Source organism: Catenuloplanes indicus (genome assembly GCF_030813715.1).
Classification (GTDB): domain Bacteria; phylum Actinomycetota; class Actinomycetes; order Mycobacteriales; family Micromonosporaceae; genus Catenuloplanes; species Catenuloplanes indicus.
In genome coordinates, this window is record NZ_JAUSUZ010000001.1 from 1,300,223 (window position 1) to 1,356,425 (window position 56,203).

The 56,203-nt window shown below is 73.2% G+C and carries 53 protein-coding genes; 29 read left to right on the forward strand and 24 right to left on the reverse strand.

The genetic code is table 11. From position 1 onward, the window contains the following. Positions 1-49: 49 nt before the first annotated feature. Positions 50-1,084, forward strand: coding sequence for a hypothetical protein (locus tag J2S42_RS06185; protein WP_307236099.1), 1,035 nt, complete (start codon positions 50-52; stop codon positions 1,082-1,084). A gap of 42 nt (positions 1,085-1,126) precedes the next feature. Here the strand turns inward: J2S42_RS06185 and J2S42_RS06190 are convergent, their stop codons facing one another. Further along, positions 1,127-2,029, reverse strand: a complete 903-nt coding sequence (locus tag J2S42_RS06190) for a LysR family transcriptional regulator (RefSeq protein ID WP_307236101.1) — start codon at positions 2,027-2,029, stop codon at positions 1,127-1,129. Positions 2,030-2,108: 79 nt separating this feature from the next. On the opposite strand from J2S42_RS06190, the gene J2S42_RS06195 reads away from it, so the two are divergent. Beyond that, the gene (locus J2S42_RS06195; RefSeq protein WP_307236103.1) at positions 2,109-2,816 is read left to right on the forward strand and encodes a type 1 glutamine amidotransferase domain-containing protein; all 708 of its coding nucleotides are present in this window, start codon (positions 2,109-2,111) and stop codon (positions 2,814-2,816) included. A gap of 281 nt (positions 2,817-3,097) precedes the next feature. On the opposite strand, the gene J2S42_RS06200 is transcribed toward J2S42_RS06195, so the two are convergent. Further along, positions 3,098-3,961 carry an aldo/keto reductase gene (locus J2S42_RS06200; RefSeq protein ID WP_307236105.1) on the reverse strand — a complete coding sequence of 288 codons (864 nt, stop codon included), beginning with the start codon at positions 3,959-3,961 and terminating at the stop codon, positions 3,098-3,100. Positions 3,962-4,079: 118 nt separating this feature from the next. On the opposite strand from J2S42_RS06200, the gene J2S42_RS06205 reads away from it, so the two are divergent. Beyond that, a complete protein-coding gene (locus J2S42_RS06205) occupies positions 4,080-5,309 on the forward strand; it encodes an MFS transporter (protein WP_307236107.1) in 1,230 nt (409 codons plus the stop codon). Between the two features lie 43 nt (positions 5,310-5,352). Here J2S42_RS06205 and J2S42_RS06210 read toward each other — a convergent pair whose 3' ends face one another. Beyond that, the gene (locus tag J2S42_RS06210; protein ID WP_307236109.1) at positions 5,353-6,036 is read right to left on the reverse strand and encodes a hypothetical protein; all 684 of its coding nucleotides are present in this window, start codon (positions 6,034-6,036) and stop codon (positions 5,353-5,355) included. Positions 6,037-6,463: 427 nt separating this feature from the next. Here J2S42_RS06210 and J2S42_RS06215 point away from each other — a divergent pair, with 427 nt between their 5' ends. The 5 genes from J2S42_RS06215 to J2S42_RS06235 all read left to right on the forward strand — a co-directional run bounded on the left by J2S42_RS06215 (position 6,464) and on the right by J2S42_RS06235 (position 12,074). Next, positions 6,464-6,634: a hypothetical protein gene (locus tag J2S42_RS06215; protein WP_307236110.1), complete on the forward strand. Its 171-nt coding sequence runs from the start codon at positions 6,464-6,466 to the stop codon at positions 6,632-6,634. A 4-nt stretch (positions 6,635-6,638) separates the two neighbouring features. Continuing rightward, positions 6,639-7,646 (forward strand): hypothetical protein, encoded by a 1,008-nt coding sequence (locus tag J2S42_RS06220; RefSeq protein ID WP_307236112.1) that lies wholly within the window; start codon positions 6,639-6,641, stop codon positions 7,644-7,646. 55 nt (positions 7,647-7,701) lie between these two features. After that, complete coding sequence (locus tag J2S42_RS06225) at positions 7,702-9,957, forward strand: putative bifunctional diguanylate cyclase/phosphodiesterase (RefSeq protein ID WP_307236114.1); 2,256 nt, start codon at positions 7,702-7,704, stop codon at positions 9,955-9,957. 430 nt (positions 9,958-10,387) lie between these two features. Further along, complete coding sequence (locus tag J2S42_RS06230; protein WP_307236116.1) at positions 10,388-11,575, forward strand: hypothetical protein; 1,188 nt, start codon at positions 10,388-10,390, stop codon at positions 11,573-11,575. 43 nt (positions 11,576-11,618) lie between these two features. Further along, positions 11,619-12,074, forward strand: coding sequence for a winged helix-turn-helix domain-containing protein (locus J2S42_RS06235; RefSeq protein WP_307236117.1), 456 nt, complete (start codon positions 11,619-11,621; stop codon positions 12,072-12,074). 479 nt (positions 12,075-12,553) lie between these two features. On the opposite strand, the gene J2S42_RS06240 is transcribed toward J2S42_RS06235, so the two are convergent. Then, positions 12,554-12,979: a hypothetical protein gene (locus J2S42_RS06240; RefSeq protein WP_307236119.1), complete on the reverse strand. Its 426-nt coding sequence runs from the start codon at positions 12,977-12,979 to the stop codon at positions 12,554-12,556. A gap of 164 nt (positions 12,980-13,143) precedes the next feature. Here J2S42_RS06240 and J2S42_RS06245 point away from each other — a divergent pair, with 164 nt between their 5' ends. Continuing rightward, a complete protein-coding gene (locus tag J2S42_RS06245) occupies positions 13,144-15,885 on the forward strand; it encodes a phosphoribosyltransferase-like protein (RefSeq protein WP_307236120.1) in 2,742 nt (913 codons plus the stop codon). Between the two features lie 249 nt (positions 15,886-16,134). On the opposite strand, the gene J2S42_RS06250 is transcribed toward J2S42_RS06245, so the two are convergent. Continuing rightward, positions 16,135-17,697, reverse strand: coding sequence for a DHA2 family efflux MFS transporter permease subunit (locus J2S42_RS06250; protein ID WP_307236122.1), 1,563 nt, complete (start codon positions 17,695-17,697; stop codon positions 16,135-16,137). A 133-nt stretch (positions 17,698-17,830) separates the two neighbouring features. Between J2S42_RS06250 and J2S42_RS06255 the strand changes: the two genes are divergently transcribed. Beyond that, complete coding sequence (locus tag J2S42_RS06255) at positions 17,831-18,256, forward strand: RrF2 family transcriptional regulator (RefSeq protein ID WP_307236124.1); 426 nt, start codon at positions 17,831-17,833, stop codon at positions 18,254-18,256. Between the two features lie 17 nt (positions 18,257-18,273). Beyond that, complete coding sequence (locus tag J2S42_RS06260) at positions 18,274-19,434, forward strand: globin domain-containing protein (protein ID WP_307236125.1); 1,161 nt, start codon at positions 18,274-18,276, stop codon at positions 19,432-19,434. On the opposite strand, the gene J2S42_RS06265 is transcribed toward J2S42_RS06260, so the two are convergent. From J2S42_RS06265 to J2S42_RS06295, 7 genes are all read right to left on the reverse strand, one after another. Then, positions 19,403-20,566 (reverse strand): winged helix DNA-binding domain-containing protein, encoded by a 1,164-nt coding sequence (locus J2S42_RS06265; RefSeq protein WP_307236127.1) that lies wholly within the window; start codon positions 20,564-20,566, stop codon positions 19,403-19,405. The genes J2S42_RS06260 and J2S42_RS06265 overlap by 32 nt on opposite strands. Positions 20,567-20,597: 31 nt before the next feature. Then, on the reverse strand, positions 20,598-21,299 hold the full coding sequence (locus J2S42_RS06270) for a WXG100 family type VII secretion target (protein ID WP_307236129.1): 702 nt from the start codon (positions 21,297-21,299) through the stop codon (positions 20,598-20,600). Further along, entirely contained in the window at positions 21,296-21,622 is a 327-nt protein-coding gene (locus J2S42_RS06275) for a type VII secretion target (protein ID WP_307236131.1), read from the reverse strand. Before J2S42_RS06275 ends, J2S42_RS06270 begins: the two co-directional genes overlap by 4 nt. Before the next feature lie 3 nt (positions 21,623-21,625). Continuing rightward, positions 21,626-22,078 (reverse strand): YbaB/EbfC family nucleoid-associated protein, encoded by a 453-nt coding sequence (locus J2S42_RS06280; protein WP_307236133.1) that lies wholly within the window; start codon positions 22,076-22,078, stop codon positions 21,626-21,628. 215 nt (positions 22,079-22,293) lie between these two features. Further along, positions 22,294-23,043 (reverse strand): hypothetical protein, encoded by a 750-nt coding sequence (locus tag J2S42_RS06285; RefSeq protein WP_307236135.1) that lies wholly within the window; start codon positions 23,041-23,043, stop codon positions 22,294-22,296. A gap of 195 nt (positions 23,044-23,238) precedes the next feature. Next, entirely contained in the window at positions 23,239-23,877 is a 639-nt protein-coding gene (locus tag J2S42_RS06290) for a GNAT family N-acetyltransferase (protein ID WP_307236137.1), read from the reverse strand. Positions 23,878-23,994: 117 nt separating this feature from the next. Next, positions 23,995-25,113: a VOC family protein gene (locus J2S42_RS06295; protein ID WP_307236139.1), complete on the reverse strand. Its 1,119-nt coding sequence runs from the start codon at positions 25,111-25,113 to the stop codon at positions 23,995-23,997. 57 nt (positions 25,114-25,170) lie between these two features. Here J2S42_RS06295 and J2S42_RS06300 point away from each other — a divergent pair, with 57 nt between their 5' ends. Both J2S42_RS06300 and J2S42_RS06305 read left to right on the forward strand, forming a co-directional pair. Further along, positions 25,171-25,614 (forward strand): hypothetical protein, encoded by a 444-nt coding sequence (locus tag J2S42_RS06300; protein ID WP_307236141.1) that lies wholly within the window; start codon positions 25,171-25,173, stop codon positions 25,612-25,614. A gap of 70 nt (positions 25,615-25,684) precedes the next feature. Further along, complete coding sequence (locus tag J2S42_RS06305) at positions 25,685-25,969, forward strand: transcriptional regulator (RefSeq protein WP_307236142.1); 285 nt, start codon at positions 25,685-25,687, stop codon at positions 25,967-25,969. A gap of 30 nt (positions 25,970-25,999) precedes the next feature. Here J2S42_RS06305 and J2S42_RS06310 read toward each other — a convergent pair whose 3' ends face one another. Then, positions 26,000-26,815, reverse strand: a complete 816-nt coding sequence (locus J2S42_RS06310) for a LysR family transcriptional regulator (RefSeq protein WP_307236144.1) — start codon at positions 26,813-26,815, stop codon at positions 26,000-26,002. A 96-nt stretch (positions 26,816-26,911) separates the two neighbouring features. On the opposite strand from J2S42_RS06310, the gene J2S42_RS06315 reads away from it, so the two are divergent. Continuing rightward, positions 26,912-27,715: an SDR family oxidoreductase gene (locus J2S42_RS06315; protein WP_307236146.1), complete on the forward strand. Its 804-nt coding sequence runs from the start codon at positions 26,912-26,914 to the stop codon at positions 27,713-27,715. A 48-nt stretch (positions 27,716-27,763) separates the two neighbouring features. Here J2S42_RS06315 and J2S42_RS06320 read toward each other — a convergent pair whose 3' ends face one another. After that, a complete protein-coding gene (locus J2S42_RS06320) occupies positions 27,764-31,141 on the reverse strand; it encodes a bifunctional proline dehydrogenase/L-glutamate gamma-semialdehyde dehydrogenase (RefSeq protein ID WP_307236148.1) in 3,378 nt (1,125 codons plus the stop codon). A gap of 122 nt (positions 31,142-31,263) precedes the next feature. On the opposite strand from J2S42_RS06320, the gene J2S42_RS06325 reads away from it, so the two are divergent. Further along, positions 31,264-32,163, forward strand: coding sequence for a LysR family transcriptional regulator (locus tag J2S42_RS06325; RefSeq protein WP_307236150.1), 900 nt, complete (start codon positions 31,264-31,266; stop codon positions 32,161-32,163). Here J2S42_RS06325 and J2S42_RS06330 read toward each other — a convergent pair. Further along, positions 32,151-33,785 (reverse strand): Hsp70 family protein, encoded by a 1,635-nt coding sequence (locus J2S42_RS06330; RefSeq protein ID WP_307236152.1) that lies wholly within the window; start codon positions 33,783-33,785, stop codon positions 32,151-32,153. The two genes, J2S42_RS06325 and J2S42_RS06330, sit on opposite strands and share 13 nt — an antisense overlap. 35 nt (positions 33,786-33,820) lie before the next feature. On the opposite strand from J2S42_RS06330, the gene J2S42_RS06335 reads away from it, so the two are divergent. Further along, on the forward strand, positions 33,821-34,768 hold the full coding sequence (locus J2S42_RS06335; protein ID WP_307236154.1) for a serine hydrolase domain-containing protein: 948 nt from the start codon (positions 33,821-33,823) through the stop codon (positions 34,766-34,768). 56 nt (positions 34,769-34,824) lie between these two features. Continuing rightward, entirely contained in the window at positions 34,825-35,679 is an 855-nt protein-coding gene (locus J2S42_RS06340) for a helix-turn-helix transcriptional regulator (protein WP_307236156.1), read from the forward strand. On the opposite strand, the gene J2S42_RS06345 is transcribed toward J2S42_RS06340, so the two are convergent. The 3 genes from J2S42_RS06345 to J2S42_RS06355 form a co-directional block, all read right to left on the reverse strand. Beyond that, positions 35,680-37,056 (reverse strand): MFS transporter, encoded by a 1,377-nt coding sequence (locus J2S42_RS06345; protein WP_307236158.1) that lies wholly within the window; start codon positions 37,054-37,056, stop codon positions 35,680-35,682. It abuts the gene before it with no gap. Positions 37,057-37,409: 353 nt separating this feature from the next. Further along, on the reverse strand, positions 37,410-38,453 hold the full coding sequence (locus J2S42_RS06350; protein ID WP_307236160.1) for a lysylphosphatidylglycerol synthase transmembrane domain-containing protein: 1,044 nt from the start codon (positions 38,451-38,453) through the stop codon (positions 37,410-37,412). Beyond that, positions 38,453-39,289, reverse strand: a complete 837-nt coding sequence (locus J2S42_RS06355) for a class I SAM-dependent methyltransferase (protein ID WP_307236161.1) — start codon at positions 39,287-39,289, stop codon at positions 38,453-38,455. The genes J2S42_RS06350 and J2S42_RS06355 overlap by 1 nt, the downstream gene beginning before the upstream one ends. Before the next feature lie 198 nt (positions 39,290-39,487). Between J2S42_RS06355 and J2S42_RS06360 the strand changes: the two genes are divergently transcribed. Then, entirely contained in the window at positions 39,488-40,222 is a 735-nt protein-coding gene (locus J2S42_RS06360; protein WP_307236163.1) for a CDP-alcohol phosphatidyltransferase family protein, read from the forward strand. 5 nt (positions 40,223-40,227) lie between these two features. Here the strand turns inward: J2S42_RS06360 and J2S42_RS06365 are convergent, their stop codons facing one another. Continuing rightward, complete coding sequence (locus tag J2S42_RS06365) at positions 40,228-41,073, reverse strand: MerR family transcriptional regulator (protein WP_307236165.1); 846 nt, start codon at positions 41,071-41,073, stop codon at positions 40,228-40,230. Positions 41,074-41,191: 118 nt separating this feature from the next. On the opposite strand from J2S42_RS06365, the gene J2S42_RS06370 reads away from it, so the two are divergent. After that, the gene (locus J2S42_RS06370; protein WP_307236167.1) at positions 41,192-42,112 is read left to right on the forward strand and encodes an endonuclease/exonuclease/phosphatase family protein; all 921 of its coding nucleotides are present in this window, start codon (positions 41,192-41,194) and stop codon (positions 42,110-42,112) included. A gap of 9 nt (positions 42,113-42,121) precedes the next feature. Here J2S42_RS06370 and J2S42_RS06375 read toward each other — a convergent pair whose 3' ends face one another. Next, the gene (locus J2S42_RS06375; protein ID WP_307236169.1) at positions 42,122-42,922 is read right to left on the reverse strand and encodes an alpha/beta fold hydrolase; all 801 of its coding nucleotides are present in this window, start codon (positions 42,920-42,922) and stop codon (positions 42,122-42,124) included. Between the two features lie 117 nt (positions 42,923-43,039). Here J2S42_RS06375 and J2S42_RS06380 point away from each other — a divergent pair, with 117 nt between their 5' ends. Beyond that, positions 43,040-43,702, forward strand: coding sequence for a GOLPH3/VPS74 family protein (locus J2S42_RS06380; protein ID WP_307236171.1), 663 nt, complete (start codon positions 43,040-43,042; stop codon positions 43,700-43,702). Positions 43,703-43,794: 92 nt separating this feature from the next. Further along, positions 43,795-44,373 (forward strand): choice-of-anchor C family protein, encoded by a 579-nt coding sequence (locus J2S42_RS06385; protein WP_307236173.1) that lies wholly within the window; start codon positions 43,795-43,797, stop codon positions 44,371-44,373. Here the strand turns inward: J2S42_RS06385 and ribA are convergent. Continuing rightward, positions 44,363-45,661, reverse strand: coding sequence for a GTP cyclohydrolase II RibA (gene ribA / locus J2S42_RS41890; protein WP_370879147.1), 1,299 nt, complete (start codon positions 45,659-45,661; stop codon positions 44,363-44,365). The genes J2S42_RS06385 and ribA overlap by 11 nt on opposite strands. Before the next feature lie 103 nt (positions 45,662-45,764). Between ribA and J2S42_RS06400 the strand changes: the two genes are divergently transcribed. The 4 genes from J2S42_RS06400 to J2S42_RS06415 are packed head-to-tail and all read left to right on the forward strand — an operon-like array spanning position 45,765 to position 48,855. Further along, positions 45,765-46,718: a zinc-dependent alcohol dehydrogenase gene (locus J2S42_RS06400; RefSeq protein ID WP_307236175.1), complete on the forward strand. Its 954-nt coding sequence runs from the start codon at positions 45,765-45,767 to the stop codon at positions 46,716-46,718. A 4-nt stretch (positions 46,719-46,722) separates the two neighbouring features. Further along, positions 46,723-47,109, forward strand: a complete 387-nt coding sequence (locus tag J2S42_RS06405; RefSeq protein WP_307236177.1) for a 6-pyruvoyl trahydropterin synthase family protein — start codon at positions 46,723-46,725, stop codon at positions 47,107-47,109. Next, complete coding sequence (locus J2S42_RS06410; RefSeq protein WP_307236179.1) at positions 47,102-48,190, forward strand: glycosyltransferase family 4 protein; 1,089 nt, start codon at positions 47,102-47,104, stop codon at positions 48,188-48,190. The genes J2S42_RS06405 and J2S42_RS06410 overlap by 8 nt, the downstream gene beginning before the upstream one ends. Beyond that, the gene (locus J2S42_RS06415) at positions 48,187-48,855 is read left to right on the forward strand and encodes an HAD family hydrolase (RefSeq protein WP_307236181.1); all 669 of its coding nucleotides are present in this window, start codon (positions 48,187-48,189) and stop codon (positions 48,853-48,855) included. Before J2S42_RS06410 ends, J2S42_RS06415 begins: the two co-directional genes overlap by 4 nt. A 139-nt stretch (positions 48,856-48,994) precedes the next feature. Here the strand turns inward: J2S42_RS06415 and J2S42_RS06420 are convergent, their stop codons facing one another. Together J2S42_RS06420 and J2S42_RS06425 are read right to left on the reverse strand one after the other, a co-directional pair. Further along, entirely contained in the window at positions 48,995-49,651 is a 657-nt protein-coding gene (locus J2S42_RS06420; protein ID WP_307236183.1) for a response regulator transcription factor, read from the reverse strand. Further along, positions 49,639-50,841 (reverse strand): sensor histidine kinase, encoded by a 1,203-nt coding sequence (locus J2S42_RS06425; protein WP_307236185.1) that lies wholly within the window; start codon positions 50,839-50,841, stop codon positions 49,639-49,641. The genes J2S42_RS06420 and J2S42_RS06425 overlap by 13 nt, the downstream gene beginning before the upstream one ends. 188 nt (positions 50,842-51,029) lie before the next feature. On the opposite strand from J2S42_RS06425, the gene J2S42_RS06430 reads away from it, so the two are divergent. The 4 genes from J2S42_RS06430 to J2S42_RS06445 all read left to right on the forward strand — a co-directional run bounded on the left by J2S42_RS06430 (position 51,030) and on the right by J2S42_RS06445 (position 54,809). After that, a complete protein-coding gene (locus tag J2S42_RS06430; protein ID WP_307236187.1) occupies positions 51,030-51,260 on the forward strand; it encodes a hypothetical protein in 231 nt (76 codons plus the stop codon). Then, positions 51,257-51,991 (forward strand): ABC transporter ATP-binding protein, encoded by a 735-nt coding sequence (locus tag J2S42_RS06435; RefSeq protein ID WP_370879148.1) that lies wholly within the window; start codon positions 51,257-51,259, stop codon positions 51,989-51,991. Before J2S42_RS06430 ends, J2S42_RS06435 begins: the two co-directional genes overlap by 4 nt. 6 nt (positions 51,992-51,997) lie before the next feature. Beyond that, positions 51,998-54,583, forward strand: a complete 2,586-nt coding sequence (locus J2S42_RS06440) for an FtsX-like permease family protein (protein ID WP_307236189.1) — start codon at positions 51,998-52,000, stop codon at positions 54,581-54,583. Between the two features lie 100 nt (positions 54,584-54,683). Continuing rightward, on the forward strand, positions 54,684-54,809 hold the full coding sequence (locus tag J2S42_RS06445) for a hypothetical protein (protein WP_307236191.1): 126 nt from the start codon (positions 54,684-54,686) through the stop codon (positions 54,807-54,809). 348 nt (positions 54,810-55,157) lie between these two features. On the opposite strand, the gene J2S42_RS06450 is transcribed toward J2S42_RS06445, so the two are convergent. Next, positions 55,158-55,895: a siderophore-interacting protein gene (locus J2S42_RS06450; RefSeq protein WP_307236193.1), complete on the reverse strand. Its 738-nt coding sequence runs from the start codon at positions 55,893-55,895 to the stop codon at positions 55,158-55,160. Positions 55,896-56,203 lie beyond the last annotated feature (308 nt).

Sequence of the window (56,203 nt, forward strand, 5' to 3'; positions counted from 1 at the left end):
ACGCGGGTCCGCAGCGTGCCGTGTTGCCCGCATGGTCCACAGTAGGCCGGTGCCCAACGACGACAGGCGGCCCGCCGGCGGTGTAACCCCCGTGCGCCTCCGGTACCCGATGACGGTGGCCTTGCTGACGCTGGCGGTGCTCTCGCTGGCCGCCTGGCAATGGCGACTCGCCGTGCAATGGTGGGAGCACGACCTGGACGGCACGACACAGGTCGGCCCGTTCTCCGTCAGGGACTGGGCGCGGATCGGCAAGGTTGCACAGTTCATGGCGGGGTTCACCGTCCTCCTCGACGTCATCGGACCGAAACGGATCCTCGCAATCGCCGCGGAGGTCGAGCGCTATCGGCAGAACGTGCTGAAATCGGTCGGCGAGCTGAGGAGATCCCAGCGCATCGCGGCCCAGTGGAGTGAGCTGTTCGGAAGCCTCCTCGTCGCACGCGGCGAGGGGGACGGGGGCCCGCTGTGGCACTACGAGGCGGCAGGCACCGGCCCGCCCAGGGCCGTGCTGCCCTCGGTTGCTCAGGACGGCCTCGACGGGTGGCACAGGGCGGCGGTCGAGCGGCTCGGCCGCCCACACGATTGCGACGTCGACCACGAACTCTCGCCCGTCGCTTGTGACTGGCAGGTCGATGTGACCCGGGCGGAGGTCGACCGGTACCTGACGGCGAGCATGCCCGAACTGATGGACAAGGACCTCGATGTGATTCGGGCTTCGGTTTCCGCGGTGTACCTGCGAATGGCGATCGGGTCGCTGGCGATCGGTGCGGTCATCGCGCTGGCGATCGGATTCTTGCTGTACGAGGTCGTCGATACACCGCTGGCCGGGCCGGTGATGTTGGGTGTCATCGGTGCGGCGGCCGCGCTGTTCGGAGTCCTGGTCCTGACGAACCTCGTCGGCCCCTCTACCTCGCGGTGGGGCACCCTGCCTCTGCGGTGCTATCTGTGGATCCTGACCGCGCCGACGGCGTCGCTCGTCCGCGCGTGCGGGACCGTCCTCGGCCGCTACCACGAGGGTCAGTCGGTCAAGCTCGTCGCACTCGGCGTGTTCGTCCTCGGGTGGCTGCTGGACTTCTTGGCCGCCTGATCGAGCGCTCGAGCCGGCGCACCTCCCACTGCGATACCGGCGCTACAGCGAACCCCACTGCCGCGCCTGGTCAAGCAGGTGCGCATGCACCCGTTCGGCCGACGGTGCGGTGGAGCCGGTTCGCGTGACCAGGTAGAGCGTGTTGAGCGGTTCGATCGCCGAGCGGTGCAGCTGCATCACCGAGCCGGACGCCATCGCCGGTTCGGCCAGGTAGCGCGGCAGGACCGACGCGCCGACGCCGGCCACCACGGCCGCGAGCACCGCGCGCAGATCGGGCACGGTCAGGGCGACCGGGTTCGGCGGGCGGCGGCCGAACTCGGAGCGCCAGTACCGGCGGATGATCGGCAGTTCCTCCGCGTACGCCACCAGAGGCAGGTGCGCGAGCGCGGTCACCGGGTCGGCCGCGATCAGTGCCGGGTCCGCGGTCCGGGCCAGCGCGGGCGCGGCCACCAGCACGAACTGCTCGTCGATCAGTGGCGTGCCGCGCAGTGCGCGGGCGGCCGGGCGGACCGCGGAGACCACCAGGTCGTGCTCGCCCCGCAGCAGCGCGGCGAGCAGGTCCTCGGCCAGGCCGAACGACGTCCGGACGGACAGCCCGGCCGCGATCAGCGGGCCGAGCGCGGGCAGCACACGCAGACTCATCAGCTCGGCCGGGCCGGCCAGGCGCACGGTGCCGAGCGGCTCCGGCGCCTCCGGTCCACCGGCGCGCACGGCCCGGCGCAGCGCGTCCAGGTGCGGGGCGACGCGGCGGGCCAGATCGTCCGCACGCGCGGTCGGGGTGACGCCGCGCGGCGTACGGTCGAAGAGCGGCTCGCCGACCCGCTCCTCCAGCCGGGCCAGCCGCCCGGACACGGCCGGTTGACTCACACCGCCCGCGGTCGCGGCGGCGGAGAGCGATCCGGTGCGGTACACGTCCAGGAACGTGCCGAGCAGGTCAAGGTCCACGGTATAAGGAATGTTATAGCCGTGCGGCGACGGAGCGATAGGTTCGCTTTGAACGTTCCGATCGAAGAGGAGATCAGCCATGCCCTCGGTGCTCATGGTCGTCACGGCCGCCGACACGCTCACGCTCGCGGACGGCACCGCCCACCGGACCGGCTTCTGGGCCGAGGAGGTTGCCGCGTCGCACCGCATCCTGCGGGACGGTGGCGTCGACGTGCGGATCGCCACGCCCGGCGGCCGGCCCGCGCCGGTCGACCCGGTCAGCCTGGACTCCCGCGGCGGCGTCGGCGAGGCCGAGGCCGCGGAGTTCCGCGCCTACCTGGACTCGATCGCGGACGAGCTGGGCGCCCCGCTGGCGCTGGCCGACGCGTCGGCCGGCGACTACGACGCGATCTACCTCCCCGGCGGCCACGGCCCGATGACCGACCTCGCCACCGACCCGGACCTGGCCCGGCTGCTCGCCGAGGCCGACGCGCGCAAGCTGACGATCGCGGCGCTCTGCCACGGCCCGGCCGGCCTGGTCTCCGCGACCGGCCCGGACGGCGGGTTCCTGTTCGCCGGCCGTCGCCTCACCGTCTTCACCGACGAGGAGGAGCGCCAGGGCGGCACCGGCGAGGGCACGCCGTGGTGGGTCGAGTCCCGCCTGCGCGACCTCGGCGCGGTCATCGCGGCCGGACCGGCCTGGAGCAGCACCGTCGTCACCGACGGCAACCTGATCACCGGCCAGAACCCGCAGTCCAGCGCGGACACCGCCCGCACGGTCCTGGCCGCCCTGACCAAGGGCGAATAACCGCCGCTCCCGCCGGATGCGGGCCGCGGCCGGGGGCACGAGTGCCGCTGTCCCCGGCGGGCGCGCGGCCGGTTCTGACCTTGCTTGCGGCCACGGATATGCCGTCCCGTGCGATTCGGCGGGCAGGGAGCAGACGCGGTGGGATACTTCGCAAACTCAGGTCAGAGTCCGTGGTCAACTCAAGCCAAGTGACAGTGCGACCGGTGCCCGCGGGAGCGTGCGGCACCCGGCCCGCCGGAAGCGGGAAGAAGGCTCTTCCGCCTCCGGCGGGTTTTCGGCCGTCAGGCCTTGGACAGGGCGTCGAAGTCCTCGTCGGAAAGCGTGATCTGGGCGGCGGCCACGTTCTGCTCCAGGTGGCCGACCGAGGACGTGCCCGGGATCGGCAGCATCACCGGGGAGCGGCGCAGCAGCCAGGCCAGCGCGAGCTGCGACGGGGTGACGCCGAGGCGCTTGGACGGCTCGTCCAGCGGTCCGCCGGGCTGGGCGAGCCGGCCGGTGGCCAGCGGATGCCACGGGATGAACGCGATGTCGTTGGCCTCCGCGTACTCGAGCACGTCCTCGGACGCGCGGTCGGCCACGTTGTAGCGGTTCTGTACCGCGACGATCGAGGTGATCGCGCGCGCGGCCTCGAGCTGCGCGACGGACACCTCGGACAGGCCGATGTGCTGGACCTTGCCCTCCTTGCGGAGCGCGTCCAGCTCGCCGACCTGGTCCTCCAGCGGCACGGCCGGGTCGACGCGGTGCAGCTGCAGCAGCGGGATGCGCTCCAGGCCGAGGTGGCGCAGGTTGAGCTCGGTCTGCTGGCGCAGGTACTCCGGGCGGCCGAGCGGGGTCCAGATGTTCGGGCCCTGGCGGGTGTGGCCGACCTTGGTCGCGATGACCAGGTCCTTGCGGTACGGGTGCAGCGCCTTCCGGAGCAGCAGATCCGCGGTGTACGGCCCGTACGCGTCGGCGGTGTCGATCAGCGTGATGCCCAGGTCGGCGGTGCGGCGCAGCACGCGAAGCGCCTCGTCCGGGTCGGCCGGGTCGCCCCAGACGCCGGGGCCGGTGAGCTGCATCGTTCCGTAGCCGAGCCGGACGACCGGCAGGTCGCCGCCGATCGCGTAGGTGCCGGACGGCTTCGCGGAGAGCAGGGTCTCGGACATGCGGCCTCTTTCGTCAGTAGGTGTCGGGATCAACCATCGGTCTCCCGGCAGGCCTTCCCGCGGAAGGGTGTGCGAAAACTCATCCCATGTTTCCGGCGTGTATGGGTAGCGTGTCCGGGTGCTCGGACCCTACAGAGACCTCCTGCGCGACCCGCGCGTCCTGACCCCGTTCGTCCTCGCCACGGTGGCCCGGCTCCCGTTCGCCATGGTGCCGCTCGGGATCGTGGTGCTGATCGAGGAGATCCGCGGTCAGTACGCCAGCGCCGGCCTGGTCACCGGCGCGTTCGCGCTGGCGACGGCCGCGGGTACGCCGCTGTGGGCGATGCTGCTGGACCGGGCCGGCCAGCCCCGCGTGGTCGCGCCGACCGCGCTGGCCTCGTCCGTGTTCCTGGTGCTGCTCACGCTGCTGGCGGTGAACGGCGCGCCGGACGCGGTGCTGGTCGGCATGGCCGCGCTGGTCGGCCTGACGTTCCCGCCGATGAACCCGGCGATGCGGGTGGCCTGGTCGGCCGTGGTCCCGGACCGGGCGCGACGCGAGTCGGCCTGGGCGATGGACGCCGCGGCGGTCGAAACGATCTTCGTGGCCGGGCCGCTCGCGCTGACCGCGCTGCTGACCGGCCCGCCCGCGCTCCCGCTGCTGGTCACGGCCGCCCTGATGGCGCTCGGCGCGATCGGCTACACGCGCACCTACGCGGCCCGCACGTGGCGGGGCACGCCGGTGGGCACGACCACGCGCGGCCGGTCGCCCCTGCGCTCCCCCGGCGTGGTGCTGGCCGTGGTGACCGGCGCCGGCGTGTCGATCGGGTTCGGGCACTTCGACGTGGGCCTGACCGCGACCGCGGAACGGATCTTCGAGTCGACCGGCATGCTCGGCGTGCTGTTCGCGTTCGTCGCCGGTGGCAGCGCGGCCGGTGGCCTGGTCTACGGCGCGCGCACCTGGGCCGGTGAGGCACGCCGCCGGCTGCCGCTGACCATCGCTGCGTACGGTGCCGGAACCGGCCTGATCGCACTGCTGATCGCGGCGGCCGGGCAGCCGCCGCTGCTGGTGCTGCTGCCGCTGCTCACGCTGACCGGGCTGACCATCGCGCCGAGCCTGATCATCCAGCAGGCGCTGGTCGACTCGAACACGCCGGAGGACCGGCGCAGCGAGGCGCAGGGCTGGCTGTCCACCGGCATCACGGCCGGCAACGCGGTCGGCATGGCGATCGCCGGGCCGCTGATCGACGGCAACGGGCCGGCGGCCGCGTTCGCCGGCGGCTCGGTGGCGCTGCTGCTGGCCGCGCTGATCGCGGTGTCCGGGCAGCGCTGGTGGCGGCGGGCGCCGGTGGCGGTGCCGCACGCGGGCTGAGGGACGCGTCCCGCGCCGGACCCCGGCGCGGGACGACGGCGGGTCAGCTGATCTCTTCGACCTTGATGCTCGGGCCGTTCGGCAGGATCGTCACGGTGTCGTAGCCGGTGTCGGTCCGCTCCTCGTAGACGACCTCGACCTCGGTGACCACCTGGGCGACCGGGCCGGACGGCGGCGTGATCGTCAGATCGAGCAGCAGGTCACGCGGGTTGATGCCCTGCGGGTTCGCCCTGCTGAGCGTGACCTTGAAGCCGGGCGTCGGCATCTGCAGCCGCCCGGTGACGGTCAGCGTGAACGGCCCGGGCGGCTGGCGGTTGAAGAACGCCGTCCACTCGCCCTCGGCCGGGCCGGTGCCTGCGACCACGTCGATGCGCTCCCGCTTCGTGGCGCCGACCACCTCGACGCCCTTCGTCCCGAGCGTACCGGTCACGTTGAGCGACGCCTCGTACGGCGCCTCGACCGGCAGGCCGACCCCGGAGAGCGTGCCGACGACCTCGACCGCCCAGTACTCCGGCTGGCGCACGTAGACAAGCGGCACCAGGTCGACCTTCATGTTCGACCACGGCTTCACGCCCTTGACCCGCAGGATGAACTGTGGCGGGTTCGTCTTGAGCATGACGACGGACGCGTCGTCGAAGTCGATCAGCCGGCTGGTGCGCGGCACCGGCGCGTCCAGGAACTCCCGCAGCTGGGCCTCGTCCGGGCCCTCGTAGGTTTCGGTGGTCATGAGCGCTCCTCTCTTTTCAAGGAGGAGCCGCCGGGCGCACGGATCGATACTGTCGGGTTCTGTCGGCAGGGCATGCGTGACGACATGACGACACGACGGCGTGGCGGGACGTGGAGCGGGCGCAGGGTTCGCGGCGCGTCGAACGCGAATACGATCTCATTTCTTCGCGATTCCCGGAGCCGTGGAAATTGCACGCGGAGAATGAACGTGAATCACCGCGTACGGCGGATATCCGTCACGCCCAGGTAGCGACGAACATAGATATCATCAGTCGGCGGGGATGGCCACCCCGCGGTCCGTGACCCACACAGCCGTGCGGTCACACCCACGCCGTACGCGGAAAGATCCGCTTTATTCGGTTTTGGGGGTTGTCATGGATCGTGCAACCACCGCCCGCCCGCTCAGGCGGCCCGCCACACCGCCGGCCATGAAGATCACCTGGTCGGGGGTGATCACTCCGCACGCGCGGGTGATCTTCGCGGAGTCTGCGCCGAATGTCCGTAGGCGCACGCCGACAGCCTATACGGTGCTGGTGATGACATTGATACGCGCCATCCGGCACGCCGTATCGCCCGGCCGCTTCCATATAGGACAGTGACATCATGGGTCGATCGCCGCTCACCGCCCTGGTTCCACTGCTCGTCCTGACCACCACCGCCTGCGGGGTGATGGACCGGGACACCGCCACCGCACTGCCCGCCGGCACCGTGCACGTGCTCCACTCCGCCACGCCCGCGCCGCTGCCCGGCAGCCGGGAAACCGGCGCGGCCGGCCTGGTCGGCGGCCACGCGCTGCTGCACGTGCAGGAGACCGGCGTGGTGACGCGCCTGGACGACCGCACCGCGGCCCGCTGGGGCCTGCCCGAGCCGGTACGCGCGGACGACGGCGACGAACTGGTCTGGGCGTCGCTGTCCCTCGGCGGCCGCTCCTGGCGCAACAGCGACCGGGACGTGGAATGGGCCCGGATCGCGGTGCTGGCCGGCGGCGTGCGAACCACCATCACCGTGCCGCTGACCGCCTCCGCCGACTCGGCCACGTACGCGGACGCGGTCCTGGTCAGCGTGCCCGCCGGCGAGCCGGTGCTGCTCCAGCTGACCGACGACGGCGTCACCCAGAGCGTCGACGTGCGCGCCGGCCGCCGCGTCGACGACGCCCGCGGCCGCTACCCGCGCCCGGTCCAGCAGGGCGGTTTCCGCTACGCCGGCAACGGCACGATCGGCGGTGCCCCGGTCCGCTTCCAGGCCTTCGCGGACGGATTCTCGCTGGAACCGTGGGCCCCCGGCCTCGGCTGGGCCCGCGACGGCCACGCCTGGCTCGCCGTCACCCGCTTCCGGATGTCCGGCGGCACCCCGGCGGCCGAACTGACGCTCGACCCGGCGCTCGCGGTATCCGTCCTCACCCCGGACGGCACCACCCGCCCGGCCGACACCGACCGCGTCCCGGTCTCGCCGAGCAGCGGCATCACGCCGCACGGCCTCTACATCGAGGTCCCGGCCACGTTCCGGTACGGCGTGCTGCGCCTCTCCCCCGCCACCCTGAAACACGGCCTGACCCCGGTGACGTGGCAGAGGGAACCCGCCCCGGCAGACTTCCCGATCGGCCTGACCTGACCCAAGGCGCGCAGCTGGCGCTAAAGCGGGCGGTAGTGGAGCCGATGAGGGAAGTGTGGGGGCTGCCCGGGCGGAGGGGCGGGGCGCGCGTGACTGGGGGTCGGCGGTCACGAACGCCTCGATCGTGCTGCTGGGGGCCTACCTGGTCTGGTATGCGGCGGGGTGGGGTGCCCCCTGGACGCGGACCCTGATCACCGACCTCGTCTACGTGCCGCTGTCGCTGGGGTTCACGGCGCTGGCGGTGCGGGCCGCGTGCTACCGGAGGCTGGACCGGGCGGTGCGGCGTGCCTGGTGGGTCATCTCCGCGGGGTACGCGTGCCAGCTCGTCGCGCACACGCTCTGGCTGGTCGAGGAGACGGTGCTGTACCGGGACGTCTACCCGGCCTGGGCCGACTACTGGTTCCTCGCGTTCGTACCCGTGATGTTCGCCGGGTTGATGCTGTTGCCGGGCGCGAACCGGCGGCAGCGCGACCGGGTCCGGCTGGCCGTGGACGTGCTCACGGTCGGCGCGAGCGCGTTCATGGTCTTCTGGTACCTGGTGCTCGGGCCGCTCTTCGCGCGGCAGGGGTCGGACCTGACCACGAAGGTCCTCACGGTGGCGCTGCCGGTCGGCGACCTGGTGCTGGTGCTGGCGGTGAGCACGGTGGTGCTGCGCCGGACCACGCGCGCGGTGCAGGGACCGGCCTCGGTGCTGGCGGCGGCGATCGGCGCGTTCGTGGTCGCGGACGTCAGCTACGTCTACATCCAGCTGCACAACGGCTTCACCGGCGGGGCGTGGCCGGACATGTTCTGGCTGGTCGGGTGCCTGCTGCTGACGCTGGCCGCGGACCGGCAGTACCGGTGGGCGGAGCACCGCGAGATCCGCGTCGAACGCCGGGTGGCCGGTGCGGCGTGGCTGCCGTACGGTGCGATCGTCATCGCGTACGGGCTGCTCGGCGTGGTCGCGGGCGCGGAGGGCGCGTACCCGTTCGGCGGCATGGTGGTCGGCTCGATCGCGCTGACCGGGCTGGTGCTGCTGCGGCAGGTCTACGCGCTGAAGGCGAACGAAGAGGCGGCGGTCACCGACCCGCTCACCGGGCTGGCCAACCGCGCGCTGGTCAACGAGCGGCTGGCCGCGGTCACGTCGCAGCCGATCCGCGCGCACAAGCGGACCGCGGTGCTGCTCATCGACCTGGACCGGTTCAAGCCGATCAACGACGCGTACGGGCACGAGGCCGGTGACGCGATCCTGGTCGCGGTCGGCACCGCGCTGCTGTCCAGCGTGCGCCGCAAGGACACGGTCGGCCGGCTCGGCGGGGACGAGTTCGCGGTCATCCTCGAGGACCTGCCGGACCAGGCCGCGGCCGAGGCCACCGCGCAGCGCATCCTGGACGCGCTCAAGCTGCCGGTGGTCTTCGGCGACCAGCTGCTCAGCGTGGACGCCAGCGTCGGCGTCGCGTTCCGCAACACCACGAAGGTGGACGGCGACGGGTTGCTGCACCAGGCCGACGTGGCGATGTACACCGCGAAGCGGGCCGGGCGCGGCCGGTACGCGGTCTACGCGCCGGAGCTGGACGGCAGCGCGCGCGACGCCGGCCTGCGCCGCGCGATCGAGACCGGCCGGATGGTCCTGCACTACCAGCCGGAGTACGCGCTCGCGGACGGCCGGATGACCGCGATCGAGGCGCTGGTCCGCTGGGACCACCCGACGCACGGGCTGCTGATGCCAGAGGACTTCATCGACCTCGCGGACGAGACCGGCGCGATTACCCAGCTCGGCGACTGGGTGCTGCGCACCGCGTGCCGGGACGCGCTGCACTTCCCGTGCCGGGTCGCGGTCAACGTTTCCGCACGCCAGCTCGCCCAGCCGAACCTGGTCACGTCCGTCGCCCGGGTGCTCAACGAGACCGGACTGCCCGGCTCCCGCCTCACGCTGGAACTCGCCGAGGCCGCGCTGCTGCCCACCGACCAGCACCTGCGCGCCCGGCTCGAGGGCCTGCGCGCGCTCGGCATCACGCTCGTGGTGGACGACTTCGGCGTCGGGCACGCCGCGCTGAACGTGCTGCGCCGCATGCCGGTCAGCTCGGTCAAGCTGCACGGCTCGCTGACCGTCGGCGTGCACACCGACCCGGTCACGCACGACCTGGCCGCCGCGTTGGTCGCCGCCGGGCACGCGATCGGCCTGACCGTGGTCGCGGAGGCGGCCGAGCACGAGGAGCAGCTGTCCACGCTGCGCAAGATGGGGTGCGACCGGGCGCAGGGCTTCGCGCTGTGCCCGCCGCTGGCCCACGACCAGCTCACGGAGAGACTCGCGGCAACCGCGAAAACCTAGAACCGGACCGAGTTCCCGGTCAGCGTCACATCACCGTCCGCCGCTCCCGCCGGAGACCGGTCGTCGCCGGCGCTCCTCCCTGCCATTTCCGGCGTGCCAGGGCAAGAACCACGGTGGCGCGGCCGTCGCCGCGGCTGTTCGCCGGGCAGTACCCGGCGGTGGCCGAGCAGGCCGGGCCGGCTCGCGGTCGCCAGCCCGGCGTTCGCGGCGTGCTGGGTCACGGTGACCGGCCAGGCACTGAGCACGGCGGACACGATCGGGCAGCGGCCGGTGACCTACACCCCACCGTCCGGTTCCCGCCGGCGGAGACGTTGGCGCTGCTCGGCCCAGGTGGCCGGCGAGGCCCGGGCGGGGGCGCAGGGCCCGCGCCGACCGGTTCGCGGGGCCGACGGGCACCCGAACCGCGCGTGTGGCGACTACGCTGCCCGACATGCCGCTGCCCGCCGACATGCAGGCCCGCCTGAGCGATCCGGATTTCTGGCGTGCCTACTTCTTCGGGGACGACGACCTCGCAGACGACGAGGATGGCGGCGATTCCGGGGGCGGCGCCGAGCTGACGGCCGAGGACGGCGACGACGTGATGGCGGTCGAGTTCCCGGTCGGCGGCGGCTACGCGCTGGTGCTCGACGTCGACGTCGAGCTACGCATGATCACCGTGGAGATGCGGTCGCCGGCGCACCCGGACACGCTGCAGCTCGGCTGGGACGACGACGCACACTGGCACCCGCACGTCCTCCGCTGGGACGAGCTGGACCTGATCGCCCGCGCCGCCGCCGTCCACGACCCTACGCTGCGCCACCCCGGCCCGGTCGTCGCGCTCGCCTCCCGCTTCGTCGTGCTCGCCCCGGCGGAACCTCCGACCGGCGAACGCACCCGGGCGGAACCCGAGACCGCCGCACGCGCCGCAGACGGGCCTCCGAGCGGCGCGGGCGGTGACGAGCTTGATGCGATCACGCCGCTGCTGGACGCCGCGTTCGGGCCTCCGCCGCCGGGCGCGGATTACTGGCCGTCCGCCCGCGGCCTCGTGCACCGCATCGACGCCCGCCACGACGGCGTGCGCTGGCGACGGACCGGCACCGGTGACTGGACGGTCGAGCAGGGCGAGGGCGACGGTGTCGACTTCGCGCTCTACAGCACGCGCGGCCCCGGCGGGGACTTCCCGTTCGCGGACTGGCGGGCGCTGCTGGCCGCGGCCGAGGCGACCCTGGCCACCACCGCGCTCCCGGAGCCCGCGTCACCGGCCGAGGAGGCCTGGGTCGAGGAGACCCGCACCGGCACGCCGCGGGGCACGCTGATCGCGGTCCGGTTCGGCCCGAGCCCGCTGCGCGGCACCCACCGGTACGCGCTTCGGCTCTCGCTGCACGTGCGGGGCCGCCGGTACTCGGCCACCGTGGCGTTCGCCGAGGATCTGGACCGCACGCTACGGGAGGCCGGCCGCGGGCAGGCGCACATCACCGGGTCGTCGTCGCAACCCGGTGCCGGCACGATCACGGAGGAGTTCGACATCGAGGTAGCCGACGACCTGCCGGCCGGGATCGCGCTGATCCGGGCCGTGATGGCCCGCCACGACGTCGCGCCGGAGACGCGGCTCACCCGCGGCTACCAGCCGCTCGACTGACCCCACACTCGCTTCTCCTGAAAACCATTGTCATTATTATGGGATGACGACGATGGACGTGGCGGTCGAGGCGGGCACGGCCGGGGCGTCGGAGCTGGTGGTGTCCGTGCGCGTGCGGCTCGGCGACCAGGGCCTGACGCCGGAGGCCGAACGCGTGATCCAGTTCCTGCGGCGGATCGCGGCGCACGACGTACCCGATGGGGATGACGGTGTTCTGATTCTCGACCCGATGGCGCGGCTGGCGATGCGGGACGGGCGGGAGCTGCCACTGACCCGGCTGGAGTTCGAGCTGCTGCACTTCCTGGCCCGCCACCCGAAGCGGGCGTTCAGCCGGCGCGAGCTGCTGGACCACGTCTGGCCGGGCGAGCAGATCGGCGGCCGGACCGTGGACGTGCACGTGCGCCGGCTCCGCCTGAAGGCAGGCAACGCGCCACTGGTCTCGACGCTGCGCGGCTTCGGCTACCGCCTCCACCCGGCCGCCCGGGTCACGCTGGCCTGACCCGGCGGCCGGGGCACGTCGGCCGGCGGCGGCGATGCCCTTGCCCAGGCATTTCCGGTCGACGATCTCGTTGTACGACAGGTCGCGGACGGGGAGCTGTCGCCCGCGCCGTCCGGTGCCGCGTGACCCGGCCGGTGCGGGGCAGACGTGGTCGAGCCGACGCCCCCCGCCCGCCGCCCGGCCGGTCCCGGGCCGGACACCGCGCGACCGTCTCGCCGCGTGCCTGGTCGACTGCACCGGCGCCGTTCGGCACCTGGCGTTCCGGCCAGTGCCGCGGATGAGCGTCCGGCGCCGGACCCGCTCCGCGCGCTCGCCGGTCTCACGGCCGCGGTCATCGGCGAGGCGGGTACGTCTGTGCTGCAGTGCTCGGCCCCGCTCGGCCCGGACGCCGCCGCTCTCAGTTCGGTCGACACCGTCCGCCGCGACCCGCCCTCCTGGGTCAGCCACGTCTGAACAAGGACGGGACGACGGCGCCACAGTCAGACCGCCGCCACGTACGGGGTCTTCGCGAGGAACTCGTCGACGATCTCTCCGTACAGTGCGCCCCCACCAGGGAGGCGACTCAGCAGTCCGTGCGCATGCGCCGACCCGAGCCGGATCTGCAGATCATGATTTCCGGGAACGCTAATGCTCGCGATGTTGCGGAGAATCGCGCCCGCGATCGCTTCCTGGATAACCGGGCTGTCCTCGTAGATCGGGTCCAGGTAAATGGCGAAGCGTGGCTCAACATTGTAGTCCGACGCACGCGACTCAAGCTTCTCGTACGATGCCTCAATCGCCCGGTAGAAGCGGTCACCATGAACGGATATGACGCGCACACCCCTGAGCTTCAGCACCGCGAGTATTCCGGCGAAAAAATCATCCAAGGACAAATGTCTTCGCGCCGACACGTTCACCGAACTCATGCATCCTCCCAGCTCAACGGCATACATTCGACAGTGCATCATTAGCCCTCGAACGCCGGGATTTCAAGACCCCCGTTCAGCCCTCAGATCAACATGACTACCGGAATCAGGTCCGCCGAGTAGGCACTGTCGCAGAGCGCACCAATGCTTGTAGCCTCTGGCACATGACGGGCGATCAATTGGACCGCTACCGCGCCGAGCTGGAGGATTGGGCCAACCGGGAGCTGGAACCCTATATCAACCGGCTCCGGAGACAAGCATGGCCCTATGCGAGCCCGAAGGAATTCAACGACCCGGTGTGGGGCACCCTGCAGTTGCGCCCGGACGAGGTCGTGATCCTCGACTCGCCGCTGATGCAGCGACTACGCCGCATCCGGCTGATCGGCGTGGCACACCTGACCTACCCGTCCGCCACCCACACTCGCCTGGAGCACAGTCTCGGCACGCTTCACCAGGTGCAGGAGCTGATCACCAGCGTGAACGAGCACCATCCCGACCTGGACGACCCGGAGGCCGAGGATCCCGCACCGATCCTGAGCCGCCGCCGGCAGCGGATTGTCCGGCTCGCCGCGCTCTGCCACGACATCGGACAATCCGCTATGTCGCACGTGACCAACGAGTGCATCGAGGATGTCTCACCGGCCAGCGATGTCCGGCTGGAATTCCAGCGCACGCACAAGCGTCCGGACCTTCAGCCGCTGGCCGAGATCGCCAGCTACTACATCCTCGGCTCGCCCGCGTTCGCGCAGTTGCTGGAGCAGGTGACGCGCCTGTGCAGGCTGGAGACCATGGACGACCTGCAGGACAAACTGCAGCGGGCCGTGATCGGCGAGAGCATCGACACCGAGGTGCTGCTCCTGCACGAGCTGGTGACCGGGCCTTTCGACGCGGACCGGCTCGACTATCTGACCAGGAACGCGGTGATGTGTGGCGTGCCGATCGTCGCCGATGTTCCGCGCCTCATTCAGAAGGTCCGCGCGGTGCGTGTCGACAAGCAGGGCTTGCCGCGCAATCTGCAGGGGATCGCGGGCGGCCATCGCAATCACTTCTACATCACCGGCATCGCGCACAGCGGGTCCCGGTCGCTGGAGGAGGTGGCGCTCGCGGAGACCCTCATGTTCGACAAGGTGCTCCGCCAGCACAAGGTTCGGGCGGCCGAGGTGATGGTGCACATCATCGTCGGGAAGCTCCGGATCCTCCTCGACGAGACGTCCGCGATGCTGCCCATGACGATCTACGACGACCAGATCATCGGCCTCACCGAGGCTTCTCTGTCGATGCTGACCGGCACCCCGTACAACCATTTGACGGGTACGCGGAAGCGAGCCGCGCGGGTCGCCGTCTACGTCGCGCAGCGGCTACGCGAGCGCAGACTGTTCTTGCGGGGTGCGGCCTTCTCCGGTGCCATGCCGGGCGACGTCTATCACCGCGATGCCGAGCAGCGCGAAGGGCTCGATCGATTCATCGATGACTGCCGGGAACGCCGAACGCGCCGGAACGTCGAGAGGAGGATCGCCCGGCTGGTCACGATGGCTGCCCGGCTCACCGATCAGGACGACGTCGCGGAGGTGGAGGGTGGCGACCTTGCGGACTTCATCCAGATCAGCCCGCCGCGCACCTCCCGCCGGGCCAGCAGCGCCACCGGGCACGCATACCTCATCGACGGTACGGCCTCCGTCATTCGTGCCGACGATGAAACACCGGACGGGCCGACGCTCGCCGAGGCGTACATCACTGCGAAGGAGATGGGCTACGTCTTCACGCTCAAGCGGCTGGCTCCGCTGGTGTACGCAGCCGTGGAGCGGCTGCTCCTGACGGACTACAAGGTCGTCCTCCCGGACAGCATGCTCAGCCACGCCAAGGTCGACCAGGTCAAGGTACTGGAGCTGAAGAGGAAGCTGGAGCGGGCCGGCTGGTACGACGGCCTGCCGTTGCACATCAGGCCGATGCCGGCGGTCCTGCAACAGGCCGACGCACTGAGCCGGGCGGACCAGATCGTGCTGCGGCTGCGCAACTACTCGGGGCCGCTCGACGACCAGTCGAACGAGCGAGGCGTTCCACGGTACGGGCCGGCAATCAGCCGGGAGCACGTGCTGCACTTCGTACGTCAGTTCCACTCGCCGGAGAGAAGCGAGGATCTCGTCGACGCCGCGCTCACCGTGTTGAACAGCGTCCTGGTCCTGGATCGCGGACACGTGCGCTCGGCTCAACGGGCGTTCCACAGTCCCAGCCATGCGGAATTCGACCAGGTGAGCTACTGCGCGCTCGGCGAGCTGAAGGACTCGTCGTCACATCTCGCCTACTACCTGCATGACGATCACCATCCAGGTCGGCGCCTGCGGTCACTGCCGGAGGCGCTCACCCGCGACGAGCCGATCGTCTTCGTCGACGACCTGGTGGGACGCGGCAGTCAGGCGATCTCGATCGTCGAGCGATGGCTCGGCATCACCCCGACGGAGCAGCTCCACGAGGAGCGGGAGCCCGGTTTGAACGAGAGGCAGAGAGCACTGTTCCGCGAGCACCGGCTGGGATTCGTGTTCGTCGCCGGCCTCGACGAAGGCGTGCGCAAACTGCGTGATCGTTTGGCAGAGCTCAAGCTGAACGCCACCATCTTCGTCCACATACCCGAGTCCAGCCTCCCCCGGCTGGATCGGGTCCTCAACGATGAGGGTGTACGGACCCGATTCGAGCGATTCTGCGCCCAGAAGGCCCAGCAGGTGCTGTACGACGAGGAGGCCGGGCACGGGGAGGCGTGGATCAACGACCGCATGCTCGGCTACGGGAACAACCGCCTCCTTCTCGCCAGCACGTACAACACCCCGTCGGCCACCCTCACCTGTCTCTGGGCCGAGAACCGCGAACGGTCACCCTGGCGGGCTCTCCTGCCCCGGCGCAAGAAGCGGTGATGCTCGCGGCGCCGCCGGGGTTTTCCCGGCCCCCCGCGCAACGTGCAGGGAGGAGCGCCGGCGACGACCGGTGCCCGCGGGAGCGTGCGGGAGGTGACCAGGCCGGGAGTGGGAAGAAAGCTGTTGGATTCAGGCTCTTGCGTCGTGTCCGGAAAGGACGGCGTCGCGTGGGCCGGACGCGACGTCCATGGGGCACGAGAGTAGCGTGCGGCGGCCGCGGGCCGGTGCCGGGGACCATCGGATGATCCGTCAGTGGACCATGATCGGTGCGGTGGCGGACTGGTCGCCGGTGGGGTCCGCGGACCGCCGGCGGCGGGGCAGGAACAGCGCGGGCACCAGCGTGAGGACGACCAGGGCGAACGCGACCCAGAACGTGCTGGCGAACGCGCCGGCGGCGAAGTCCAGGCCACGCTGGATCAGCGCGGAGTCCGCACCCGGCGCGGCCGCGGGGTTCAGTTGCGCGCCGATCGCGATCTGCGCCTCGGTGACCGTGCGGCCGTCCGGCAGCGGGACCGGCGTGGAGTCGTCGAGGTGGCTGGTCAGCAGCACCGACATGATCGCGGTGCCGATCGAGCCGCCGATCTGCTGGAGGATGTTGACCAGGGTGGAACCGCGCGCCACCTCGTGACTGTGGAGCGTCTTCAGCGCGGAGGTCATGATCGGCATCATGGTGCCGCCCATGCCCAGGCCCATCACGAACAGCGAGCCGCAGAGCAGCCAGTACGACGTGTCCGCGGCCAGCTGGGTGAACGTGAACAGGCCGAGCGCGATGAGAATCAGGGCGAACGGGACGGTGCGGCCGACCGGCACCCGGTCGGCGAGCGTGCCCGCGATCGGCATGGTCACCATCGCGCCCAGGCCCTGCGGTGCCATCAGCAGACCGGCGTGCAGCGTGGACTCGCCGCGGACCTGCAGGAAGTAGCTCGGGAAGAGCAGGCCGGCGCCCATGAACGCGACGATGAAGACGGTGATCGTGATCGAGGCGACCGCCAGGTTCCGGTTGCGGAACAGGCGCAGGTCGAGCAGCGGGTGCTCCGGCCGGAACGAGTAGAGCACGAACCCGATCACCAGCAGCGCGCCGGCGACCATCGGCGCCCACACCCGGGTCGCGGTGATCGTGCCCTCCTCGGGCAGCGACGACAGGCCGAACAGCAGCGCGGCCAGGCCGGGCGAGAGCATCAGCATGCCGAGGAAGTCGAACGACTCGGACGGCTCCGGCGCGTCCCTCGGCAGCACCAGGTAGGCGTAGACCAGCGCGATGACGCCGATCGGCAGGTTGATCAAGAAGATCCAGTGCCAGGTGGCCACGTCGATCAGCCAGCCGCCGAGGATCGGGCCCATGATCGGGCCGAGCAGCATCGGGATGCCGAGCACGGCCATCAGCCGGCCGATCCGCTCCGGGCCGGCCGCGCGCGTCATGATCGTCATGCCGAGCGGCATCAGCATGCCGCCGCCCAGGCCCTGCAGTACCCGGAACGCGATCAGCGTGGTGATCGAGCCGGCCGTCGCACAGAGCACGGAACCGACCGTGAACAGCGCGACCGCGGCCATGTAGAGCCGTTTGGTGCCGAACCGGTCCGCGGCCCAGCCGGTCAGCGGGATGACGGTGGCGAGCGCCAGCGTGTATCCCGTCATCGTCCAGGCGACGCGCGCGTACGTGGCGCCGAACTCCTCCTGGAACGTCGGCAGCGCCACGCTGACCACGGTCACGTCCAGGATCGACATGATCGCGCCGAGCACGACCACCCCGGCGACCTTGAGCACCGCGCCGTCCAGCTTCTGCGCGGTCACCGGCGCGGGCCTGCCACTCATCGCGCTCCTCCCGGGGCGGGGATCCGGCCGACCCTCATCATCGCGCAGCCCCGGCACCCACGATCGAAAACCGGGAAACGTGACGTACGCCGAAACAGGACTATTTTATTCCTCTTTTCGCTAGGGTGATCACGTGCGCTTGAACCGATCGACCGACATCGGCCTGCGGATCCTCATGCTGACCGCCGCCCGCGGCGGGCAGCAGACCATCGACGAGGCCGCCGTCGCGCTGGACGTCCCGCGCCACCACCTCGCCAAGGTGGTGCAGCGCCTGCAACGCCTCGGCCTGCTGGAGACCGTGCGCGGCCGCAACGGCGGCGTGCGGCTCACCGCCGGAGCCGCGAACACCACGATCGGCGGCATCGTCCGGTCGCTGGAGGACGAGCCCGAGGTGGTGCTCTGCGACGGCACGGCGCCGTGCCCGCTGCGCGGCGGCTGCCGCCTGCGCGGCGCGCTGGCCCGTGCGCAGGAGGCGTTCTACGCGAGTCTGGACGAGGTCACCCTCGGCTCACTGACCGGCGCACCGACCGGTCCGATCCTGCTCATGCTGGGTCGCTGACCACCTTTGGAGGAACCATGCTGTCCGAGGCGAACGCGCCCGTCATCCGGGCCACGCTGCCCGTGGTCGGCGAGCACCTGGAGGCGATCACCGGCACGTTCTACGAGACGATGCTGGGCGATCATCCGGGCCTGCTGAACACGTTCAGCCGCAGTGCGCAGGCGACCGGTGAGCAGAAGTCCGCGCTGGCCGGTGCGATCGCGGCGTACGGCGCACACCTGGCCGGGCTCGGCGGGATGCCGGACGAGGCGGTGGACACGATCGTGGAGCGGATCGCGGCCCGGCACGCCGCGCTCGGCATCCGGCCGGAGCAGTACACGCTGGTCGGCAAGTATCTGCTCGGCGCGGTCGGCACGGTGCTCGGCAGCGCGGTCACGCCCGCGGTCGCGGCCGCCTGGGACGAGGTCTACTGGCTGTTCGCGGTCCGGCTGATCGGCCGGGAGGCGCGGCTCTACCAGGGCGCCGGGGTCACCGACCGGGAGCCGTTCCAGCGGGTGACCGTGCTGGCCCGCGAGCGGGCCGCGGCGGACACGGTGTCGTTCACGCTCTCCTCGGCGGCGCCGTTCCAGGCCGGGCAGTACCTCAGCGTCGCCGCGGACCTGCCGGACGGCACCCGGCAGATCCGGCAGTATTCACTGTCCGGCACGCCCGGTGCGCCGCTGCGCATCACGGTCCGGCGGGTGCCGGGCGGCGCGGTCTCGAACTGGCTGCACTCCTCCGTGCACACCGGCGACACGCTGACCGTCAGCCCGCCGTACGGCAGTCTCACGCTGCGCCCGGGCGGGCACCCGCTGCTGCTGGTCAGCGCGGGCGTCGGGATCACCCCGATGGCGTCGATCCTGGCGCACGTGGCGGACGGGCAGCCGGGCCGCGCGGTCACGCTCGCGCACGCGGAGCGTACGCCGGACCGGCACGCGCTGCGCGACTGGGTGGACGCGCACGGCTCGCGCATCCCGGGCTTCCGGCACCTGGTCTGGTACGGCAGCGAGCACGGCGCGCTGGACCCGGCACGGCTGCCGATCGGGCCGGACACCGAGGCGTACCTGTGCGGGCCGATCCCGTTCATGCGCCTGGTCCGCACCGCGCTGCTGGCCCGCGGCGTGCCGGCCGAACGGATCCGCTACGAGGTCTTCGGCGCCGACCGGTTCACGGCCGCACCCACCCCTGCGCTTTCATGAGCGGCGAGGAGTAGACCGAGGAGACGCGGAAGCCGCCGAGCCAGTCCGTCAGGCGGGCGGCCTCCGCGCGCAACAGATCGTCCTCCACCGTGGACAGCGGCTCCACCGTGCGCACCCGCACCACGCCGGCCTCGTCCTGCACCCAGGCACCGACGACCCGGCCGTTCACCCACGCGGTGGTGCCGGCGTTGCCGCGCGTGTCGAAGATCAGCTCCTTGTGCGGGCCGAGGTAGAAGTCGCGGCCCTGCCAGCCCATCACGGTCGGGTCGAGCACCGGCAGCAGCGCGGCCCACGGGCCCGGATCGGCCACCTCGGCGACATCGTCCGGCAGGAGCCAGCCGGTGCGGCCGCCGTCCAGCGACACCTGCACCGCGCCGACACCGGCGAGCGCGGCCCGGACCGCGGACTTCGTCGCGCCGAGCCACCAGACCAGGTCGTCCTCGGTGCCGGGGCCGAACGACCACAGCCAGCGCCGGACGATCTCGCGGTAGCCCGCGGCCGGGTCTGGCCACTCGGGTGCTCCGCCGAGCCAGTCGCGCATCGGCGCCCAGCGCGGGCGGGACACGTGCCAGCCGCCGGTGTTGGTCCCGCGGACGATGTCGGCGGTCAGGCCGAGGTGGTTCAGCACGCGGGACGAGACGCCGACACCGGCGGCCTTCACGTCGATCATCGGCACGGCGAGCCGGATCTCCTGCGCGGTGCGCCCCGCGGGCGTGCCCGCGAGCGCGGCCAGCACCTCGGCCCGCGCCCGGTCCACCCAGGCGCCGCCGTCAGCCGCCAGCCCGTCGGCCACCACGTCCTTCGCCAGGCGGGCGCGCTCGGCGGTGGCGACCCGGGCGGACGCGGACGCCCACGCCGCGGGCAACAGGTCGCGCGGGAAGACGAACAGCGTGCGCCGCATCGCCAGCTGCTTGACCAGGCTGCGCTCGGTGTGCAGCGCGGCGTCCAGCTCGGCGCGCTTGAAGCCGTCGACCCGCGCCCAGCAGGACAGGTAGACCGTGGGCGGCTCGGTCGCGTGCAGCACGGTCACCGCACGGGTCGCCGCGGCCACGGTCGCGGCCCGGGCGGCGGGGGCCAGGGCATGCCGCACGGCCAGGCGGGCACGGCGTTCGCTGTCGGTCACGTGGCGCATCGCGTCATCGTGGCACAGGGGTACGACAACCTCAGCCGTTGACCAGCTTGGACAGGTTCGTGTAGCTGGTGATCAGCGCGGTGGTGTACTGCAGGATGCGGCCGGCCCACTTCGCCACCGCGGCCACGATCTGCGCCGCGATCACCGGGATGGTGACCACGAAGATCGCCTCGACCGCCCAGACGATCACGCGCGCGACCAGGTCCGCGATCAGGTCCCGGACGATCTCCCGGACGAACTGCACCAGGTTGCCCGCGGCCGTGGTGGCGGACGCCATCGCGACCGAGACGCCGCCGAGCCCGGCGATCGCGGCCACGTTGTGACCCATCAGCGACTGATACGCCTCCGCCGCGTGCCCGGCCCAGTCCGGCACGTCCCCGGCCAGGTGCGACTGGAGGTCGGCCGACATCTGGGTGAGCGCGGCGGCCATGTTGTCCCAGGTGGCCGCGTGCGCGGTGATCACGTCGGGCATGCCGGTGAGCGCGTCCAGCATCTCGCGCAGCGGCTCGAAGTACTCCATCGCCCAGCTGACGCCGCTGGCCAGCAGCGCGCTGAACGGGTCGAGCACGGTGGACACCGCGTCCAGGCCGAACGCGGCACCGGCCAGCAGGTCGTCCACCCAGCCCTCGCTGCGGATCGCCGCGTCCAGATCGGCGAAGCCCTCGACCAGCGAGATCCCGGTGTAGCCGGTGCGGCTGGACTCGACCGGGGCGACCAGCGATTCGTCGCTCATCGGGTCAGCCTTCCCTCGAGCCCGCGCATCGAGGACGCGGCGTCGGCGTCCGCGGCCTCGTACGCGTCCGCGGTCCGCCGCAGCAGGTCGGCCGCGATCCGCAGGTTCTCCTCGACGTACGCCACGATCTCGTCCTGCCGGACGTGCCGCGCCTCGAGGATGCCGGAGATCCAGCCGCAGAGCAGCCCGTACGCCGCGTCGTTCTGGGCGATGTTCGCGCTGGCGCCGTTGACCGGGCCGAAGCCCTCGCGAACCTTGTCGATGCTGCCGGCGTGCGCGCGGATCTGGTCCGCGTCCGCCACCCAGCCCTGACCGGATGCCATCCGTTACCCCCGCCAGCCGTGGCCGTCGTAGCCGGCGCCCGGGCCCCACTCGTCCGGGTCCGGCTCCGGGCGCAGCTTTCGGTCGACGCGCTCGGCGATCGCCCGTGCGGCCGCGGACCCGGTGCCGACGGTCTCCGCGATGATCTCCTGGGACCGGTCCGCGACCTGGCCCTTCGCCGTCCGGATGGTATCCATGATCGTGCGGGCCAGCACGTCCGGCGAGACCCGCTGGATGCCCCGGTGCAGCGTCAGGTCGAGCAGCGCGCCGGTGTTGTCCACCGTGACCTCGCACAGGTGGTGCTCGTCGGCGACCGTCACCCGGAGTGCGTCGAGCCGCTCGCTCATCACCCTGGTGTCCGCGGCGAGCTTGTCGATCCGCCCCTTCCAGGCACGCATCCGATCCATGGCGCCCTCGGGATCCAGAATCCCGCCCCCGCCCAGAGCTCCGGTCTCCATGCGCCTCCTCTCACCGGCCCGCGTTTCGCCGCGAACATCGTAAATGCCCGGCGCCACCGCCCCGGCGTACCGTCCGGCTGCCCGGTTTTCAGGTTCGGCACGCAAGAATAGAACAGGATTCCGGACATTTTGCACTGGCCTCGAGGCTTCGGGGGCGTCCGGCAACCCGTGCGGACGCCGAGCCGCCCTCGGCGCCCGCTCAGGCCGGTGACCGCTCAAGCTTCCGGCAGGCCGGCACGCTGGGCTCGGAGCTGGTCGGCCATCCGGCGGAAGACCGGGCCCTGGTCCGCGATCGAGGAGGCGACCGCGATCGCCGTGTCCAGCGCCTCGGCCGCCAGGTCGCGGTTGCCGTTCAGCGTGAGCAGGCGGCTGACCACCTCCAGCGCCTGTGCGTACTCACCGGCCTCGTGCACGCCGTCCCGCGAGTGCGACTCCAGGACCGACAGCGTGCGCGCCGCGTTCGCCAGCAGCTGATGCAGCGTGATCCCGAGGTCGGTGCGCGGGTCGGCGGAAAGGTGATGGGCGGCCGCCGCGAAGCTGTGCATGCCGACCCGGGCCGCCGCGTGCGCGCCGTGCGGTCCGGCGGCGTCGCGCGCGGCCGCCGACACCCGGTGCATCATCTCCGCCGCCTCCTGCTGCCGCTCGGTCATCGACAGCATCGGGAACACGCTGCCGAGCAGGTACGCCAGCCGCGCCACCACCGCGTCCCGGTCCAGCGACGGGTCCGGGTCGTCGAGCAGCGAACGGCACACGGTCCAGCAGCGCAGCACCATCTCCTGAGTGGACACCGCGTCGGCCGAACCGGACGCGGCCAACTGCGCCAGCGCGTCGGCCAGCCGCAGGCGCGCACCGGGCACATCGGCCGCGACCAGCCCGCGCGCCGCCTCCACCGCGTCCCGCGCGACCCGCACCGCCGCCGGCGACCAGGGATCACGGCGGTGCGCCAGATCGGCCCGAGCGATCATCGAATCAACATCGCCGATGTCCACCGCCCCATTCAAACAGCCACGGGCAAGGCCGTTCCGCTCGGCTCACCCGCCCCATGTCCGCCGCCACCCGGGCGAAGAGCCCTGCTGAGCAGCCATTCCCGGGTCCTACGCCGGCTCGCCGGCGCTCACCCGTACCGACCCGGGACGGCCGCGGGTACGCCGGATCGCCGGTCAGGGTTCCGGGATGAACGCGGCCGCGAGTTCGGTGGCGACGGTCCAGCCGAGGGTGCGGTAGAGGGCGTGGCCGTCGGCGGTGGCGGCGAGCACGCCGGTGCGGATGCCGCGGCGGGCCGCGTGGTCGCTCAGGGCCTGGATGACGACGGTGCCGAGGCCGCGACGGCGGTACTCGGGCACCGTCTCCACCTGGTCGATGACGCCCCAGCCGCCGCCGGGGGCGAGGCGGCCGGAGGCGGCCAGGTCACCGGTCCGGTCGTGGCGGACCTCGGCGGTGAGCACACCGGCGTGATCGGCCCGGACCGTGACCTCGAACGGCCGGGGTGCCCGGACCGGGGCGGTGGTCAGCGCGGCGGTCATCAGCGGGTTCGACTCGAACATCTCCCAGTGCGGCGGCAGCGCGGCGCGCAGGTCGGGCGCGCTGCCGTCCAGCTTGATCCAGGCGCCCGGCGTGGTGACCTCCTCGCCGAGTTCGCGGAGGTAGCGAGGGTCCCAGGTGTGCAGCAGGTAGCGCAGGCGGTGGCCGGGCCGGCCGACGTCGAAGAGCAGGCCGCCCGGGATCGTGACCACGGCGGGGATCCGCCGCGACCGCGCCCAGCCCCGGCCCCACGCGACCACCAGATCCTCCCGGCTCATCGCGACCCCCGGCCGGTCACCGCCGCGAGCGCCCGCCGGGGACGGGACGTGCCGGTCAACGGGGGTGCGGGCCGCGTGGTGCGGGTCCGGCGGGCGAGCACTGTGGACACCCGTTGATCATCCCGCACGCCTCAGTGAATCATGCGCCGGCCGGGCCTCCGACGCCGCGGGGTCCGGGTGCGTCCGGGCTTCGGGCTCCCGGAAGACGATCGCGGCACCGAGCGCGGCCGCGGCCGGCACGACGATCTCACCGGGCCGGGGCGCCGTGTGCGGGACGTGCGCGGCGGCGAGGTGCCGTGCGGTGTGCCGGAGGTCGTGCACGGCGACCGTGACGGCCGAGAACATCAGCGAGTGGCCGAGCAGCAGCGTGACGGTGGCGTCACCGGCGCGGAGCCGCGCGACGCCGTCGGCGCGCTCGGCCGGGCGCCCGACGAGGCGCTCGTAGCGCGACACCACACCGGGGAACGCATCCCGCGGCACGCGCAGCGTGCAGCCGGTCAATGCGGTCGCACCGTTCGGGTGGCCCACCGGATGCTCACCGGCCGCGATGCTCTCCGCGATCCCGATCCGGCCCTCGGCACCGTCACCGCGATCGCCGCCGCGATCGCCGCCGGGATCGGAGGCGCTGTGGCCGCTGGGCGCACTGCCGCCGCGACCGGAACCGCCGCGGGTGGTGCGCTCACCGTCGCCGCGATCATCGCCGTGATCGCCGGCGCCAGGATCGGCCACCGCGCGGTCGCCGTTGTCGAGTTCCAGGAAGTGGCTGGTGGCCATGCCGCCGGGAATGCGGCGCTGGATCGGGTGGACGCCGCCGTGGCCGATGCCGGCCGCGTCCAGGCGGGCCGCGGCCGCGTGCACGTCCGGCGCCCCGAGCATCAGGATGCGCAGCCCTGGGCCGCGGCCGAGCCACGCGGTCAGTCCCGCCGCGGCGGCGCGGGCGGCGGCGAGCAGCGCGGGGAGGCGGTCGTCGGGTACCTCGATCGGCCGCGCCTCCGCATCATCCGGCAGTGGGTGGTGGTCGTCGACGACGGTCACCAGTTCCACGAACGATCGGTCCAGGTAGACGTGGCTGTTGGCGGCGCCGATCGGGCGGGGCGGGGCGCCGGGAGCGGGCGGCAGCGCCGGGCAGACCGGTGGCGCCACCGTGAAGCCGAGCCGCCGGTAGGTCTCGATCGCCGCGCCCAGGTCCGGCACCACCAGGCCGACGTGGTGCAGCCCGTCGACGACTGCGCGCATCGACTCAGAATAACGGCCGATTGACTTTCCAAGACGGAATGTGATTGGCTTTCCGTCATGGAAAACGATGCAGCCGCCCAGCTCGCCGCGATCAACGAGGCCCGGTCCACGCTCGCCGACCGGCTGGTGACGCCGTGGTGGTATCACCCGGTGCTCGGGCTCGCCGCCGCCGGTTTCATCGTGGGCTACGGCTTCGGCAACGTCGTCGTCCGGCTCGCCACCGCCGTGCTGTTCGTGCTGGTCTGTCTCGGCCTGATGCGTGCCTACAAGCGGCTGACCGGCGTCTGGATCTCCGGTTTCGACGCGGGGCGCGCGAGCCGCTGGGCGAAGACGACCGGCGCGATCGTCGGCGTCACCGGCATCACGGCGTGGGCGATCGGCGCCTACACCGACCTGGACTGGCTGATCTGGTGCGCCGCCGCGGTCGCGTTCGCCGTGACCGTGGTGCTCGGCCGCCGCTACGACGTCGCGCTGCGCGCCCAGCTGCGAGCCGGCGCATGACCCGCCCGGCCACCGTCTCACCGACCGATACGGGCGAGAGCCCGCGGCGTCGCGACGAGTGGAGCCGGGCGTGAGCGAGCCGTTCGACGAGACCATCCACGCGCCGCACCGGCTGCGGATCTGCGCGTTCCTCGACGCCACCACCAGCGCGGAGTTCGGCACGCTGCGGGACATGCTCGGCGTGGCCGACTCCGTGGTCAGCAAGCACCTCAAGGTGTTGCAGGACGCCGGTTATGTCGCCATCGCGAAGCCGACCGGCCGCGGCCGCGTCAAGACCTGGGTCAGCCTGACCGCCGACGGCAAACAGGCCTACGCCCGCCACGTCGCCGCCCTCCGCACGCTGATCGGCGGCTGAGGCGAAGCAACACAGCCGACCCCGGGCAGGTCAGAGCCGGGTGGCCACCCGGACGAGCGCGGCCACGGCGAGCGACCGGCTGTGCGACGGCCAGGCGATCCGCGTGACGACCGGGGACGCGCCGGCCAGCGGGACCGCCACGACACCGGCGGGCAGCGCCGGCCGGGACGACTCGGGCAGTACGGAGAACGCCCGGCCGAGCGCGATCAGCTGGAGCAGCTGCGTGCCGTCCCGGACCTCCAGGCCGTCCTCCGGCCAGCACGGCCGCGGGAGTGCGGGCAGTTCGTCCACGGTCATCGTGGCGCGGGCGGCGAGCGGGTGCCCGGCCGGCAGCACCACCATCCGCCCCTCGGTCGCGATGTCCTCGTGGTCCAGGCCGCCGAGGACGTGCCCGTCCGCGACCAGGAGCGCCACGTCGGCACGGCCGTCGCGCAGCATCCGTTCCGGCTCGCCCGGCTCCAGGCCCGCGAGGATCACCTCGACCTCGGCCGCGTCCGGTTCCGCGGCGTACGCGTCGAGCAGCTTGGCCAGCAGTTCCACGGACACGCCGGCCTTCGCCACCAGCGCCAGGCCGGGTCGCCCGTCCGGTGCGGCGCGGCGGGTGCGGCGGTCGGCCGCCGCCACCGCCGCCAGCGCGTGGCGCCCCTCGTCGAGCAGCACCGTGCCGGCCGCGGTGAGACTGACCGTGCGGCCGGACCGGACGAACAGCGGCGTGCCGAGCCGGCGTTCCATCTTCTGCACCGCGCGGGACAGCGCCGGCTGGGCGATGCCGAGCCGCTCCGCCGCGCGCCCGAAGTGCGACTCCTCGGCCACCGCGACGAAGTAGCGCAGCTCCCGGGTCTCCATGAGCCGCAACGATAACCGCGCGGCATCGGTCGCCGCCCACTCGGTATTGGAGGTCACGGCCGCTACGGCCGCAGGATCGAACCGAGGGAAAGACCGATGGGAGCGACACAGATGGATCTGCAACTGACCGGCAAGCGCGTCCTGGTCACCGGCGCCAGCAAGGGCCTGGGCCTCGGCATCGTGCGGGCCTTCGCGGCCGAGGGCGCCGAGGTGGTCGCGGTCGCCCGGCGCAGCACCCCGGAGCTGGACGCGACCGGCGTCCGGTTCGTGGCCGCGGACCTGACCCGGCCGGACGGTCCGCGGCGGGCGGTGGAGGCCGCGCTCGCGGTCGATCCCCGCCTGGACGTGGTGGTCAACAACGCCGGTGGCGGCGACTTGCCCACGGAGGCGTTCGGCGATCTCCTCGAGGGCGACGACGACGTCTGGGCGGACTCGCTCGCCCTGAACCTGTTCGCGGCGCTGCGCGTGCTCCGGGCCGCGCTGCCCGCGCTGACCGAGGCGCGCGGTGCCGTGGTCAACATCAGCTCGAACGCCGCGCGGCTGGCCGGTGGTGGCCCGCTGCCGTACGCCGCCGCGAAGGCCGCGCTCAACCTGACGTCCCGGGTCCTCGCGGAGCGGCTGGCCGGGTCCGGCGTGCGGATCAACACGGTGTCACCTGCCGGGGTCCGCTCCTACACCCAGGAGGGCCCGGACGGTTACGTGGCGAGGCTCGCGGCGCACCTGGGCATGGACCATGCCGCGTTGCTCGCGCGGCTGCCGGCGCAGGGCGGCATGCTGACCGGCCGGCTGGCCGAGCCGGACGAGGTCGCCCGCGCGGTGCTGCTGCTCGCCTCCCCGGCCATGCCCAGCGCGATCGGCCAGAACTGGTCCGTCGACGCCGGTGCGGTCAAGGCCGTCTGAAACCCGGAATCCAGCGGGGGTACGCGTACCCCCGCTGGATTCCGATCGTCAGAGCGCCGCGGCCGCGACGCCGTCCGGGTTGCCGAAGCGGTGTGCGGTGATGCTGATCGCCTGCTCGCGCAGGAACGGCAGCAGCTCGATCCGGCCGGACTCGGTGACCGGACCGCCGTAGACGGCCAGGTCAGGGCGGCCGCCGGTGGCGGTGACCACGTCGGCCACGGAGCCGCCGACCAGGCGGGCGCGACCCGGGCCGAGACGCGCGGTCCACGCGTCGGACGGCTCCACCGTGTGCGCGATGCCGAGCGCCTCCGGCAGCGGCGTCGCGGACGACACCGTCAGGTCGGCACCGGCCAGCGTGCCGGCCGCGATCAGCCGGACCAGCTCGGCGACCGCGCCGTCGGTCTCCAGCCGGAGCTCGACCGGGACCGGCAGGTAGCGCAGCACGTTGCGCTCCGCGGCCAGCGCGGAGACGTCGGACGGCGCGAAGTGCGTGGCCCACGCGTGCGCGTCGCTGCGTGCGGCGCGCTCGACGTAGGCGGCCTCGTCGGCGCTCAGCACGCCCTTGGCCCGGCCGATCAGGTTGCGCACCCGGGCGGACGGCTCGTCCACCGCGGTAGCCGGGCGGGAGTCCCAGGAGCCGAGGCCGACCAGGTAGTTCGGGCCACCGGCCTTGGTGCCGGGACCGACCGACGAGCGCTTCCAGCCGCCGAACGGCTGCCGTGCGACGATCGCGCCGGTGGTGCCGCGGTTGACGTACAGGTTGCCGGCCTGGATGCGGTTCAGCCAGGTGCGTAGCTCGGCCACGTCCAGTGAGTGGATGCCGGAGGTCAGGCCGTACTCGACCTCGTTGACGATGTCGATGGCCTCGCTCAGCGTGTCCGCGGTCATGATGCCGAGGATCGGGCCGAAGTACTCGGTGTGGTGGTACGCCGAGCCGCGCCGCACGCCGTCCCGGACGCCCGGGCTCCACAGCTTCCTCGAGGAGTCCAGCGCGCGCGGTGCGATCAGCCAGGACTCGCCGGGGCCGAGCGTGGTCAGACCGTCGAGCAGCTTGCCGGACGGCGGCTCGATGACCGGGCCGACCTGCGACGACGGGTCCCAGGGGTAGCCGACGGTGAGCGACGACACCGCGTCCATCAGCTGGGTGCGGAACCGCTTCGACCTGGCGACCGAGCCGACCAGCACGACCAGCGACGCGGCCGAGCACTTCTGGCCGGCGTGGCCGAACGCGGAGTGGACCACGTCCTTGACCGCGAGGTCCAGGTCCGCGCTGGGCGTCACGATGATCGCGTTCTTGCCGGAGGTCTCGGCGAGCAGCGGCAGGTCGGACCGGAACGAGCGGAACAGCTCCGCGGTCTCGTAGGCGCCGGTCAGGATGGTCCGGTCGATCCGCGGGTGCGCGATCAGCTGCGCGCCGAGCGTGCCCTCGTCCACCTGGACCAGCGTGAGCACGTCGCGGGAGACACCGGCGTCGTCCAGCGCCTCCCAGATCGCCTCCGCGAGCACGGCGCCGCAGCGCTCCGCCGGGCCGGCCGGCTTGAGCACGGCGGTGGACCCGGCGGCCAGCGCGGCGAGCACGCCACCGGCCGGGATCGCGACCGGGAAGTTCCACGGCGGCGTGACCAGCGTGATGCCGGCCGGCGTGAACGCGGCGCCGTCCACCGCGTCCAGCTCGCGGGCCAGTTCCGCGTAGTAGTGGGCGAAGTCGACGGCCTCGGAGACCTCCGGGTCGGCCTGGTCCGCGGTCTTGCCGGCCTCGGCGGCCATCACCTCGATCAGCGCGGCGCGGTGTGCCTCGATCCGCTCGCCGATCCGGTGCAGCACCTTGGCCCGGTCCTCACCGGAGACGGTGCCCCAGGTGGTGCCGCCGGCCTTCTCCAGCAGGTCGTTGAGCGCGGCCGGGCTGTCGATCCGGGCCGCGTCGATCCCGGCCGTACCGATGCCGGATTTCTCGGCCTTCATGACGGCGGCCCGCATCCAGTCGCGGTTCGTGCGCACCGACGGGTCGGTGTCCGGCGTGTTCCGGAAGTGCCCGATCGTGGAGACCGGGACCACGGCGTGCCGGTCCGCGACCCGGTGCGGCGGCGGGACCTCGGAGTCGAGCGCGGCCAGCGAGGCCTCGAACCGCTTCTGCTCCCGGTCGAACAGCTCCGCCGAGGAGTTCAGCTCGAACACCGCGGACATGAAGTTCTCGCTGCTCGCGCCCTCCTCCAGGCGGCGGATCAGGTATGCGATCGCGACGTCGAACTGGGCCGGCTTGACCACCGGCGTGTAGAGCAGCAGGCCGCCGACCTCGCGCCGGACCGCCTCCGCCTGGCCCTGCGCCATGCCGAGCAGCATCTCGAACTCGATGCCGTCCCGGACGCCGCGCTCGCCGGCGAGCAGCCACGCGTACGCCACGTCGAACAGGTTGTGGCCGGCCACGCCGAGCCGGACGTTGCCGATCCGGTCCGGGTGCAGCGCGTAGTCCAGCACCCGCTTGTAGTGCGTGTCCGACTCCTGCTTGCTGCCCCAGGTCGCCAGCGGCCAGCCGTGCAGCGACGCCTCGACCTGCTCCATCGGCAGGTTCGCGCCCTTGACCAGGCGCACCTTGATGCCGGCGCCGCCCCGGGCGCGGCGGGCCGCGGACCACTCCTGCAAGCGGATCATGGCGCTGAGCGCGTCCGGCAGGTACGCCTGGAGCACGATGCCGGCCTCCAGCGACAGGAACTCCGGCCGGTCGAGCAGGCGGGTGAAGACCTCGATGGTCAGGTCGAGGTCCTTGTACTCCTCCATGTCGAGGTTGATGAACTTGTGCTCGTCCCGGGCGCGGGTGAACAGCGGCGTCAGCTGCGTCTCGATGTGCGCGACCGCCTCGTCGAACGCCCACGGGTTGTGCGGCGCGACCGTGGCCGACACCTTGATCGAGACGTAGTCGACGTCCGGGCGGGCGAGCAGCCGCTCGGTCTCGGTCAGCCGGTGCGACGCCTCGCCCCGGCCCAGCACGGCCTCGCCGAGGAGGTTGACGTTGAGCCGTACCCCCTGGCCCTTGATCTTCTGGATGGCCTTGCCGAGGCGCGCGTCGGTCGCGTCGACGATCAGGTGGCCGACCATCTCGCGCAGCACGCGGCGCGCGATCGGCACCACCACGCCGGGCATCGTGGGGGCGAGCGCACCACCGGCCTTCACGGCCGCACGCAGCGGCGCGGGCAGGAACGACGGCACGTCGCGGGCGAGACGGCTGAGCGCACGGGCGCTGACCTGAAGGTCCTCCGGCCGGACGACGCCGTCGACGAAGCCGACCGCGAACGACAGGCCCTTGGGGTCGCGCAGCACGCCGGCCAGCTGAGCGGCGGAGCCGGAGACGGGGTACGTCTCGGCCTCACGCAGCCAGCGCCGGACCAGGGTGACGGCCTCGGCGCTCAGCTGGGGGTCGGTGGCGTTCATCTGACTGGTTCCCTCCATGACATGAGATGCCCAGTTTCGGTCCGCCCTTGCATTAGGAAAAGCGATCGTTTGTGACGGGTATTCTTCGGTTGAACTTAACCGTCTCTCAAGGAGTGGGCGCTGTGCTGGAGATTCGCCGCCTGGTGCTGCTGCGAGAGCTGGCCATCCGGGGCACGATCGCGGCCGTCGCCGAAGCGCTCAACTTCTCCCCGTCCGCCGTCTCCCAGCAACTCAGCCAGCTGGAGAAGGAGACCGGCATGGTGCTGCTGCGCAAGTCCGGGCGGCGGCTCCAGCTCACCCCGCAGGCCGAGGTGCTGGTCGCCTCCGCCGGCGAGGTGCTGGACACGCTGGAACGCGCCGAGGCCGCGCTGCAGGCCTCGCTGACCCGGGTGAGCGGGCGGGTGCGGGTCGCGGTCTTCCAGTCCGCGGCGCTGGCGCTGATGCCGGCCGCGCTCAAGACCATGGCCCGCCGGCATCCGGACGTACGGGTGGAGATGGTGCAGCGCGAGCCGGAGGAGGCGCTGCGCGAGACCTGGGCGCGCGACTTCGACATGGTGGTCGCGGAGCAGTACCCGGCGCACGCGGCACCGCACCACCCCGGCCTGGACCGGCGCGACCTCACCACGGACGCGATTCGCCTCGCGCTGCCGCCGGAGTCCGAGTCGCTGAGGCCGGTGTCGCACCTGCGCGAGGCCGCGGAGATGCCGTGGGTGATGGAACCGCACGGCACCGCCTCCCGGCACTTCGCGCTGCAGACGTGCCGGATCGCCGGTTTCGAGCCGGACGTGCGCTACGAGACCGCGGACCTGCAGTCGCAGATCCGGCTGGTCGAGTCCGGCAACGCGGTCGCGCTCATCCCGGACCTGGTGTGGGCCGGGCGCTCCACGTCGTGCCGGCTGGTGGAACTGCCCTCGGCGCCGCGCCGCACCATTTTCACGGCGCAGCGGATCGCGGGCGCGGCCTCACCGGCCGCGCGTGCGTTTCGTCAGACCCTGGAACGGGCGGCCGGTCAAAGCCACTGAACCGCGGTGACCTCACCCTGCGGGTTGAACGTGAGCGTGAAGCCACGCGAGCGGTCTTCGCGCGCGCCCAGGTCGGCGAAGAGCTCGTCGACGTCGCTCGGCGTCCGGTCCGCGTGCCACACCTCCGCGTCCGGGTCGACGCGCACGTTCACCCACCGGCCGGTGCCGTCGAGCGTCTGCCGGTTCTCGCCCAGCGTGGCTTCGCGGACCCGGAGCAGCAGCAGACCGGAGGCCTGATCCCGGCTCACGCTGTCGATCTGCATGAAGAACTCGCCGTTCCAGCTCTCCTCGACGACCGTCTCGGCGTCGTACGGCGCCAGCTCCGTGCCGTACGGCCACGCCGCGGCCGCGGCCCCACCGGCCGCCGCGATCACCAGCGCGGCCACCACCAGCACCACCCGCCGGGGCCGCCTGGTACGCCGGCCACGCTTGGCCGGCTTGCTCACCGGGATCTGCGCGGCACCATAGGCCTTGGGGCGCTCCGCGCCGTGGGCCTGGGCGCGCTCCGCGCCGTAGGGCTGTGGGCGCTCCATCGGCCGGGCCGCCTTCACGGTCAGCTCCGCGTCCGGCCCGCTCACGTCCTCGGCCGTCACCGCGCCGGACGCGACGGCCAGCTCCGGCGACTCGACCGCGGTCGGCGCCACGCCCAGCGCGCGGTGCAGGAGCGTGGCCAGCAGCGGCACCCGGCTGCCGCCGCCGACCAGGAACACGCCGAACAGCGCGGACGGTTCCACCCGCGCCTCGCGCAGCACCGCGCGGGTCGCGTCCACGGTCCGGTCCAGCACCGGGCGGGCCAGCGACTCGAACTGCTCGCGGCCGAGCGGCGCCTCCTGCTCGATGATCGGCAGGTGGATGTGCGTGCCCGGCGACCGGGACAGCGTCTCCTTGCCGGTCCGCACACCGGTCCAGAACGCGCGGGACGCGGCCTGGTCGCCGGGCGCGGACGGGGCGACCAGGCGCGACCAGGCGGCACCGTGCCGGGACTGGTAGACCGTCCCGAGGTGCGCGACGATCGCGGCGTCCAGGTCCAGGCCGCCGCCGTCCGGCAGGCCGGTCGTGGTCAGCACCTCGAACCCGGTTGGCGTGCGCCGGACCACGGACACGTCGACCGTGCCCGCGCCCACGTCGCAGATCAGCGCGGCACCACCGGCCGGCAGCGCGTCGCCCGCGGTCGCGGCGAAGTGGGCCGCGGCCGCGACCGGCTCGCTGACCAGGCGCACCGAGTTCAGCCCGGCGCGCGCGGCCGCCTCCCACAGCACCTCCCGGCGCTGCGCGCCCCACGCGGCCGGGTGGGTGAGCGTCACCCGCTGCGGCGGCGCCGGCAACTGGGCCACCACCCGGCGCAGCACGGCCGCGATCAGGTCGGCGACCGCTACCTCGACGCCGCCGAGCAGCACGGACTTCTCGTCGATCCGCTGTTTCGGGTACGGCTCGTACCGCTCCGGCGCGGTCGCGGCGGCGAGCAGCACGTCCGGGCCGGCCACCAGGCGACCGGCCGGGTCCGCGCAGACGCCGGAGGGCAGCGACGGCCGGCCGTCGAACAGCACGGGGCGTACCCCCTGGCGGCCGGCCAGCACCGCCACCGTGCTGGACGTGCCGAAGTCGATGCAGAGGTGCGTCACCGGACCAAAATAGTGCTTCCGCTATACCTGACCGCGTGGGGTCTTCTCTGCTCGACGTCGTGACGCGGTCGCCCGCACCGGCCACCGCGGTGTCCGTGTTCGGCCCTGATCGGGTGTTCTCGCAGGTGGTGCACGGCACCGCGGACCTGTCCACCGGCCGCCCGGTCACCGCCGGCGACTGGTGGGACCTGGCCAGCCTCACGAAGGTGCTGGTCACCCTGCCGGAGGTGCTCGCCGCGGTCCCGTCCCTCGACCTGCCGCTGGAAGAGCTGTGGACACCGGCCCGGGGGTACGCGGTGGGCCGCGCGACGATCCGCGCGCTGCTCACCCACACCGCCGGCCTGCCCGCCTCGGTCCCGTTCTTCCGCACCGTCACCGGCCGCGACGAGATCCTCTCCGCCGTGCTCGGCACACCGCTCGGCCCGCCCGCGGAGGTCTACAGTGACCTCGGCTTCATGCTGCTCGGCCGGCTGGTCGAGGACCTGACCGGCCGCTCACTGTCCGATCTTGCGCGCGACCGCACCGGGCTGCGCTTCGGCGCGCCACCGCGGGAGTCCGTCGCCACCGAGCGCGACCCGTGGCGCGGCCGGCTGATCGTCGGCGAGGTGCACGACGAGAACGCGGCCGCGATGGGCGGCGTGGCCGGTCAGGCCGGTGCGTTCGGCACGCTCGCGCTGGTCACCGCCGCGGCCCAGGCGTGGCTGCGGGATCCGTACCCGCAGGTCCGCACGCCGTCGACGCCGGGCGCGCGGTTCGGCCTGGGCTGGATGGTCACGCCGCGGCCCGGCCTCGGCGTGGCCGGCCTGCCCGGGTTCGGGCACACCGGGTACGTCGGGAACCGGCTGTGGCTCTCCCCGTCCCGCGGCCTCGGCGTCCTGATCCTGGCGAACCGGGTGCATCCCACCCGCGAGGGCACTGCCGAACCGTACGCCCGCTGGTGTTCCTCGTTCTTCGACCGGGTCTCCCGGCGGAGCCCGCCCTGAAGGGGGGATCGGCGATCCCTGGATGGGCGGACGGGCGGAACGGTACACAGGAGCGCATGCTGATCGATCGAGCTGGGCTGGCCGAGTTCCTGCGGCGGCGCCGGGCGACGCTGCAACCGGAGGATGTGGGGCTGCCGCGCGGGTCCGGGCGACGGACCGCGGGACTGCGCCGGGAGGAGGTGGCCGCGCTGTGCCACATGTCGATCGACTACTACGAGCGGCTGGAGCGGGAGCGCGGGCCGCGGCCGTCCGTTCAGATGGTCGCGTCGATGGCCCAGGGGCTGCATCTCACGCTCGACGAACGGGATCACCTGTTCCGGCTCGCCGGGCATCAGCCCCCGGTCCGCGGTGCGACCAGCGCGCACGTCAGCCCGGCACTGCAGCGGGTGCTGGACCGGCTCGGCGACACGCCCGCGGAGATCGTCACCGAGCTGGGGCAGACGCTGCGGCAGACCCCGCTCGGCGTCGCGGTCTTCGGTGACGCGACCGCGTACACCGGGCCGATGCGCAGCCGCGGGTACCGGTGGTTCGCCGACCCGAGCAGCCGGCTGATCTACCAGCCGGAGTATCACGAGAGCCTGTCCCGGATGTACGCGGCCGGGCTGCGCCGCCTGGTCACGCTGCGCGGGCCGGAATCCGAGGCGGCATCCCTGGCCGCCCTGCTGCTGGCCGCGAGCGCGGAGTTCCGGGAGCTGTGGGAGCGGCACCGGATCGAAGGGCTGCCGGACGAGGTGAAACGCCTGGTCCACCCGGAGGTCGGCACGCTGGTCCTGCACTGCCAGATGCTGGTCGACAACGCCCAGTCGCACCGCCTGCTGGTCTACACGGCCGAGCCCGGCACCGAGAGCTACGACAAGCTGTACCGGCTGTCGCTGCGTCAGGAGGCCGCGACCCACCGGCGCGGTGCCTGATCAGACCCGTTCGACGGCCGGGACCCGCTCCACCCGGGTGTTCGGGATCAGCGACAGGCCGAGCGCGACCAGGACGAGGACGGTTTGGCCGAGGAACGCGGCGGTGAAGTCCGTCTCGCCGTCCGCGCCGATCGCGATCCCGCCGAGGACCGCCACGCCAGCCGCCGCACCGATCTGCTGTGCCGCGCTCACCAGGCCGCTGAGCAGGCCCGACTCGCCCTCGGCGGCGTCCCGGACCGCGATTGCGATCGCGTTCACCAGGCCGACGCCGGCCCCGGCGCCGAGCAGCACGAACGCGGCGGCGGTGTGCGCGGAGTAACCGCCGTCCGCCGGGTTCAGCAGCAGCCAGGTGAAGCCGGCGAGCAGCAGGAGCAGACCGGCCGTGCACGCCCGGGCCAGGCCGAGTGACCGGGCGGCGAACGGGGCCAGCGCGCTACCGACGATGATCATGAGGGGCAGCGGCGCCTGGGCGAGCCCGGCCGACCGCGCGTCCAGGCCCTGCACCTGCTGGAGGTACTGCGGGAGCAGGAAGAACATGCTGCCGAACACGCCGCCGAGCAGGACCACGACCACGCTCGCCCGAATGACCGGGCCGCGGCGGAACAGCGCCGGCGGCACCAGCGGATGCGCGGCGCGGCGCTCGACGGCCACGAACGCGGCCAGGAACGCCACCCCGGCCGCGATCGCGATGAACGAGCCGGGCCCGGTCCACCGCGACGCGGACGCGGACACCACGCCGTACGCGATCGCGGAGATGCCGCCGGTGATGGTGATCGCGCCGGGCACGTCGATCCGGCCCGGACGCCCGTGCACCGCCGGCACCGACCGCAGCACCAGCGCCATGCTGAGCAGGCCCACCGGCACCGGTGCCCAGAACACCGCCGGCCAGCCGAACGCCTGGGTGAGCACGCCGCCGAGCAGGAAGCCGAGCACGCCACCGGCGCCGGAGACCGCACCCCAGATCCCGACGATGCGGGTGCGCTCCGCCGGTGTGGCCGAGACGGCGAGCGCGAGCGCCAGCGCGGACGGGATCACGATCGCGCCGCCGATCCCCTGCCCGATCCGGCCGGCGATCAGCATCGGGCTGTTCACGGCGAACGCGCAGAACGCGGTCGCGGCCAGGTAGACGACCATGCCGGCGAGGTAGATCCGCCGGCCGCCGACCACGTCCGCGAGCCGGCCGCCGAGCAGCAGCAGCCCGGCGAGCGGCACCAGGTAGCCGCTCGCGACCAGCGTCAGCTCGGCCGCGGTCAGCCCCAGACCCTCGCGGATGAACGGGCCGGCCAGGTTCGTCATCGCGGCGTCCAGCACGACCAGGAACGACGAACTCGCCAGGCCCAGCAGTGCGATCCCCCGGGGCGCCGGTGTCCTGCTCATCGTCGTCCTCTCGCCGGCAGCGTCATCTCGAGTCCGTGACGGCGGGCCGGCGGGCACCGCTCCCGCCGGTCGGGACCTCTTGTTTCTACCGGCGGCCGGGACCGCCAACCACGGACCGCCGATCCCCCTCTACGGCGCGGACGCCACCCGGCTGGTCGCGCCCTCGACACCCGGCACCGGTGTCGAGGGCGCGACCAGGCGCGGGACCCGGCCCGCAACGGTCTTTCGCGACCGGCGACGGCACCGGCTCCGCCGCGGCGGCCGGAGCGGAGCGCGGGCAAAGTCAAAAGCCTCCGCGCGGTCGGCCCGCGGGAGCGTGCGGGCGGCACCACGCCGGAAGCGGGAGAGTCCTTTCAGGCGGCCGCGGGCTCCAGGGTCTTGCGCGGCCTCGCGGTGACGATCAACTGCTCCACCGGGGCCGGGACCGGCTCGGGAGCCGGGAGCGGTGCCTCCGGAGCCTCCGGGGCACGGTGCCGGGCGACCAGGCGGACGGCCAGGACCGCGACCCCCGGCAGGCTCGCGACCAGCGCGAACAGTCCGTAGACCACTGCCACGGTGAGGCCCTGCGCGGCGCTGAGGCCGGTGGTGGCGAACGCCCAGGCCAGGAAGCCCTCGCGCGGTCCGAAGCCGCCGATGCTGACCGGCAGCACCATTACCAGCAGCGCGGTGACCAGCAGCGGCAGCAGCGTGCGCAGCGGCGCGACGGAACCGGCGGCGCGGGCCGCGAGCAGGAACGTGGCGAGGTGACCGCCGAGCACGATCGCGGACGCGAGCAGGACGCCCGGCCAGGTGCGACGGGCGAGCAGGCCCTGCCGGACGTCACCGGTGGCGGTCCGCCAGGCACGCCGTACCCGGCCCGGATTGCGGCGCAGCTTGACCGCCAGGAACGCGCCGGCCAGCACGGCACCGGCGGCGATCGTGGCCAGCACGGCCGGGGAGACCGACACCATGTCCGCAACCGCGAGCGCCAGTCCCGGGTGTGCGATCAGCACACCGGTGCCGACCGCGACGAGCACGATCTGCCCGGCGGTACGTTCGAGCACCACCGCGCGCACGCCACGGCCGACGTCGCCGGTGTCCCGGCCGTTGCGCACCGCCCGGTCGACGTCGCCGAGCAGGCCGCCGGGGAGCGTGGCGTTGAGGAAGAGCGCCTGGTAGTAGTCCGCGACCGCGGCGCGCAGCGGGAGCCGGATGCCCAGGCCGCGCGCGGTCAGGCACCAGCGCCACGCGCTGAACACCGTGGTCAGCAGCCCGATCCCGGCGGCCGCGAGCAGTGTCGGCCAGGTGAGCACGCGCAGGCTGTCCAGGAACGCGACCGACCCGAGCCGCCAGAACAGCAGCGCGATGATCGCGGCGCCGGCGACCGGCTTCACCCAGGACAGGATCTTCTGCACCATCAGGAGGCCTCTCCGGGCAGCGCCAGCAGGTCGGTGTGGTGCACGGTGACGGCCAGCTCACCGGCCGCGGCCTGGGCGAGCCGCCGCCGCAGGTAGTCGTCGATCTCGTGCTCGACGCTCGCCTCGCGGCCGAGCCGGGTGGACGCGGCCGTTACCCAGCCGCGCAGCCACTCCTCGATCAGCTCCCGGTGCTCCGGGCCGATCCGCCACGGGCTGGGCCGCGCGTGCACCGCCGCGCCGCGCTCCTCGAACGCCGCGGTGATCACCTCGGCCGCCTCGGCACCGAGCAGCGTACGGCCGGCCACGTGCTGCCGCAGGTGCTCGTTGAACGCGCTGTTCAGCGGTCCGTCCAGCGGGTCGGCCGGGGTCAGCTCCGCGTGCCCGCTGACCGACAACGTGAGCAGCGCGGGCGTACCCGACCCGGCGCACGCCTCGGCGAGACGCGCGGCGTCGTCCGCGTCCAGCAGGTCGAGCAGCGCGGACGCGGTGACCAGTGAGACGCCGTCCAGGTCGGCCGCGGTCAGCGCGGTGATGTCGCCCTGCCGGGTCTCCACCGTGAGCGCACTCCCGGTGCCGATCATGCTGGCCGCGGCCACGCCGAGCAGGTCCGGATCGCGATCCTGCATGATCCAGTGCTGGCGGCCGTTCAGCCGCGGCGCGAGCCACCGGGCCATCGAGCCGGTGCCGCAGCCGAGGTCGAGGATCACCGGGTCCGGGACGTCCGCAAGACGCCCCCGGATCTCGTCGGCCAGTTCCGTCGCGCGGGCCGCGGCATCCGCCGGCTCACGCAGGTCCAGCCACGTCGAGGCGTACCTCGGCGCTTCGGCGACACTCATCCCGGCCTCCACTGACGGTAACGGTCCCTGTCCCGCGCACCGGCCGGTCAAGATCTCCGGCGGTCCGCGTCACCTGGAGGTACGGACGTTTCGCGGATCCGGTTCGAAGATCCGGTGAACCGTCCGCCGGAAGTTTCCGTGTTGACAGAACGCGACCGGCGGTGACCCGCCGCGGTTCCCCGGCATGGAGGCAGCACAGTGACAGCAGGCGTATGGACCGGCACCGTCAGTCCCCTTCGCGGCCCCGCGGCCGGGCTGCTCGCCCAGTTCGCGGTGCTCGGCGGCCTCACCGCCGCGGTCGGTCTCGGCACCACCGGCTGGATCGCCGGCACGGTCTACGCGCTCGCGCTCGGCACGCTGCTCGCCCGCGCCATGCACCGCGCCGGCCTGCGGGTATTCGGCCCGGCTAACGCGGTCACGCTGGCCCGTGCCACGCTGATCGGCGGCGTGACCGCGCTGGTCGCGGACTTCCAGCGCACGCCGGTCGCGGTCCTGGTCGTGCTCGCGTCGGTCGCGCTGGTCCTGGACGGCGTCGACGGGATCGTGGCCCGCCGCACCGGCAGCAGCTCACCATTCGGGGCCCGCTTCGACGGCGAGGTGGACGCGTTCCTGATCCTGGTGCTGAGCGTGTTCGTGTCGTTCCACCTGGGCTGGTGGGTACTGGCTATCGGCGCGTTCCGGTACGCGTTCGTGGCCGCCGGGTGGCACTTCGCCTGGCTGCGGAACGATCTGCCGGTGCGGTACTCGCGCAAGACGGTCGCGGCGGTGCAGGGCGTCGTGCTGGTCGCGGCCGCGTCGGGCGTGCTGCCGGGGGTGGCCGCCGGAGTCCTGGTGGCGGGTGCCCTGGCCGCGCTGGTGTGGTCCTTCGGGCGGGACATCGCCTACCTGCATCGCACGTACGGTGCGGTGCCGGCGGCCGGTGGCACGGCCTGACGGTTTCAGCCGCCGGCGGAGAGGGCCTCGGCGAAGAGCTGTGCCGCACGTTGCACGCAGCGCTTCCGGGCCGGCGACAGGTCGTACGGCATCTTGGTGACCGCTTGGCCGACGCTCAGCGAGGTGGGTCTCCGCTCCGCCGGGCCGGCGTCGTCCATCTCGAAGAGCTTCTCCTCCTCCGCGTCCAGCCCGGCTTCCCGGACGGCCCGGTCCAGGGCCATCTGATGGGCGCATCGCTGCACGGCGAGCGCTTCGACGCGCGGGTCGCCGGGGTGCACGCCGTCGTCCAGGGCCGCCTCGGCCGCGTCGAGCCGGTCCTGTTCCGCGCGCAGGCCGGGATGGGTGGCCAGCACGATGAACGCGCTGGCCTGGATCGCGGCGCCGAGCGCGCCGAAGATGCGTTCCGTGACCAGCAGCGCCTCGAGGTCGCCGGGACGCAGCGCGCCCGGCGGCAGATGATCGAGCCGGTCGGTGACCATCGTCGAGAGCAGCCCCAGCGGGCTGCCCACGGCCCGCAGACGCTGAACGGCGGCACGCCGGCGGGCAATGTCGGCCTGCTGGTCGGCCAGCGTCCGCTCCAGCCTGGCCAGCACGTCGTCGATGTCCCGGGTTCCCTCGAACGCGGCGCGCATGTCGTCGAGGCTGATGCCGGTCTCCGCCATCCTGCGGATCCAGAGCAGGCGGATCATGTCGTCGTAGCCGTAGCGGCGGCGGCCGTCCGCGCCCCGCCCGGGCTCCGGCAGCAGACCGATCTGGTGGTAGTGCCGGATGGCGCGCGGCGTGGTCTCCGCGAACAGAGCGGCGTCACCGATCTTGACCTGTCGCGGCGGCATGAGGGCGGAGAGCGTCACAGCGGGAACCTTTCGTGGTGGGATGCCGCAACAAGACCACATGCCGCTACGGCAGGTGCCAGATCATCTCGCGGGCCGAGCCCGGGGCGGGCTGGCGGGGGCCTGGAATGATCGCCGGATGCGGAAGACGATCGTGGCCGTACCGGCGGTGGTGCTGGCGGTGTTGATCGGCTTTCCCGGGCTGGTGCCGAACGCCGGACCGCGCCTCGGGAGCCTGATCGAGACGTTCCTGCCGTGGCTGGGGCTCGGCGTTCCGGTACTGCTGCTTCTCGCACTGCTCCGGAGGTCGCGGATCGCGGCGATCGCGGTGGTGCTGCCGGTGGTCGCCTGGGTGGCCGTCTGCGGCGGGAAGCTGGCGCAGAGCACGGGCACGCCGGCCAACCTGACGGTGGTGCAGCACAACCTCAGCGACGAGAACCCGGATCCGGCCGGGACCGCGCGCACGCTGCTGGCTCCGGGCGCGGACCTGATCGGCGTGCAGGAGCTGCTGCCGGCGAACGTGGCCGCCTACGATGCGGTGCTGGCCACGAGGTACCCGCACCACGCGGTGCACGGCACGGTCGGGCTGTGGTCGCGGTACCCGATCGTGGAGTCCCGGCCGGTCGACATCCGGCCGGCGAGCGTGCACGACGCCAACTGGAACCGCGCGCTGCGCGCGGTGGTCACCACGCTCCAGGGGAACGTGGCGGTGTACGTGGCGCATCTGCCCTCGCTGCGGCTCTCGCCCGGCGGGTTCGGCAGCGACCGGCGCGACGACTCCGCGGTGCGGCTCGGCGCCGCGCTGGCCGGCGAGCCGCTGGAACGGATCATCCTGATCGGGGATCTGAACGGCACCGTCGAGGATCGAGGGCTGCGCCCGGTCACGGACCGGGTGAGCACCGCCGAAGGGGGATTCGCGTTCTCCTGGCCGGCCCGCACACCGGTCGCCCGGATCGACCAGATCATGGCGCGCGCGATCGCCGTGCGGGCGGTGTGGACGCTGGATCGCACCGGCAGTGACCACCTGCCGATCGCGGCCCGGCTCATGTTCCTGTCGTGAGCCGCCGGCTCACAGTCTGGCCGCGAGCCAGTCCAGCGCGCGCACCGCGGTCTTTGGCAGGACCGAGATGTGACCGGCGCCGGGCACGATCCATGACTCCGCGCCGGGGACCAGGTCGCGGGCGTGCGCGGCCGGTACCACCCGGTCGTCCGCGCCGTGCACCAGCAGCACCGGCGCCGTGATCGAGGCCGGGCCGAAACCCCACGGCCGCACGTACGCCAGGTCGTCGTCGATCAGCGGGCCAGGGCCGGCCGCGACCGCCGGCTCGACCACCTCGCCGAACCAGCCCCACTCGCCCTCCAGCGCGGCCCAGTCCGCGGCGGTGAAGTCCGGCATGGAACCGGTGGCCTCGTGCGCCTCCTTCGCGGCCCGGCCCGCGATCGCGGCGCGCAGACCGGCGGCACCGGCCGGTCCCATGCCGTCGAACCACGTCTCGTCGTGGCGTGGGGCCGGCCCGGACACGGACACCGCGGCGGGCACCCGATCGGGCAGCAGAGCCGCGCAGGCGAGCGCGTGCGGGCCGCCGCCGGAGTGCCCCATCACCCCGAAGGAGGACACCCCGAGCGCGTCCGCGACCGTGGCCGCGTCCCGGGCCGCGGATGCGACGTCGCGGCCGGGCAGCGCGGTGGATCCGCCGTAGCCGGGACGGTCGTAGCCGATCAGCCGGACGCCGAGCCGGTCCGCCGCCTCGTACAGCGGGCGCGGGGGCGTGCCGATGTTCGGCGTGCCGTGGTGCCACAGGACGACCCGCGTGCCGGTGCCCCGGTCGTAGGCGTGCAGCGTGCGGCCGTCCGCGGTAGCGATATCCATGCGCACCATTGTGCGCGGGGGGTCCGACAGAATGATCGAATACCCGTCGCGAGGCGGAGCCGGAGATCCGGCTGGGGACGGATGTGCGGCTTGAACAGCGTGAATACGCTGGTGGACATGACGATCTCGCTGGCTGAGGAACTGGTTCTGCTCGCTTACAACGACGAGGGCATCGCGTACGGCACCAGCACCTGGCTGGACTACGGCGTGGCCGGCGCGCACCTGGTGGAACTCGCGCTGGCGGAGCGGATCACGCTGACCGGCGGCAAGGTCGACGTGATCGACACGACGCCGACCGGCTCACCGCTGGCGGACGCGGCGCTGGCCACGATCGCGGCGGACACGAAGCGGCGCAAGCCGAACGACTGGGTCTACCGGCTGTCGAAGAAGGCCCGGCAGCCCGTGCTGGACGGCCTGGTCACGGCCGGGATCCTGGAGCAGCGCGCGGACCGGCTGATGCGCATCTTCCCGGTCACCCGCTACCCGGCGCCGCACGGCGTCGAGCCGGCGGTGGAGACCGAGCGCCGGCGGCTGCTGCACGCCGCGATCGACGGCTCGGACCCCGCGCCGGACACCCGGACGCTGGTGCTGTGCACGCTGATCGACGCGCTCGACTGGGAGAAGCGCGTCTTCCCGGACCTGCCCCGGCGGGAGACGAAGAAGCGGCTGAAGGAGCTGGGCGACACGCACTGGGCCGGTGTCGCGGTGGGCCGCCTGATCAAGGACCTGCAGATCGCGATCATGATGTCGGCGGTCGTGGTCACCACCGCCGCCTCCTGATTTCCGGCCCGGGCGGCACCCCGCGGGCCGTAGGATCCAGGCAGGCGCTCTCTCGGCCGCCGTGGGGCGTCGCACCCGGAGGGGGAGAAATCATGCCACGTCGTGCCACCGCCGTCATCGCGGGCGCACTGTCGGCCCTGGTCGCCGCGCCCGCGCACGCCACCGCGGGCGCGTTCTGGGACAGCTTCGAGGAGCCGTGGGCGCCGTCCGGGAGCTTCACCACGTACCGTGCGCACGAAACCTTCGGTTCGTGGACCGTCATCGGTGGTGACGTGGACCTGATCGGCGACGGCTACTGGGCGGCGCAGAACGGGGCGCAGTCGCTGGATCTGAACGGCGCGCGGGCCGGCGCGGTCCGGGCGGTGTTCCGCACCACGCCGGCCGCTGACTACCGGGTCAGCTACCGCCTGTCCGGGAATCCGTCCGGCCCGCCGGAGGCGAAGACCGGCGTGGCCGGCGTCGACGGCCGCGCATGGCAGGACTTCGCCTTCGACGCCACCGGGACCAGCAGGACCGCCATGGGGTACGTGGAAATGTCGTTCACGTTCCGGGCCACGCGCGCGGAGACGTCGCTGGAGCTGACCAGCACCACCCCCGGCGCGTACGGCCCGGTCGTCGACAACGTCCTGGTGCAGAGCTGCACCGTCACCGACTGTTCGATCAGACGGTGACGTCCCAGCCGAGCAGCAGCGCGTCGCCCGCGGTGTAGGCGGTGCGGCCGGTCAGCGTGAGCCCGGCCGGCAGGCGCGTGTCGCCGGGCGCGTCCGTGGTGGCGGAGATGGCCACGATCAGCCGGTCGGCCAGGCCCGCCTCGAGCAGCGCCGTGATCAGCCGGGTCCCGCCCTCGACCAGCAGCGACTGGACGCCGCTGCGGCGCAGCTCGGCGAGCACCGCGGGCAGATCGACGCCGTCCGGGCCGGCCGAGACCTCGCGCAGCCCGACACCGGCCGCCTGGATCGCGTCGGCGCGGGCCGCGTCCGCCTCCTTGGTGGTGAAGACCGTGGTCGCGGCCTCGCCGCCGAAGACGCGCGCGGTGAGCGGCAGCGTGAGGTCGCCGTCCAGGACGACGCGCAGCGGGTGAGCGCCGGGCACCAGCTCGACCGTGAGTGACGGGTCGGTGCGGCTGACCGTGCCGGCGCCGACCAGCACCGCGTCGGTCGCGGCGCGCAGCGCGTGCTCCTCGGCCGTGGGGATGCCGGGGTCGCGCTGGATGCGGCCGTCGAGCGTCTGGGTGACGCGGACCATGACGTACGGCCGGTCCGCGCGCGGGCGTATCTCGCCGATCAGGCCACGCACGTCGATGCCGGCCTCGGGCACGGTGACCGGCTCCGCGCCGATCGGCGCGACGTGGCCCATCCGGTCCGCCTTGGTGGTCAGGTAGGCGGCGTTGCGCGCGTGCGCGGCGGTCTGCAGGCCCACCATGGTCCGCACGGTGAGGCCGCCGGCGCGCAGGCCCTCGACCTTGTCCGGGTTGTTCGACATCAGGTTGACCGACTCGACGCCGATCGCCTTCAGCACGGCCGCGGACTCGCCGTACGTGCGCGCGTCCGCCGGCAGGCCGAGACGCAGGTTCGCGTCCAGCGTGTCCGCGCCCTTGTCCTGCTCGACGTACGCCCGGAGCTTGTTGACCAGGCCGATGCCGCGGCCCTCGTGCCCGGTGATGTAGAGCACCACGCCGCGGCCGGCCGCCGCGACCGTGCGCATCGCGGTGCGCAGCTGCACGCCGCAGTCGCAGCGCAGCGAGCCGAGCGCGTCGCCGGTCAGGCACTCGGAGTGCAGGCGGGTGAGGACCGGATCGCTGCCGGTGACGTCGCCGCGGATCAGCGCGAGCAGCGTGTGCCCCGCGGCGGTCTCGAAGACGCGCGTCGTGAACTCCCCGTACGGCGTGGGAATCACCACGGAACAGACCTCGACCGGCGCGGGCGCCGGGTCGCCCGTTCGCTGTGGCGTAAGAATCATGGCACCTTTGCTACCACGTGGATCAGCTGCTGCCCACCGCCCGACCGATAAATGCCTCACCGGGGCTATATGGCTATATGTCCATTTAAGAGATCTTTGGGGGATGTCCGTGAAAGCGCGCGCCGTCCGGTTCCTCGCGCCGCGCTCGGTCGCGGTCGAGGACGTGCACCTCGACGAGCCGACCGGCGACGAGCTGCTGGTACGCACCGTCTACTCCGGAATCAGCGCGGGCACGGAGTTGCTCGCGTACCGCGGCGAGCTGGACGCGGCGACGCCGCTGGACGAGACGCTCGGCGCGTTCGAGGGTGGTTTCAATTACCCGTTCGGGTACGGATACAGCGCGGTCGGCCGAACCCTTGACGGGACCGCGGTCTTCGCGTTCCACCCGCACCAGGACGTCTTCACCGCACCGGCCGCGGACGTGCTGACGCTGCCGGAGGGCCTGGACCTGCGGCTGGCGACCATGTTCCCGTTGGTGGAGACCGCGCTGCAGCTGAGTCTCGACGCAGGACCGGTGCTCGGCGAGACGGTGCTCGTGACCGGCCTCGGCGCGATCGGGCTGCTGACGTCCCTGCTACTGACGCGGGCCGGCGCCTCGGTCGTGGCACTGGAGCCGATGCAGTGGCGCCGCGAGCTGGCCGCCTCGGTGGGCATCACCGCGCTGAGTCCCGAGGAATCGGACCATGACGCGGCGCTCCTGGTCGAGACCTCCGGCGCCCCGCGCGCGCTCGCGGACGGGCTCGCCCGGCTGCACCACGAGGGCACCGCGCTGGTCGGCTCGTGGTACGGCACCAAGCCCGTCGCGCTCCCGCTCGGCGCCGACTTCCACCGCCGCCGCCTCACCATCCGCTCCAGCCAGGTCTCCACGATCCCGGCCGCGCAGCAGGACCGCTGGACCCGCGACCGCCGCCGCGGCACCGCGCTGGCCCTGATGCCCACGCTGCCGCTGGCCGCGCTGGCCACCACCGAGTTCGCGTTCGAGGACGCCCCGGCCGCGTACCAGGCCCTGGACCGGGGCGCACCCGGAGTCCTGCACGCGGCGCTGCGCTATGAATAAGGGCATGTACGAAGTCGGCACCTCCCGAGAAGTCCGTGCTTACCACACGATGCCCGGAATGCCCCCGCCGGAAGGCGAGCGGCACTCCCACGACTACCGCCTGGACATCCGCGTCACCCGCCCGCGGCTGGACGAGCGCGACATGGTCGTCGACCTCGACGTGCTCAACGACGCGCTGCGCGGCGTGACCGGCCGCCTGCACGAGGCCGACCTGGACGAGATCGTCGGCGCCGAGACCACCAAGGACGCGGTCACCGTGGAGGTCTTCTCCCAGTGGCTGCACGCGGTGCTGGTGAGCGCGGTCGGCCCGGTGCCGGGCGCCACGCTGCACGTCCGCGTCTGGGAGGACCCGCGGATGTACGGCGGATACGAGGGCCCGCTCGGTGACTGAGCTCGCGGTCACCCTGCTCACGCTCGGCGACCCGGCGACGATGACCGGTGGGTACCTCTACCACCGGCGCGTCGCGGACCGGGCACCTCAGCACGGCGCGCGGGTGCAGTTCGTGTCGCTGCCGAAGTGGCGGTTCCCGCTGCCCGCCCTGGCCGGCGCGACCATGCTCCGCAAGATCCACGCGCAGCGGCCGGACGTGCTGCTGGTCGACAGCATCGTGGCCGGTCTGGCCGGGCCGTGGCTGGGCGCGGCGCGCGGGCTGCCGCCGATCGCGGCGATCCTGCACCAGCCGCCGGGCGGCATCGACCACGCGGCCGGCCGGCAGCGCACCCAGGCCTCGCTGGACCGCGCGCTCTACAAGCGCGCCCAGCGGATGATCATCGCGTCCGAGGACCTGGCCAACACGCTGCGGCAGCAGGGATTCGACCCGGAGTCGCTGGTGGTGGTCCCGCCCGGCCGGGACGCCGCGGCCGACCCGGTCGACCCCTCCGGTGATCTGCGCCAGGACCGGCAGGCCGCGATCCTCTCGGTGGGCAACTGGATGGCGCGCAAGGGCCTGCTCGACCTGCTGGACGCCTTCTCGAACCTGCCGCCGAACGCGGCCACGCTGCACCTCGTCGGCGACGAGGACGTCGAGCCCGAGTACGCCGCCCGGGTCCGGGCCCGGATCCAGCGGCCCGACCTGCGCGACCGCGTGGTCACGCACGGCGTCGTCACGCCCGCCGAGGTCGCCGGGTTCTACCGCAAGGCGGACATCTTCGCGCTGGCCAGCACGCGCGAGCCGTACGGCACGGTCTACGGCGAGGCGATGGCCGCGGGCCTGCCGGTGGTCGGCTGGAACGCCGGCAACCTCCCGCACCTCGCGCAGCACGGCGTCGAGGGCCTGGCCGTGCCGCCCGGTGACCGGGTCGCGCTGACCGGCGCGCTGCTGCGCCTGGCCACCGACGACGCGTACCGCGCGAAGATGGCCGCGGCCGCGCGACGGAAGGCCGACACGTTCCCCACCTGGGACGACACGTCCCGCATGCTCTTCACCGAGCTCCGCGCGCTGGCGGAGAGAGTCAGGGAGGCGCAGCCGTGACCCGGTTCGAGGCGGTCCTGTTCGACGCGGGCGACACGCTCATCCGCCTCTCCGGCAGCGGCGAGACGCTGCTGCACAAGGCCGCGGCCGGCCGGGGCGCCGGGCCGCTCGACCCGGACGAGGCCGGCGCGGCCTGGCAGCGCGTGCTCGACCGCAGCAGCACCGCCGAGGAGATGGCGAAGGGCCGCGACCTCGACCCGGAACGGCACCGGCAGGTGTGGACCGCGCTCTACGCCGAGGCCGGCTGCGACAAGCTGCTGCCCGGCCTCAGCGACGACCTCTACGCGCTGACCGTGGCCGCGGAGTCGTGGGAGGCGTTCGACGACACCCTGCCCACGCTGCGCGGACTGCACGAGCGCGGCCTGCGCATCGGCGTGGTCAGCGACACCGGCTTCGACCTGCGCCCGGCGCTCGACCGGCTGGGGCTCACGCCGTACCTCGACACGATCGTCATGTCCTTCGAGCACGGCGCCTGCAAGCCCGCGGTCACCTGTTTCACCGCGGCCGCGGAGCGGCTCGGCGTGGCGCCGGAGCGGACGCTGATGGTCGGCGACAACCCGCTCACCGACTCGGGCGCGGTCACCGCGGGCATGTTCGCGTTCCTGCTGCCCAAGCCGTCCCCGACCGGCCCGCGCGGCCTGACGCACGTGCTCAGCCTGGTCTGAGACGCGGCTGGCCGCGGCCGGCACCGAGACCGAGAGGACGTGCCCGCTTCCGGCGTGGTGCGGTTCCGCGGACACCGGCCGGCCGCGGCCGCGCCGGACGTGCTCGACCACGCCGGAAGCGGGAACATGAGATCTTGGGTCAGCGTCTGGCCTCGTCGCGGAGGTAGTGGAGGACGGCGGCGACGCGGCGGTCGGTCTGGTCGTCCGGGGAGAGCTCGAGCTTGGCGAAGATGCTGCGGATGTGCTTGTGGACCGCGCCGTCGGTGACGAACAGCTTCTCCGCGATGGCCGCGTTGCCGAGGCCCTCGGCCATCAGCGCGAGCACGTCGCGTTCGCGCGGGCTGAGGCGTTCCAGCTTCGAGTCCGGGCGGGTGCGGGTGAGCAGCTGCGCCACCACCTCCGGGTCGATCGCGGTGCCGCCGCCGGCCACCCGGTGCAGCGCGGTCATGAACTCCTCGACCCGGCCGACCCGCTCCTTCAGCATGTAGCCGAGACCGCCGCCGCCCAGCGTGAACAGGTCGGTGGCGAAGGCCTGCTCGACGTACGCGGAGAGGACCAGCACGGCCAGGCCGGGCTGCCGGGTGCGGGCCTCGACCGCGGCCTTGATCCCCTCATCCGTGTGCGTGGGCGGCATGCGCACGTCCACGATCGCCACGTCCGGCGTGTGCTTGTCCACCGCGGCCAGGAACGTCACCGGGTTGTCCGTGGTCTCCACCACGTCCAGGCCCTCCGCGCGCAGCAGCATCGCCAGGCCCTCGCGCAGCAGCGCGTCGTCCTCCGCCATCACAATCCGCACGGCAGCTGTACCTCCACAGTGGTCGGACCGCCCACCGGGCTGGTCAGCGTCACAGTGCCGTCGTGCGCCTCGGCCCGGCGGCGGATGCCGGTCAGGCCGGTCCCTCCGTCGGCGTCCGCGCCGCCGTGGCCGTCGTCCGTGACGACCAGGCACAGCACGTCCGCCTCCCGGGTGAGCGTGACCGTGGCCCGGGACGCGCCGCTGTGCTTGGCGACGTTCGTCAGCGCCTCGGCCGCGACGAAGTACGCGGTCGCCTCCACGGACGCCGCGCACCGGCCGGGCACGTCCGCGTCGACCGTGACCGGCACCGGGCAGGTCGCGGCCAGTGAGGCGAGCGCGTCGGAGAGGCTTCGATCGGACAGCACCGGCGGCAGGATACTGCGCACCACCGCGCGCAGCTCCGCGAGGGCCAGCTCGGACGCGGTCTGCGCCCGTTCCAGGATCTCGTCCGCGGTCGACGGGTCGCGCTGCACCGCGCGCCGGGCCGCGCCGAGCAGCACGCTCACCGCGACCAGCCGGTTCTGCGTGCCGTCGTGCAGCGCGCGCTCGATCCGGCGCAGCTCGACCGCGTGCGCGTCCAGCGCGGCGGCGCGGGTCGCGGTCAGCTCCGCGATCCGCATCGCCATGTCCTCGCCCGGGCCGGGCCGCAGCAGTCTCCGGCCGGGCAGCTCCTGCAACCGGACCATCAGCGGCACCACGTACAGCGTCATGAACAGCCAGAACACCCCGAACAAACCCACCAGCCACGCGCCACCCTGGGTACGGATCAGCGGCCAGCCGATCGCCGGGACCGCCTCCGCCGGCGGGGTGAACCGCCAGTAGAGCGGGAACAGCCCGTCGCGCAGGATGTCGACCGCGATGGTCAGCCCGAACATGCCCAGGCAGAACCCGGCCGTGGCGTGCAGCGCGAGCCAGCGCAGCTCCCGGCCGGTCGCCGGGTCGGTGAACACCGCGCGCAGCGACGTCTGCGCCGGCAGGCCGGTCGGCAGGCCGAGGCGGCGGCGTTCGATGTCCGCGACCGCGCGCATCCGGCCGAGCGCGAACGGGGCGGCGCGGCGGGTCAGCACCGCCACGGCCAGCGGCCAGAACACCAGGCCGGCCAGGAACGCGATGCCCCAGCCGACCGCGATCCGCTCCACCGCGGTGATCCCGATCCGCAGGCGCCGGCGTACGGCCTCGACGACGGACATGGTGGGTGCCTCCTTAGACGTGCTTCCCGGCGACCGTAGGGCACCGCACCGGTGGCCCGGCAAGGGGCGCGGCCGGAAAGTACAGCCTGCTGTACCACGGCTGGGCAGCGGACGGGATCGTCGCGCCGGGCCGCCGGTCATAGCGTCGAGGACATCGAGAAACGCCCGTCTTCGAGGGAGTGAGCGAGATGGCCACCGACCCGTACCGACTGACCGATCAGACACCCGAGCCGCACCGCCCGGACGACCGGCCCACCGACCGGACCCGGCTGCTGCTCTGGGTGGTGCTGGTGGTCAGCGCCGGCATCAACGCCGCGCTGTCGACCGTGAACGTGTGGGCCGGCTCCGCGGTGGGCGTGATCGTGCTCGCCACCGCGGTCGCGCTGATCGTCAACTACCGCAACGGCAAGCGCCGGTGACCGCCGTCCTGACCCGCGCCGCGGTCACGCTGGAGGACGTCGTGAAGACGTACTCCGGCGGCGTCCGCGCGCTGGACGGCGTGTCGCTGTCCGTGCCGGCCGGCACGTTCCTGGCCGTGATGGGCCCGTCCGGCTCCGGCAAGAGCACGCTGATGCACTGCGCGGCCGGGCTCGACACGCCGACGAGCGGAAAGACCTTCATCGAGGGTACGGAGATCAGCCGGCTGGACGAGACCCGGCGCACCGTGCTCCGCCGGTCCCGGGTCGGCTTCATCTTCCAGCAGTACAACCTGCTGCCCTCGCTCAGCGTGTCGGACAACATCACGCTGCCGCTGCGGCTGGCCGGGACCGCGCCGGACCGGGAATGGGTGCGCACGCTGGTCGAGCGCGTCGGTCTGGCCGGGCGGCTGCACCACCGGCCGTCCGAGCTGTCCGGCGGGCAGCAGCAGCGCGTCGCGGTGGCCCGGGCGCTGGTCACCCGGCCGGCCGTGGTCTTCGCGGACGAGCCGACCGGCGCGCTGGACATCCGTACCGCGCGCGAAGTTCTTGATCTTCTCCGGACGCTCGTCGACGAGCTGGGCCAGACCGTCGTCATGGTCACCCACGACCCGGCCGCAGCCGCCCGCGCCGACCTGGCGCTGGTGATGGCGGACGGCCGGATCGCCGACACCGTGCCCGCGCCGACCGCGGCGCGACTGGCCCACCGCCTCACCGAGCTGGAAACGGAGTAACCCACCATGCTCTACCTCGCCGCACGCATGGCCCGGCACCGCGTCGCCGGGCTGATCGCGGTCGCCTGCGCCACGCTCGGCGGCGCCGCACTGGTCTCCGCGGTCGGCGTGGTCGCGGAGTCCGGGCTGCGCGGGCACCCGTCCCCCGGCCGGCTCGCGCCGGCGGACGTGGTGGTCTCCGCACCGCAGACCTACTCCGTCCCGGAGGACCTGCCGATCACGCTCCCGGACCGGGCCGGTGTGCCGTCCGCACTGGTCGCGCGCCTGGCGGCACTGCCCGGCGTGACCGCGGCGATCCCCGACGTGACGGTCCGCACCGCCCTGATCGCCCCGGACGGCACGGTCACCCCGGTCGACGGCCACAACTGGTCCTCCCTCCCCCTCACCGCTCCGGCGACCGGCGCCCTCCCCGAGCCCGATGCGGCTGCGTCTCCCACGCCGGCCGCGTCACCCGGAACCGGCACGCCGCCCGGGACCGAGGGCGGCGGGCGGCCGACCGGCATCCCGGACGGGCTCGCCGCGCCGGCCGGTGACACCGAGGTCGCGCTGGACGCGGCGACCGCGCACGCGGCCGGCGTCACCACCGGCGGCACCGTGCGGCTCTCCGCGGACGGCCGGACCGGCGACTACCGGGTCACCGCCGTGCGCGACACCGGCGGCCCGGCCGTCTACTTCGACGACGCCACCGCGATCGCGCTGACCGGCCGCGCCGAGGACCGGGTCGACCTGGTCGCGCTGCGCACCGAGCCCGGCCGCGCCGCCGAGGTCGCGGACGCGGCCCGCGCACTCGACCCGGGCCTGGCCGTGACCACCGGGAACGCGCGCGGCGACATCGCCGACCCGGAGACCGCCGCCGGGCGCGGCATGCTGCCGGTGGTGGCCGGTTCGCTCTCCGGCGTGACGCTGCTGGTGATCGGCATCATCGTCGGCGGCGCGCTCGCGGTCTCGCTCGCCGGTCAGCGCCGCGAGCTGGCGCTGCTCCGCGCGGTCGGCGCCACACCCCGGCAGATCCGCCGGCTCGCCACCCGGCAGGCGCTGATCGTCACGGTCGCGGCCGCGGCGCCGGGCGCCGCGCTCGGCTACCTGATCGCCGCGCGCTTCCGCGAGCTGCTGGTCGCGGTCGGGCTGGCCCCGGCCGCGCTGCCGCTGCAGTGGAGCCCGATCCCGGGCGTGGCGAGTGTGCTGCTGATGCTGCTGACCGCCTGGCTCGCCGCGCTGACCGCGGTCGCCAAGATCTCCAGGATGCCCGCGACCGAGGCGGTCGCCGGATCGCGGACCGAACCCCGTACTCCCTCGGTCTGGCGTTTCTCCGCCGGCCTCGTCGTGCTGGCCGGTGCGAACGCGCTCGCGGTCACCCCACTGGTCTCCCGCACCGAGATCGGCGCCGGGATGACCGCGATGGCCGGCATCCTCGCCGCGATCGGCCTGGCCATGGCCGGTCCCGGCCTGCTCTCCCGCGCCGGTCGCGCGATGGCACGCCTGCTCCCGGCGCGGGCGGCGGCCCCGACGTGGCTCGCGGTCGCCAACACCCGCGGGTACGCGGTGCGCACCGCGGCCGCGGTCAGCACGCTCGCGGTCGCGGTGGTGTTCACGCTGACCTACGCGTTCAGCCACACCACCGTGCTGGCCGGCGCCACCCGCGACCAGGCCGACGGCACGGTCGCGCAGCTCGCGGTGACCGCGCCGGAGCTGGGCCGGGTGCCGTCCGAGCTGACCGGCGCGGTCTCGGCCGTACCCGGCGTGACCGGCGCGGCCATGGTCGGCGGCACGACCGTGCTGTGGACGTCCCGGATGTTCGGCGACGAGGTCGTCGAGCCGTCCGAGGCGGCCGTGCTCACCCCGGAGGCCGCGTCCGTGCTGGACCTGGGCGTGCGCGACGGTGACCTGTCCGGCCTGACCGGCGCCACGGTCGCGATCGACACGACCACGGCCGCGTCCCGCCGTGCCGGCGTGGGCAGCGAGGTCACGCTGGTCCTGGGCGACGGTACGCCGGTCACCGCCCTGGTCGCCGCGGTCTATGAGCGCGGTCTCGGCTTCGGCCCGGTGGTGCTCGCTCACGACCTGGCCGCCGGGCACAGCTCCGGCCTGGACCAGCGGCTGCTCGTCCGCACCGACGGCCGCCCCGCGACCGAGGCCGCCGTGGCGGAACTGGTCGCGTCCCGGCCCGGTACCGCCCTCGGGCCGGCCACCCCCGAGCCGGAGGGGGTGCCCGCGCAGCTGTGGCTCAACATTGCGGTGCTCGGCGTGCTGCTCGGTTACCTGCTGCTCGGCATCGCGAACAAGCTGGTCGCGGCGACCAGCGCGCGCCGCGACGAGTTGACCCTGCTGCGGCTGACCGGCGCCGCCCCGGCTCAGGTCCGCGCCATGCTGCGCCGCGAGGCCACGCTGATCTGGGCGTTCGCCACCGCCGGCGGGATCGGGCTCGCGGTCGTACCGCTGATGCTGTTGTCCCTGGGTTTCCTGCACCGCCCGTGGCCGGCCGGCCCGTGGTGGCTCGCGCCCGCGGTGGTGGCGGTGGTCGGCCTGATCGCGTTCCTGAGCGTCGAGATCCCCGGCCGCCGCGTCCTGCGCGCCACGTCCGTCACGGTGTGATCCACCGGACGTCGTCCACCGCCCACAAGAGAGCGTCCCGCGGCATGCGCGTGGGTAGAGTCCACATCAGAGGATGTCCGGTCACGGAAGGGAAAGCACGGTGGAAACGCGCCGGCAGTTCGTGGGACGCGCCGCGTCCGGCGCCGGCTACGCGGCGATCGTGGCAACCACCGCGCTGATCGTCGGGTCAGCGGTCGCACTCCTGGAGGCGTGGCGTCCCTGGTGATCCAGTGCGTCGCGGTCTCGATCCGCTCCGTCCGGTCCTCGCCACGCGCACTCGGCGAGCCGCGCACCCGGCACATCCCTCATCCGGCCACTCACGTCGTGGATCTCGTGTGGCAAATCGTCGCCACGTGTGCCGGATAGCCACGATCCGGCACCCGTGATCCACTCACCGGCGCAACATCCGTCGCCGCGCCGTCCGGGGCACACCGGGTGGCGACACGATCGGGCGCTCCACGTCCGGTATTCCGGACATTTGCCGGCTGTGCGGCGACGCTGACACGGCGCCCGACGGAAGCTAGCCGGCTCGTCCGGCAGAGCGGGCCGACGGCTGTCCGCCGGGTCGGCGCCATCAGTCGGCGGAGCCGCCGACCGCGCCCTCGCGCCAGTAGCCGCGGACCGCCACCCGCTCGGCGGGCAGGCCGCGGTCGTGGCGCAGGTGGGTACGGAGTGCGCGCATCACCGCGGCCTCGCCGGCGCCCCAGACGAACGAGCCGGGGACGATCGGGATCGCGGCGACCGCCTCGACCACAGCCGCGTCCGGGACCGTGCCGAGCCAGCGGATGTCCGCGGCGCGGCCGCCGCCCAGCGTGCGCCGCGGGCCGCCGGCCAGCACCAGCATCCGGATGATCGCCTCCGGCGGCAGCTCCTCCAGGAAGCGCTCGGCGGCCGGCAGGCCGGTCTCGTCCGCGATCAGCAGGTAGTCGTCGCAGTCGGCCGGGAAGACCTGGCCGACGCGCGGGCCGATCACGCCCAGCGCGTCGCCGGGTGCGGCCGTGATCGCCCACCGGCCGGCCGGGCCGTGCGCGTGCAGCACGAAGTCGATGGTCAGCTCGCCGGCGACCGGGTCGAAGCGGCGCGGCGTGTAGTCGCGGATCGCGGTCGCGTCCCGGCGGCCGGGCGCGGGCAGCGTCAGCTCGCCGGTGGTCTCGTCCGGCACGACCACCCGTACGTGGTCGGCCGAGGCCAGTGGCAGCCACGGGAAGTCGGCCTCCAGCTCCGGCCCGCCGAGCACGATCCGCCGCATGGTGGGGCTCAGCGACTCCACCCGGAGCACCTCGAGCCGCCGCCGTCGTTCCTGGTGGGACACGCGTCGCACCAGACTGGCGCCCCTGCCTCCCGCACGCGCCGCGGTGCCGCGGCCAATCGGTTCTGTCACCCGCCCATTCTCCCGGCGCCCGGATCCGGCCGGCGGACGGGGGCGACCGGCGGACGGGGGCGACCGGCGGACGGGGGCGACCGGCGGACGGGGGCGGAAGCCGACAGACCAGGACAGCCGGTGACCGCCGGCGGAACGCGCACGCCGGCGCGAGCGGCGCGCGGCGGGGCTGGAACCGGCGGTCCCGGCGGTCCCGGCGTGCCGGCCGCGGTGTCAGCGCCGCTCGATCGCCGGGACGT

Coding starts and splice junctions, on each gene's coding strand:
- J2S42_RS06195 (WP_307236103.1), top strand. CDS start 2,109: ATGCCCTCGGTGCTCATGGTCGTCACGGCCGCCGACACGCTCACGCTC.
- J2S42_RS06200 (WP_307236105.1), bottom strand. CDS start 3,961: ATGTCCGAGACCCTGCTCTCCGCGAAGCCGTCCGGCACCTACGCGATC.
- J2S42_RS06210 (WP_307236109.1), bottom strand. CDS start 6,036: ATGACCACCGAAACCTACGAGGGCCCGGACGAGGCCCAGCTGCGGGAG.
- J2S42_RS06215 (WP_307236110.1), top strand. CDS start 6,464: ATGAAGATCACCTGGTCGGGGGTGATCACTCCGCACGCGCGGGTGATC.
- J2S42_RS06220 (WP_307236112.1), top strand. CDS start 6,639: ATGGGTCGATCGCCGCTCACCGCCCTGGTTCCACTGCTCGTCCTGACC.
- J2S42_RS06230 (WP_307236116.1), top strand. CDS start 10,388: ATGCCGCTGCCCGCCGACATGCAGGCCCGCCTGAGCGATCCGGATTTC.
- J2S42_RS06235 (WP_307236117.1), top strand. CDS start 11,619: ATGACGACGATGGACGTGGCGGTCGAGGCGGGCACGGCCGGGGCGTCG.
- J2S42_RS06240 (WP_307236119.1), bottom strand. CDS start 12,979: ATGAGTTCGGTGAACGTGTCGGCGCGAAGACATTTGTCCTTGGATGAT.
- J2S42_RS06245 (WP_307236120.1), top strand. CDS start 13,144: ATGACGGGCGATCAATTGGACCGCTACCGCGCCGAGCTGGAGGATTGG.
- J2S42_RS06250 (WP_307236122.1), bottom strand. CDS start 17,697: ATGAGTGGCAGGCCCGCGCCGGTGACCGCGCAGAAGCTGGACGGCGCG.
- J2S42_RS06260 (WP_307236125.1), top strand. CDS start 18,274: ATGCTGTCCGAGGCGAACGCGCCCGTCATCCGGGCCACGCTGCCCGTG.
- J2S42_RS06265 (WP_307236127.1), bottom strand. CDS start 20,566: ATGCGCCACGTGACCGACAGCGAACGCCGTGCCCGCCTGGCCGTGCGG.
- J2S42_RS06270 (WP_307236129.1), bottom strand. CDS start 21,299: ATGAGCGACGAATCGCTGGTCGCCCCGGTCGAGTCCAGCCGCACCGGC.
- J2S42_RS06275 (WP_307236131.1), bottom strand. CDS start 21,622: ATGGCATCCGGTCAGGGCTGGGTGGCGGACGCGGACCAGATCCGCGCG.
- J2S42_RS06280 (WP_307236133.1), bottom strand. CDS start 22,078: ATGGAGACCGGAGCTCTGGGCGGGGGCGGGATTCTGGATCCCGAGGGC.
- J2S42_RS06285 (WP_307236135.1), bottom strand. CDS start 23,043: ATGATCGCTCGGGCCGATCTGGCGCACCGCCGTGATCCCTGGTCGCCG.
- J2S42_RS06290 (WP_307236137.1), bottom strand. CDS start 23,877: ATGAGCCGGGAGGATCTGGTGGTCGCGTGGGGCCGGGGCTGGGCGCGG.
- J2S42_RS06295 (WP_307236139.1), bottom strand. CDS start 25,113: ATGCGCGCAGTCGTCGACGGGCTGCACCACGTCGGCCTGGTGGTGCCG.
- J2S42_RS06300 (WP_307236141.1), top strand. CDS start 25,171: ATGGAAAACGATGCAGCCGCCCAGCTCGCCGCGATCAACGAGGCCCGG.
- J2S42_RS06310 (WP_307236144.1), bottom strand. CDS start 26,815: ATGGAGACCCGGGAGCTGCGCTACTTCGTCGCGGTGGCCGAGGAGTCG.
- J2S42_RS06315 (WP_307236146.1), top strand. CDS start 26,912: ATGGGAGCGACACAGATGGATCTGCAACTGACCGGCAAGCGCGTCCTG.
- J2S42_RS06320 (WP_307236148.1), bottom strand. CDS start 31,141: ATGAACGCCACCGACCCCCAGCTGAGCGCCGAGGCCGTCACCCTGGTC.
- J2S42_RS06340 (WP_307236156.1), top strand. CDS start 34,825: ATGCTGATCGATCGAGCTGGGCTGGCCGAGTTCCTGCGGCGGCGCCGG.
- J2S42_RS06345 (WP_307236158.1), bottom strand. CDS start 37,056: ATGAGCAGGACACCGGCGCCCCGGGGGATCGCACTGCTGGGCCTGGCG.
- J2S42_RS06350 (WP_307236160.1), bottom strand. CDS start 38,453: ATGGTGCAGAAGATCCTGTCCTGGGTGAAGCCGGTCGCCGGCGCCGCG.
- J2S42_RS06355 (WP_307236161.1), bottom strand. CDS start 39,289: ATGAGTGTCGCCGAAGCGCCGAGGTACGCCTCGACGTGGCTGGACCTG.
- J2S42_RS06370 (WP_307236167.1), top strand. CDS start 41,192: ATGCGGAAGACGATCGTGGCCGTACCGGCGGTGGTGCTGGCGGTGTTG.
- J2S42_RS06375 (WP_307236169.1), bottom strand. CDS start 42,922: ATGGATATCGCTACCGCGGACGGCCGCACGCTGCACGCCTACGACCGG.
- J2S42_RS06380 (WP_307236171.1), top strand. CDS start 43,040: ATGACGATCTCGCTGGCTGAGGAACTGGTTCTGCTCGCTTACAACGAC.
- J2S42_RS06385 (WP_307236173.1), top strand. CDS start 43,795: ATGCCACGTCGTGCCACCGCCGTCATCGCGGGCGCACTGTCGGCCCTG.
- ribA (WP_370879147.1), bottom strand. CDS start 45,661: ATGATTCTTACGCCACAGCGAACGGGCGACCCGGCGCCCGCGCCGGTC.
- J2S42_RS06400 (WP_307236175.1), top strand. CDS start 45,765: ATGTCCGTGAAAGCGCGCGCCGTCCGGTTCCTCGCGCCGCGCTCGGTC.
- J2S42_RS06405 (WP_307236177.1), top strand. CDS start 46,723: ATGTACGAAGTCGGCACCTCCCGAGAAGTCCGTGCTTACCACACGATG.
- J2S42_RS06425 (WP_307236185.1), bottom strand. CDS start 50,841: ATGTCCGTCGTCGAGGCCGTACGCCGGCGCCTGCGGATCGGGATCACC.
- J2S42_RS06430 (WP_307236187.1), top strand. CDS start 51,030: ATGGCCACCGACCCGTACCGACTGACCGATCAGACACCCGAGCCGCAC.
- J2S42_RS06440 (WP_307236189.1), top strand. CDS start 51,998: ATGCTCTACCTCGCCGCACGCATGGCCCGGCACCGCGTCGCCGGGCTG.